Genomic DNA, 42,184 nt, shown 5'->3' with positions numbered 1-42,184 from the left:
AGCCGAAGGCGGCTTCGAACGAACTCCGGCTGGCCAACGTGTCGCCGAAGGGGGTTCCGACCGCACCCCGGCTGGCCAGCGTGTCGCCGAAGGCGGCTTCGAACGTACCCCGGCTGGCCAGCGCGTCGCCGAAGGGGGTTCCGACCGCACCCCGGCTGGCCAGCGTGTCGCCGAAGGTGGCTTTGAACGCACTCCCGCCGGCCAGCGTGTCGCCGAAGGTGGCGCAGACCGTCTGCGGGAAATCCAGCAACGCGCTTGAGCCCCGACGCTAGCCCCAAAACGAAACAGCCCCGGCAAATGCCGGGGCTGTTTCGTTACGCCAGACCAGTATCAGAAGATGCTGATCGGGTACTCGACGAAGATACGAACGTCGTTGCCGTCGTCGTTGTAGCCATTCTGCTGGACAGCATTGTTGGTGCGCAGCCACGAAGCACGCAGGCGAACCGACAGGTCCTTGGCCGAGCCTTCCTGAACCACGTATTTCAGCTGGGTGTAGATCTCACGCTCTTTACCTTCGCCAAAACCTTCCGGGTTGGTCACGGTACGGGTGTTGATGTTGTCACCCACCACGTAAGCGAGCCTGTAGGTCAGGCCAGGTGCGCCGAAGGCACCGAAGTCCAGACCGTAGCCCAGCTGCCAGGAACGCTCGTCTTCAGCGTTGAAGTCGGACCAGTAGGAGTTGGCCAGGTAGATGGTCGAGCCACCGTCGCTGGTGCCGAAGTTGTTCTTGTACCAGCCGTAGTTGTAGCCGGTGTCACCGGTGCTGCGCTGGTGCGCCAGGGTGACCGAGTGCGGGCCGAAGGCGTAGGTAGCTGCCAGGCTCCAGATGGTGTTGGAGTCACCGGTCAGGGTTGCGTGTTCCACGTACTTCTTGTCGATGTCCGACTTGTAGCCGTTGAAGTCCAGGGTCAGGGACTGATCGCTGGACAGCGGGAAGACGTAGTTCAAGCCCAGGTAGTGCTTCTTCATCACGTCTTCGTTGTCTGCGGTGTACAGCGACGCGGTGAAGTTGTCGGTGAACTTGTAGCTACCGCCGAGTACGGCGATCGATTTCAGGCCGCCACTGTCGTGGCCCTGGGCGCTCTTGCGCGCTTGCTGGGTGAAGCGACCGGCGTTCAGCTCCAGGCCTTCGATTTCCTTGGAGGTCACCATGGCACCGGTGAAGCTCTCTGGCAGCAGACGGCTGTCGTCGTACTGCAGCACAGGCAAGGCCGGCATCATGTCACCGTACTTGAGCACGGTGTTGGAGACGCGGAATTTGATGGCTGCGCCAGCACGGGCGAGGTCGTTGGCCGCAGCGCTTTTGCCGTCGGCGTCGACAGTGTTCTCACGCTTGAAGAAGTCGATACCGCCACCGCCGTTACGACCCTTGCCGCCGTCCAGACGGATGGCGTACAGGCCGAAGGCGTCGACGCCCACACCCACGGTGCCTTGGGTGAAGCCCGAGGAGAAGGTGCCGATGAAGCCCTGGCCCCACTGGCTCTGGTCGTCGGTGTCGTGCTTCTTGTCACGCTTCATGTAGACGTTGCGCAGGAGGACGTTGGCGTGGCTGTCCTCGATGAAGCCCTTGCTTTCGGCCTGGTCATTGGCCTGTGCCTGGGTCGCGGCGATGAGTGCCAGTGCGACCAGGCTGATCCGGGTGTTAAGCATTTTATTTTCCTTATTTCTTATCGGAACGCTCTGCGATTTAAAACGCCAGGAAACCAACGCCCCTTCGTAGGTTCGACGCTATGCGGATCCAAACTGAAAGACCCGCCGTGGGTAACAGCGGGCCTGTGCAGCAGCATGGCCAGATCGTGGCCAGCAGGCGTTGGAGCGAATCCTAGCCGCGCCTGCTTTCCAATGTCAAAAAAACGTGAAATGAAGGTTGATATAACTAAATTCACGCGCCTGGCTGGTGCAATTTCATGCCTACAGCCCTGCGACAGGGCATTCCTTCTCTTTTCGGGACATTCGTACAACAAACGCACCAGTCTGGTGCTTGACAAAAATCAGCCTAAGGTAGCCCCGTAATAACTAGTTACATTTTGAAACAAACATCGTAAGGAGCCCTTACAAACACCCAAGCAAGAGTAAATAGCACGCATTATCATTCGCATCCTTTTCCTGCCACCCTACTTTGGATGCTTGTAATGCATGCTCCCTGCCGCCTATCTCCCCTGACCTTGGGCCTGTCGCTGCTGTTCAGCGCGGGCCTGGCCAGCGCAGCCACCACCACCCTGCCGGAAACCTCGGTCACCGCCGACACCGATCGCGAACGCGACAACCCACGGGTCAAGGAGGTCAGCACCGCGACCCGCACCTCCACACCCGCGCGCGATGTGCCACAAGCCATCGATACCGTAAAGACCAGCAACGTACTGGACTACGGCAGCAACAGCCTGGGCAAGGCACTGGAAGGCATTCCCAACGTCAGCAGCGGCGCCGACACGCGCTTCGACAGCGTGCGCATTCGCGGCTTCGATGCCAGCAACGACTTCTACCTCGACGGCATCCGCGACGACAGCCAGTATGTGCGTGACATCCACAACATCGAACGCATCGAGGTGCTCAAGGGCCCGGCTGCGGTGTTGTATGGCCGTGGCAGCCAGGGCGGTATCGTCAACCGAGTCAGCAAGGCGCCCGAGCATGGCCGCCGCTCGACCCTCGAAGCCCAGGGCGGCAGCGAAGACCTGCGCAGCCTGTATGCAGATCTCAGCGCCGACCCCAGCGACAACATCAGCCTGCGCCTGAACCTTGGCAACCAGGACAACAACAGTTTCCGCGACGGCGTGGATGGCAACCGCCAGTTGTTCGCGCCGTCCATGAGCTGGCAACTGACGCCGGACCTGAACTGGCTGGTGCAATACGAATACAGCCGCTTCAACCGCACCCCGGACCGTGGCATCCCCGGAGTCAACGGCCGCCCTGCCGACGTTGGCCGCGACACCACTTATGGCGACACCCAGCGCGACTTCATCGACGACCGCGCGCAGTCGCTGCGCTCGCGCCTGAACTATCAGCTCAACGACAACTGGCAGCTGCGCCACACCCTGGGCCTGTTCAAGCTCGACAGCGAGTTCGACAATACCTACCTGACCGGCTACAACGCCGCCACCAACCGCGTCACCCGTCAGCGCTGGCAGCAGGACCTGAACACCCGCAACCTGTTCAACAACCTCGAGGCCGAGGGTAACGTCAGTACCTGGGGCCTGGAGCACACGCTGCTGGTGGGCCTGGAGTTCGGCAACCAGCGCCGCGACCCCACCCTCTACACCGCCGCCACCAGCGGTCCCGGCTTCCAGACGGTACCTGCCCTGGACCTGAACAACCCCAACCGCAACCTGCAGCACAACGGGCGCATGGCGGTGTCGAGCAACAATCACACAGTGGTCGACAGCCGCGGTATCTACCTGCAAGACCAGATCCGCCTGAACGAACAATGGCAGGTGCTGGCCGGCGTGCGCTTCGACCAGTTCGAGGTGGACACCACCAACAAACTGCGGGGTATTTCCGAGAAGCAGGACAACAACGGCACCAGCCCGCGCCTGGGCGTGGTCTACTCGCCGTGGCGTGAGCACTCGTTCTACGCCTCCTGGAGCCGCACCTTCTCGCCAGTGGGCGGAGGCCTTATCGGCATCACCCCAGGCGCCACCGGCAACACCAACGACACCCGCCCCGAGCAGACCCGGCAGAAGGAAATCGGGTTGAAGAGCGACTGGTTCGACGAGCGCCTGAGCACCACCCTGGCGCTGTACGAGCTCGAACTGTACAACCGCCGCACCACCGACCCGAACAACCCCACCATCACCCTGCTCACCGGCTTGCAACGCTCGCGTGGCGTGGAGCTGACCGCCGTCGGCAACGTGGTCGGCAATTGGTATGTACGAGGCGGCATCGGTATCCAGGACGCCTCCATCGTCAAGGACAACAACGGCCAGGAAGGCAACCGGGTGAACAATGTGGCGCGGCGCAATGCCAGCCTGTTCGTGACCTGGAAGCCAGAGCTGGGCTGGTATGCCGAGACCGGCTTGACGCTGGTCGGCGACCGCTACGCCGACACGCAGAACACCACGGTGTTGCCGGGTTATGGCCGCTGGGATGCGCTGGCAGGTTTCCGTACCCACGACTGGGACGTGCGCGCGGCGCTGAACAACATCGCCGACAAGACCTACTACACCTCCGCCACCAGCGCCGCGCAGATACAGTTCGGCGACCCGCGCAGCCTGGTGGTGACGGGTACCTATAGCTTCTGACTCAAACCCACAGGTTGACCGCTGTGCTTGAGAGCGACGCACCACCTGTGGGAGCGAGTTCACCCGCGAACACCGGCAAAGCCGGTGCCATACACCGCGGTGTTGCCTTCGCGGGTAAACCCGCTCCTACAGGGACCGTGTGCACTCTCAACCATTCACCACAAACAAAAACGCCACCGCATTTGCGGTGGCGTTTTTTTGCCGGGTTCCGTCCCGTTCAGTGCCAGACAGCCATCAGTGCTTCCAGCTCCGCCTCGCTTATCAACCCTTGCGGATATCGTCCATCAAGCAATCGACGTGTATCGGTCGTCCTGACCCGACAGCTTCCATGGTGCTTCAACCACTGCGCTACCACCTTCAGCGACTCATGGTTCATCCCCGATGTTGGCAAAGCCGACTCACTTGCTGCTCTCATTTCCACGTACTCCCCCGGCCGTGAGCGGCTAACTTACTTGGGTTTTGTTACAGAACGGCTTTTTAGGTATCCGCTTGAAACACGAGGGAAAAGAAATACAAGAGATATGCCAGCACGCTTCGCCGATCGTCAGCTGGCACAAAAAAACCCGTCAAACGACGGGCTTCTTCGAACCGGCTGCTCAGCGCCGCACAGGCGCTGGTTGCTGTTGGGTCAGGCAATGGATGTTGCCGCCGCCCAGCAAAAGCTCGCGCCCAGGAATCATGATTACTTCGTGGTCGGGGAAGACCTTGGCCAGGATCGCTCTGGCCTGGGCATCTGCCGGGTCATCGAAACTCGGGGCGATGATGCCGCCATTGACGATCAGGAAGTTCACGTAGGAACCCGCCAGGCGTACGGAGGGGTCGCGCTCCTGGCTGCCGACCACGTGATCGACACCGGCACATTCTTCCTCGGTGGCGTAAAGCGGCCCAGGAATGGGCATCTTGTGCACCACGAACTCGCGTCCCTTGGCGTCGCGGCTGTTCTTCAGCACCTCGTACGCCGCGTGGCAGCGGGCGTAGTTGGGGTCGTTGGAATCATCGGTCCAGGCCAGTAACACTTCGCCCGGGCTCACGTAACAGCAGAAGTTGTCGACATGGCCGTCGGTTTCGTCGTTGTACAGGCCATCGGGCAGCCAGACGATGGTGTCCACCGCCAGGTGATCGCGCAGCACCGCTTCGATCTGCTCGCGGTTCATATGCGGGTTGCGGTTGCGGTTGAGCAAGCATTCCTCGGTGGTGATCAGGGTGCCTTCGCCATCGACATGGATCGAACCGCCTTCGAGCACGAAGCCTTCGGTGCGGTAGCGCTGGCTGCGTTCCATTTCGAGGATCTTGGTGGCCACCTCTTCGTCGCGGTTCCACGGCGCATACAGCCCGCCATCGAAACCACCCCAGGCGTTGAAGCCCCAGTCCACGCCCCGTACTTCGCCGTGGTCGTTGATGACGAAGGTGGGTCCGGTGTCGCGTACCCAGGCGTCGTCGCTGCTGATTTCCACCACGCGAATGTTCGGCACGTCGAGCTGACGACGGGCGTTTTCGTACTGGCCGGCGGAAACCGCCACGGTCACCGGCTCGAAGCGTGCGATGGCCTTGGCCAAGGTGACGTGCGCGGCCTGCGCCGGCTTGCCGCCCAGGCGCCAGTTGTCCGGGCGTTCGGGCCAGACCATCCACACCTGGGTCTGCGGCGCCCACTCGGCGGGCATATGGAAGCCATCGGCGCGTGGAGTCGAGTTGAGGGTTTTCATGGGTAACCTCTGAAGGCCCGGCCAGCAGTGCCAGGGGTTTTGGGTGGAATGGCAGCGCTGGCCCACGATGGGGCCAGCGAATGCGACCAATTTAACCGATAAATATCGACCTTGAAAGCGCGATTTCTGCGGATAAAGGTAGGTTATCGAAAGTTAAGCCGATATGAATCGACTTAAAGATCCTCACAGAGAATTCGATCAACGCTGTCCACAAAGTAGTCCACGCTCGCCCGGGTGGTACACATCGGCGGCTTGATCTTCAGGATGTTCAGGTAGTCGCCGGTCGGCTGCATGAAAATGCCCAGGTCGCGCAAGCGGTTGCACAAGGCCATGGTCTCCTCGGTGGCTGGCTCCAGGGTCTGACGGTCGCGCACCAGCTCCAGGCCCAGGTAGAAGCCCGAGCCATGGGCCGCGCCCGCCAACGGATGTTTATCGACCAATGCCTGCAAGCGCGCCTTGAAGTAACGGCCCACGTCGCGGGTGTTGTCCCACAGGCCTTCGTCGCGCATCACATCGAGCACGGCCATGCCGATGCGGCAGCTGACAGGGCTACCTCCCGCAGACGAGAAGAAGTAGCCCTCGGCCTCCAGCGCCTCGGCAATCTCGCGACGGGTAATCACCGCGCCCAGCGGCTGGCCGTTGCCCATGCCCTTGGCCATGGTGATGATGTCCGGCACCACGCCCTGCTCCTCGAAGCCCCAGAAATACTCGCCCAGGCGGCCATAGCCCACCTGCACCTCGTCAGCGATGCACACCCCGCCGCGTGACCGCACCTTGGCATAGGCCTCGCGCAGGTAGCCGGTCGGCAGCGAAATGCCACCGGCGTTGCCGTAGACCGGTTCGCAGATCATCCCCGCCAATTGGCGGCCACGGGCATCGAGGTCGGCGAGCTTGGCATCGACATCGCGCAGGTAGTCACCAGCGCTGTCGGCACCGCGGTAACGCCCGCGGAAGGTATTGGGCGCCTCCACCGGGTGTACCCAGTCGGGCCGGGTTTCCAGGGCCTGCGGGTTGTCGGCGATGGAGGTGGAAATGGCATCTGTGGCCACCGACCAGCCGTGGTAGGCCTCCAGCACGCTGAGCAGGTCGCGCCCGCCGCTGTAGGCCCAGGCCAGACGTATGGCCAGGTCGTTGGCCTCGGTACCGCTGTTCACCAGGAACACCCGGTCGAAGCCCTCGGGCGCCAGCTCCAGCAGGCGCTCGGAGAACTCGGCGATGGCCGCGTAGTGGAAGCGCGAGTTGGTATTGAGCAGCGACCACTGGCGCGCCGACTCGGCGACCATGCGCGGGTGGCCATGGCCCAGGGTCGCGACATTGTTGAGCATGTCCAGGTAGGACCGGCCCTGCATGTCGATCAGGTAATTGCGCCAGCCGCGCTCGATATGCGGCGGCTGCGCGTAGTAATGCTTCTGCGAGCGGGCGAAGCTGGCATCGCGCCGCGCCAGCAGCGCCTGGGCATCGGCCAGCGGCTCGGCGTCGCAATCGAAGCCCAGCAGTGCCGCAGGCGACGGGCACAGAGCCAGCCAGGCCTGGGCACGGGAGGGCGTGGCGAAGAATGGCGGCTGGCTGCCTGGCTCCAGGCACAACTGCACGCCGAGGAAGCCACAGGTACTGCCGAGCGCCTGGCCCTTGGCGAGCACCTGGCCATCCTCGGGCGCCGCCTCCAGGCCCCTGAGCCACATACTCCACTGCGCCGTGCGCAGGCAGCCACGGCCATCGCCGGTGCGTTCCCATACACCCGCCTGCGGGACCTGCAAGGTTGTGCCGGGTGCCAGGTTCAGCTCAACGCCCAAAGCGCAGGTGGCGGGCTCTTCGGCGCGGTCGATATGCGTCTGCGACAGGCGGTACTGGCCGTGCAGGCTGCTGGCCGGTGCAGGCTGGGAGGTCAGCAGGCGCTGGTCGAAACCGGGTTGCTCCCAGTTGCCGGCTGCGCAATGAGGGCTGAGTACGCCCAGGTCGACACGCGTCACCGCCTGCCCTGCCAGCTCCGGCAGCAACGCGGCGCAGTCGGAGAAATCCACAGCCTGCGGCGCGATGCCCGCCGACTGGAGGATCGCCGCCTCCATCAGTGCCGCAGGTACGGCACAGGCAGTGTCGAAAATTTCCCATTCATGGGCGATGTTGTCGCGGGTGTACTGGTTGTGCGGGTCGACGGCCAGTTGCTGTTCGCTGCTCAGCACCAGTACCGCCGCGCGGTTGAGCACCAGCGGCCACAGTGCACGCAACTCGGCCTCGGCCAGCGGGTTGACCGCCTGGTAGGCGCTGACCGCCGCCAGGATGCGCAGCGGGTCGCCCTCGGCATGGTGCAGCAGCGCAGCGCAGGTTACCGACAGGTCGGCAATGCGCCAGGTGCGCGACAGGTCGCCGAAGTCGATCACGCCCTGCAACTGCCATTGGCGCTGCTCATCGCGCGCCCACACCACGTTGTCGTCGGTGATATCGAGGTGCACGGCCTGGCTGGGCAGCTCTGCGACCAGCGGTTTCAGGCGCTCACAGGCCTTGCGTGCGACCTGCTCGACGCGCTTGCGCCGGGCGGCGTCGGTAATGACCGGCAGCAGGTGCTCGATCAACGCCTCGGCATGACGCGGGTCCCACTGCAAGGTGCGTTCGAGGCCGGGGTGGTCGAAGCCCTCCAGCGCCTTGTCGAGCCGGGCGCACAACGCGCCGAGCTCGGCCATCAGCCGGGCGGGCATGTGCTTGAGGCGGGTCAGGGGCTGGCCATCGATATATTCGAGCACGCGCGCGCGCAGCGGCTGGCCGTCGAGCTCCAGTGCCAGCAAGTGTTGGCCGTTCAGCGACGGGCGCACAGCCGGGACCGGCAGGCCCTGCTCGCGCAGATAGGCCAGCGCGGCATGCTGGGCCTGAAGCTCCTCCTCGGCATAGCTGCCGTGGCAGACCTTGAGCACGTAGCGGCCCTGATCGCTGTCCAGCCGGTAGTTCACGTCCTGCTGGCTGCCCAGCGCCTGCAAGGCACCGCTAAGATCGTAATGCGCCTGCAACAAGGCGTGGGCCTGTGCTTCGCCAAGCGACGGGCTGGGCTGGCTGGAGCGCTGGATCAGGGTGTGCAGGAGCATGAAAAGGAACCTCGGTTTTTTTGCGCTTATATCGCCACCGACGCTGCCGATATACAAGAGGCAGGCGACACAAAGCGACAGCCCTGGTGGTTGTTATTGCGATCGTCAAGCGACAAGCTAGGCGCCAACCGGCGTTGAGCCAGATTCATCGTGAGGCAGGTTTCAATGCGTATCCTTATCACCGGCGGTGCAGGCTTCATTGGCTCGGCGCTGGTGCGCCACCTGATTGTGGAGCGCTTCGGCCGCGGCTTCGCCTGGCTTGATACAGGTACCCACGACAGCCTGCTGGAAGCCTCGCAGTACGTCCAGACCATCGAGCACCGCCAGGGGCTTAAAGTGGCGTGCCTGGAAGAGATCGCCTTTCAGAAGGGCTGGATCAGCCGCCAGCAGGTGCTGACAAAGGCCACCGAGTTGAAGAAGACCGGCTACGGCCAGTACCTCCACAAACTGGTCGAAGAAGCCCTATGAACATTGTCCACACCGAGATCCCAGAGGTCCTGATCGTCGAACCCAAGGTGTTCGGCGACAGCCGTGGTTTCTTCTTCGAAAGTTTCAACGCCCGTGAATTCGCCGCCGAGGCGGGCTTCGAGGCAGGCTTCGTACAGGACAACCATTCCCGCTCGAGCCAGGGCGTGCTGAGGGGCCTGCACTACCAAGTGGAAAACCCGCAAGGCAAGCTGGTTCGCGTGGTGCAGGGCGAAGTGCTCGACGTTGCAGTGGACATCCGCCGCAGCTCGCCCACCTTCGGCAAATGGGTGGCTACCCGCCTGAACGCCGCCGACCACCGCCAGTTCTGGATTCCACCCGGCTTTGCCCACGGCTTTCTGGTGCTGAGCGAGTCGGCCGACTTCCTCTACAAGACCACCGACTACTACAACCCCGCCGCCGAGCGCTGCATCCGCTGGGACGACCCGGACCTGGCCATCAATTGGGGCCTGCGCGAACCGCCGAAGCTGTCCGCCAAGGATCAAGCCGGTGTACGGCTGCGCGACACCGAGCTGTTCCCATGAAGATTCTCGTGTGCGGGGCATCACGGCCAAGTGGCGCAGGCCCTGCAAACCGAGCTGACGGGCCTTGGCGAGGTACATGCACTGGGCCGCAGTCGGCTCGACCTGGCCCACCCCGAGCAACTGCGCGAACCCTTGCGCCAGCTGGCCCCCGACCTGATCGTCAACGCCGCGGCCTACACGGCCGTGGACCAAGCCGAGAGCGAGCCGAACCTGGCCTTCGCCATCAATGCCGAGAGCCCACGTGTGCTGGCCGAGGAGGCGGCGCGCCTGGGCGTGCCGCTGATCCACTACTCCACCGACTATGTGTTCGACGGCGCCAAGCCCACCCCCTACGACGAGGACGACACCCCCAACCCGCTAGGCGTCTACGGCGCCAGCAAGCTGGCCGGCGAGCGGGCCATCGCAGCCGTTGGCGGCGACCACCTGATCCTGCGCACCAGCTGGGTGTATTCCCTGCATGGCCGCAACTTCCTGTTGACCATGCAGCGCCTGTTGCAGGAACGCGAACAGCTGCGCGTGGTAGACGACCAAATCGGCGCGCCGACCTGGGCAGTCAGCCTGGCCAGCAGCACCCGCGCCCTGATCGAGCGCTGGCAGGCTGGCCAGGCAGGGGCTTGGGGCACATACCACCTCACAGCCCAAGGCCATATCTCGTGGTTCGGCTTCGCCCAGGCCATAGGCCAGCACCTCAAGGCCCAGGGCCTGCCCTGTGCCGAGCTGCTGCCGATCCCCTCGAGCGACTACCCGACCCCGGCGCAAAGGCCACTCAACTCGCGCTTGAACTGCTCGCGCCTGGCCCAGCAATGGCACGTCACCCTGCCAGATTGGCGCCAGGCGCTGATCGACTGCTTGAAGTAGCGCATAATCGCCTCAGACTTTTCTGATGCAGCCTGTGATGACTTCGACTCCAATCGCTTCGCGACGCCCGCGCTGGCGCAGCCTGGCCCTCTTGGCCCTGTGCCTCGCCCCGCTGCTATGGCCTCTGCATCACCTGGCCGAACGCTACTACCAGGACCAACTGGCTTCGCAGAACCGCCAGACCCTCGACCTGTACGTCGCCAACCTGCTCGGCACCCTGCACCGCTACGAGACCCTGCCGCAGATCCTCGGCGACCTGCCGGCCCTGCGCGGGGCGCTCGCCGACCCGTTCCGCCTGGAATCGGTAACCAACGCCAACCGCCTGCTCAAGCAGATCGCCCAGCAGACCGGCGCCGAAGTCATGTACCTGATGGACGTCAGCGGCAACACCCTCGCCGCCTCGAACTGGGACAAGCGCGACAGCTTCGTCGGCCGTAACTTCGCCTTTCGCCCGTACTTCATGGAGGCCATGGAAGGCCGCCTGGGGCGTTTCTTCGGCCAGGGCACCACGTCGGCCAAGCGTGGCTACTTCTTCGCCGCCGCCGTGCGCGACCGCGACCGGGTGGTGGGCGTGCTGGTGGTCAAGGTCGACCTGGACCACACCGAAACCCTCTGGGGCCGTACCCCCGAACAATTGCTGCTGACCGACCAGAACGGCGTGGTGGTCCTGACCTCGCGCGCCGAATGGCGCTTCCGTGCCACTCGCCCGCTGAGCGAGGTCGAACGCAAGGCGATGATCGCCATCCAGCCCTACCCGACCCAGGCGCCGCAGCCACTGAACCTGGACCCTGCCGCCTGGCTCACGCAAACCCGCGACATCCCGGAAACCGGCTGGCAGGTGAGTATTCTTGCGCCGCGCACCCTGGTCGACCGCTCGGTGCAGACAGTCATGGCCATCGGTGGCGGCGCGCTGCTGGTGAGCCTGCTGCTGGCAGGCCTGGTGATGCAGCGCCGGCGCCACTACATGGACCGCATCGACTTCGAGGCCCATGGCCGCCAAGAGCTGGAAAAGCGTGTGGCCGAGCGTACCTCGGACCTGGAATGGCTGAACAACCGCCTGAAGAACGAAGTGCTCGAACGCGAGCAGGCCCAGCAGGAGCTGGTGCGCGCCCAGGACGAACTGGTGCAGGCCGGCAAGCTGTCGGTGCTGGGCACCATGTCGGCGAGCATCAGCCATGAACTCAACCAGCCGCTGGCGGCGATCCGCAGCTATGCCGAGAACGCCGAGATCCTGCTCGACCACCAGCGCACCGAGGATGCTCGCGGCAACCTCAAGCTGATCGGCGAACTCACCGGGCGCATGGCCTCGATCATCGCCCACCTGCGCGCCTTCGCCCGCCGTGACCGCCACGCACCGGAAAGCGTGGCCCTGCAACCGGCGCTGGACGACGCTCTGGCGCTGCTGGCCAAGCGCCGCCGGGCCATGGCCGTGGAGCTGGTACGCGACCTGCCCGATGCCACCCTGTGGGTTCAAGCCGGCGAAACACGCCTACGCCAAGTGCTCGGCAATCTGCTGGCCAACGCCCTCGACGCCCTCACCGAAAAAGCCAACCCACGCAGGCTGTGGCTGAGTGCCGAAAAGCGTGACGACCACGTCTACCTGTACATTCGTGACAACGGCCCCGGCTTCACCCGCCAGGCACTGGAACATGCCAAGGAGCCGTTCTTCACCACCAAGACCCGGACCCAGGGCCTGGGGCTGGGCCTGGCCATCTGCGAGAGCCTGATGCGCGCCCTCGGTGGCGAGCTGCTGCTGGGCAACCACCCCGAGGGTGGCGCCCTGCTCACCCTGCAGCTACGCGTGGCCAAGCCCGGTGCCAACCTGCAACCCTCGGAGGACCCCTCGGCATGACGACCGAGACACAGTTCGACAGCCACACCCAGGTCATCCTGGTCGACGACGATCCGCACCTGCGCCAGGCCCTGAGCCAGACCCTGGACCTGGCAGGCCTGAAGGTCGCGACCCTGGCCGACGCCCAAGGCCTGGCCGAACGCATCGAGCCCGACTGGCCGGGCGTGGTGGTCAGTGACATCCGTATGCCCGGCATCGATGGCCTGCAACTGCTCGAACAACTGCACGGACGCGACAACGAGCTGCCGGTGCTGCTGATTACCGGCCACGGCGACGTGCCGCTGGCGGTGCAAGCCATGCGCGCCGGGGCCTACGACTTCCTGGAGAAGCCCTTCGCCAGCGACGCACTGCTCGACAGCGTGCGCCGCGCCCTGGCCCTGCGCCGCCTGGTGCTGGACAACCGCAGCCTGCGCCTGGCCCTGAGCGACCGCCAGGAGCTGTCCACCCGCCTGGTGGGCCACTCGCCAGCCATGCTGCGCCTGCGCGAGCAGATCGGCGCCCTGGCCGGCACCCGCGCCGATGTGCTGATCCTCGGCGAGACCGGGGCGGGCAAGGAAGTGGTGGCGCGTGCACTGCACGACCTGTCCAGCCGACGCGACGGCCCGTTCGTTGCCATCAACGCCGGCGCCCTGGCCGAGTCGGTGGTCGAAAGCGAGCTGTTCGGCCACGAGCCCGGGGCCTTTACCGGCGCGCAGAAACGCCGCATCGGCAAGTTCGAGTTCGCCAACGGCGGCACGTTGTTCCTCGATGAAATCGAAAGCATGAGCCTGGACGTGCAGGTGAAGCTGCTGCGCCTGTTGCAGGAGCGAGTAGTGGAGCGTTTGGGCGCCAACCATCTGATCCCGCTGGATATCCGCGTGATCGCGGCGACCAAGGAAGACCTGCGTCAGTCCGCCGACCAGGGCCGCTTCCGGGCCGACCTCTACTACCGCCTGAATGTCGCACCGCTGCGCATCCCGGCGCTGCGCGAGCGCGGCGACGACATCCTGGTGCTGTTCCAGCACTTCGCCGACGCTGCCGCCGAGCGCCATGGCCTGCCGCCCCACAGCCTGCAACCGGCGCAGCGGGCGATGCTGTTGCGCCACGCCTGGCCGGGCAACGTGCGCGAATTGCAGAACGCCGCCGAACGCTTCGCCCTGGGCCTGGAACTGGCCCTCGATGGCCAGGACGCCACCCGCAATGCGCCTGACGAGCAACTACGCACGGGCAACCTGAGCGAACAGGTCGAACACTTCGAGCGCTCGCTGATCGCCGCCGAGCTGGCTCAGCCGCACAGCTCCATGCGCAGCCTTGCCGAAGCCCTGGGCATTCCGCGCAAGACCCTGCACGACAAGCTGCGCAAGCATGGCCTGAGCTTTGCCGACGGCGCAGGGCAGGACGATCACGAGGACAACCGCCCATGAGCACCGACAGCCATTACCTGCAAACGGTGTTGCATGGCGATATCCCGCTGACCCGCGACATGGGCCTGCAAGTCCTCGACTGGCAAGGCCAGTGCCTGCGCCTGCAACTGCCGCTGGCGGCCAACGTCAATCACAAGAGCACCATGTTTGGCGGCAGCCTGTATTGCGCGGCGGTGCTGGTGGGCTGGGGCTGGTTGCACCTGCGTTTGCGCGAGCTGGGGATCGACGACGGACATATCGTCATCCAGGAAGGGCAGATCAGCTACCCGCTGCCAGTCACCGGCGCCGCCGTGGCCCGCTGCGTGGCGCCTGATGAGAAAGCCTGGGAGCGGTTCCTGGCGATGTACCAGCGGCGCGGGCGGGGTCGGTTGACGTTGGAGACGACCGTGAGCAACGAAGGGAGTGAGGAGGCTGCAGTGAAATTCAGCGGGCAGTACGTGCTGCATCGCTGATCGAGCATTGCGGCGAATGGCCAGGCCTGCGTCCTGGTTCGCGGGTTAACCCGCTCCTACAGGATTTTTTGGAGCGGGCTTGCCCGAAGGCGTCAATACATTACGGGCCGATGTGTTGCTTTAAAAATGCCTCACGCCACACCGCAGCACTCGGCAACGCCAGGAAGAACGGGTTGAGCAGCGATTCACGTGGCGGGTAGCGGAACGGCTGGCCGTCCACCTCGATCACCTCGCCACCCGCTCCTTCCAATACCCCCTGGGCCGCAGCGGTATCCCACTGCGAAGTCGGCGCCAGGCGCGGGTAGCAATCGGCCGAGCCTTCGGCCAGCAGGCAGAACTTCAGCGAGCTGCCGATATTCGCCAGCTCCAGCTCCCCCACCGAAGCAGCCAACCCTGCCAGCAACGCCTCCTGCTGCGGGCTGGAATGGCGGCGACTGGCGACCACGGTGAAGCGGCCATCGGCAGGCGGGGTGTTACGCACCTTGATCCCTTCACCCTGACCGTCCACTTCGGTACGCCAGGCACCCAACGCACGCCCACCGAAGTAGCAACGGCCAGTGGTCGGCATGGCCACCACGCCGAACACCACCTCGCCGCGCTCGATCAGCGCGATGTTGACGGTGAACTCTTCGCTGCCGACGATGAACTCCTTGGTGCCATCCAGCGGGTCGACCAGCCACCAGCGCGTCCAGGCCTGGCGCTCGGCCAGGGCGATGTCGCAGTCTTCCTCGGACAGCACCGGGATATGCGGTGCCAGCGCACGCAAGCCATCGTCGATCAGCCGATGGGCAGCCAGGTCGGCAGCGGTCACTGGCGAGTCGTCGGCCTTGTTGGTCACCGCCACGTCGGCACGCCAGAACGGCAGGATCGCCTCGCCCGCCAGACGCGCCAGGTTCACCACTTCATGCATCAGTTGCAGGTCGTTCATACGCTGAGTACTCCACGCTGGACCAGCAGGTCGCGCGCCAGGTACAGCGCCGCCAGCGCCCGACCTTCGCTGAACTGCGGGTGCATGGCCAGGGCCGACAGCTCGCGCAGGTTGACCTTGTCCACGCGCATCGGCTCGGGTTCGTCGCCTTCGAGGCGTTCTTCATACAGGTCAGTGGCCAACACCACCTGGATCTTCTGGCTCATGTAGCCTGGCGACAGCGACAGCTCGGTCAGGTGCTCCAGCTGTCGGGCGCCGAAACCGGCTTCTTCCTTGAGCTCGCGATCGGCTGCGGCCAGCACGTCCTCGCCGGGCTCGATCAGCCCCTTGGGCAAGGACAGTTCGTACTCGTCGGTACCGCCGCAGTACTCCTCGACCAGCACCGCGTGCTCGGCATCGAGCATCGCCACGATCATCACCGCACCATAGCCATTGCCACGTCCCACCAAGCGTTCGTAGGTGCGCTCGTTGCCGTTGGAAAAGCGCAACTGCACGGACTCGACGCGAAACAGACGGCTACTGGCGACGATCTCGCGGCTGAGTACGGTGGGTTTCTGGCGCATGGGGGCGGCTCCTTGGCGTGAACGGAGTACTATACCGTGGCGCACGGCCTATCGAGAATTTCCAATGTCCGCTCTACCCTGGTCCACCATCGATACCGTCCTGCTCGACATGGACGGCACCCTGCTCGACTTGCACTACGACAACCGTTTCTGGCTGGACCACCTGCCCCAGCGCTATGCCGAGCTGCATGGCGTGAGCCGGGCCATGGCCGAGCTGGAGCTCAGGCCACTGTTCGAGCGCCATGCCGGCACGCTGAACTGGTACTGCCTGGACTTCTGGAGCCGCGAGCTGAAGTTGCCGATTCGCGAGCTCAAGCGCGAGATCGCCGAGCTGATCGCCCTCAAGCCCGATGCCGACACCTTTCTGGCCGCGCTGCGCCAAGCCGGCAAGCGCGTGGTGATGATCACCAACGCCCACCGCGACTCGCTGTCGCTCAAGCTCGAGCGGGTGGAGCTGGCGCCGTACTTCGAGCGGCTCATCAGTTCCCACGACTACGGCTTCCCCAAGGAAAGCCCGCAGTTCTGGGACGCCCTGCATGCCGACATCGGCTTCGTGCCGCAACGCAGCCTGTTCATCGATGACACCCTGGCGATTCTGCGCAGCGCGCAGCGCTTCGGCGTTGGCCACCTGCTGGCGGTGCGCAAGCCCGACAGTCAGGCACCGGAACGCGACACCCAGGAGTTCGCGGCGGTCGAGGATTACCGGGCGTTGCTGACAGGTCTTTGACCCCTGTAGATCGTGCAGGAGCGGGCTTGTCCGCTCCTGCAGGGTAAGTGCTCAACCGCTGCCACAGGTGGCAACAGCCAGCACTTCAGTCAGGAATACGCAGTACCTGCCCCGGATAGATCTTGTCCGGGTGCTTGAGCATCGGCTTGTTGGCCTCGAAGATCTTGTTGTACTGGTTGGCATCGCCATATTCGGCCTTAGCGATGGCGCTGAGGGTATCGCCCTTCTTCACCGTGACGAACCGTGCCGACTGGGCCACCGGCCCGGTGACGGTGATCTGGTCGTCGACCGAAGCCACACCGGCAATGTTACCGGCCGCCAGGATGACCTTCTCTTTCTCTTCCTGGCTTGCCACCTCGCCCTTGAGAACGATCGTGTCACCCTCCACGGTGGCGCTGATGGCTGGGTTGCCCAGGCCGACGCTTTCCACATGCTTCTTCAACTGCTCCTCGGCATTGGCATTGCCAGGCGTCAGCAGGTCGATCAGTTTTTCACCGGCTTCCTTCACGAAACTGAACAGGCTCATGACGTACTCCTTGTTTAGCGGTGTGCGGGAAGTTCGAGTCTAGGCCAGGTTGGGCCAAGCCGCCCCGGTGCGACCAATCGACGCGGTCTATCACCGCATAGAACCTAGCGATTAGACGCCAGCCCCCCACAGGCCTAGGCTTGTGCAAGTGAAAAAACCGCCGGTAACCCGCCCGATGAACAGCAAGCCACCGGTCTGCGCGGCGTCTAATTCGATCTCCCTGCCTGACGCCAGCAACACCTATGACTACGTCCAGCTCACCGACCAGGCGAGCGACCGCACGCCCCTGGCCGAAGAAGTGGCCCTGGCCATCGTCTACAACGGCCTGAACCAGGCGGTGATGCTGGTCAGCCCCACCGACCTCGAAGACTTCGCGGTCGGCTTCAGCGTGGGCAGCGGTATCGTCACCGGCACCGAAGAAATCTACGACGTGAAGCTCTCGGGCAGCGGCGCGGCGCTGTACGCCGACCTGGAAATTTCCAGCCGTGCCTTCTGGAACCTCAAGAACCAACGCCGCCAGTTGGCCGGTACCAGCGGCTGCGGCCTGTGCGGCGTGGAAGCGCTGGAGCAGGCACTACCCGAACTCGAGGTGCTGCCCGGTGCCCCCCTGCCGCCAGCCGCCTGGCTCCACGACCTGCGCCAGCGCATCGACGCCTTCCAGCCCCTGGGCCAGCACTGCGGCGCGGTACACGCCGCGCTGTTCATGGACCGCAACGGCGAACTGCTGCTGGGCCGCGAAGACATCGGCCGACACAACGCCCTGGACAAGCTGATCGGCGCCCTGCTGCGCCGCGATATCGATACCCAGGGTGGCCTGGCCATCGTGACCAGCCGTTGCAGCCTGGAGTTGATCCAGAAGGTGCTGCGCGCTGGCATCCAGACCCTGGTGAGCCTGTCCGCGCCCACCGGCCTTGCCCTGCAATGGGCACGCAAGCACAACCTCAACCTCATCCATCTGCCCAAACACAGTGCGCCACGGGTGTTCAGCCCTGCGTCGGAGTAGTAGCAGCCGTGACCAAGTTCGAAAAACTACCAGACAACGCCCCCGCTTCCTCCCCTCGCTACAAGCCCTACCCTGGCCCTGCCGGCGGTTGGGGCGCGTTGCGCAGCGTGGCCAAGGCCTGGGTCGGCAGCGACAACGCGCTGAAGAACATCCGCGCCATGCTCAAGACCAACCAGAACGGCGGCTTCGACTGCCCCGGCTGCGCCTGGGGCGACTCGCCCGAAAGCGGCATGGTCAAGTTCTGTGAGAACGGCGCCAAGGCGGTCAACTGGGAAGCCACCAAGCGCCGGGTAGATGCGGCGTTCTTCGCCCGCTACAGCGTCAGCGCGCTGCTCGAGCAAAGCGACTACTGGCTCGAATACCAGGGCCGCCTGACCGAGCCGATGGTCTACGACCCGCAAAGCGACCGCTACAAGCCGATCGACTGGGACAGCGCCTTCGCCCTGATCGCCAGCCACCTCAAGGCGCTGGAGTCGCCCGATCAGGCCGAGTTCTACACCTCGGGCCGGGCCAGCAACGAAGCGGCGTTCCTCTACCAGCTGTTCGTGCGTGCCTACGGCACCAACAACTTCCCCGACTGCTCGAACATGTGCCACGAAGCCAGCGGCGTGGCCCTGGGGCAGAGTGTCGGCGTCGGCAAGGGCACGGTCACCTACGATGACTTCGAGCACTCCGACACCCTCTTCGTCTGGGGCCAGAACCCCGGCACCAACCACCCACGCATGCTCGATCCGCTGCGCGACGCGGTGAAACGCGGCGCCCAGGTGGTGTGCGTGAACCCGCTCAAGGAGCGTGGCCTGGAGCGCTTCCAGCACCCGCAGAACCCCTTGGAGATGCTCACCAACAGCGATCGCCCGACCAATACCGCGTTCTTGCGCCCGGCCTTGGGTGGCGACATGGCGGTGCTGCGCGGCATGGCCAAGTTCCTGCTGCAATGGGAGCGCGAGGCCCAGGCCAAGGGCGAGCCGGCGGTCTTCGACCATGTGTTCATCGCCGAGCACGGCCATGGCGTGGACGAGTACCTGGCAGTGGTCGATGCCACGCCGTGGGAAAGCATCGTCGAACAGTCCGGCCTGGACATGGCCGACATCGAGCTGGCCGCCCGCATGTACGTGCGCGGCAAGCGCGTGATCATGTGCTGGGCCATGGGTATCACCCAGCATCGCCATTCGGTACCGACCATCCAGGAAATGGTCAACGTGATGCTGCTGCGCGGCAACATCGGCCTGCCCGGCGCGGGCCTGTGCCCGGTGCGCGGCCACAGCAACGTGCAGGGCGACCGCACCATGGGCATCAACGAGCGCCCACCGGTGTTCCTGCTCGATGCCATCGAAAAACGCTTCGGCTTCCAGGTGCCTCGCCATAATGGCCACAACACCGTCGAGGCGATCCACGCCATGCTCGAAGGCCGGGCCAAGGTGTTCATCGGCCTGGGCGGCAACTTCGCCCAGGCGACCCCGGATACCGAGCGCACCGCCCAGGCCCTGCGCAACTGCGCACTGACCGTGCACATCAGCACCAAGCTCAACCGCAGCCATTTGATCCATGGCCAGCAGGCGCTGATCCTGCCGTGCCTGGGGCGCACCGACATCGACCAGCAGGCCGACGGCCCGCAGGCGGTCACGGTGGAGGACTCGTTCAGCATGGTGCATGCCTCCAACGGCCAATTGCGCCCGCTGTCCAGGCAGATGCGCTCCGAGCCTGCGGTGGTCGCCGGCATCGCCGCCGCCACCCTCGGCGCGCAGCCGATTGACTGGAACTGGGTGGTGGCCGACTACAGCCGCATCCGCGAGCTGATCGCCGACACCATTCCAGGCTTTGCCGACTTCAACCAGCGCCTGGAACAGCCGGGGGGCTTCTACCTGGGTAACAGCGCCGGCAGCCGCCAATGGAAAACCGCCAGCGGCCGCGCCAACTTCAAGGCCAACCTGCTGCCCGACACCCTGCTCGACGAGCGCGTTCGCGCCAGCGGTCAGGTGCCGGACCTGATCATGCAATCGATGCGCTCGCACGACCAGTACAACACCACCATTTATGGCCTGGATGACCGCTACCGCGGCGTACGCGGCCAGCGCGAAGTGCTGTTCGTCAACGAGGCCGACATCATCCGCCTGGGCTTCCAGCCGGGGCAGAAGGTGGATATCGTCTCGCTGTGGGGGGATGAACACGTACGCCGGGTGAGCGGCTTCACCCTGCTGGCGTTCGACATTCCTGCCGGGCAGGCCGCGGCCTACTACCCGGAGGTGAACCCGCTGGTGCCGCTGGAGAGCATTGGCCAGGGCAGCCACACCCCAACCTCGAAGTTCGTCGCCATCAAGCTCGAAGCGGCACGTGGGGATGGTCGCATCCTCTGATCCGGCGCTAGCGCCAGGCACAAAAAAACCCGGTCTGATGGCCGGGTTTTTTCTGTCTCAAGTATCCTCAGACTCACGAAAAATGAAAAAGTTTCAAAGCAAAAACAATAAGTTAGTGAATTGTGTACAAATCGTGCCAATCGTCGGATTTCCGTTGCAAGCCCCTTTGCAGAGCCTCAAATTCGCCTCGTCTTCCCTTTGAGGCTCTCTTGATGAAGAAGTACTCCTCGATTCTGTTGTTGTCTTTCGGTCTGCTCAGCGGCGTTGCCATGGCAGGCGGCACCACCGAGGCCGGCATTGGCGGCGCATTGGGTGGGGTACTCGGCTCGGTGGTCGGCCAGTCCATCGGCGGCAGCACCGGTTCCGCCATCGGCGCGGGCCTGGGCGGCGCGGCGGGCAGTGCCGTGGGCGCCGACAAACGCCAGCGCGGCGAGGCAGCCATTGGTGGCGCCCTGGGCGCGGCAGGCGGCAACGTGATCGGCCGCCAGGTCGGCGGCACCACCGGCAGCTACATCGGCGCAGCTGCCGGTGGCGGCGCAGGCGGCGCGCTGGGCAACTACCTGGGCAACAAGGCCGACGACGACGACCGCCGCGACCGCCGCTACAGCCGTGGCTACGACGACCGTCGCCATTGGGACCGCGGCCACCACTACGGCCACCGCAAGCACAAGCGCCACTGGCGTCACTGATTCACTCAGCCGCGCGCGTAGCACCTTAGGCCTCGCCCTCACCCGGCGAGGCCTTTGCTTTTACGCAAATGCCTGAGGCTTAAGGGAGACCCCGATATGGAGGCAAGTAGCCACTAGTTATCATCGCACCTTCGAAAAACCACATAAAGGACGCAGGGAATGCGCGCGATCACTGTCGATCCCACACCTTGGCCCTCGCTGTACAAGGCGGCAGGATGACCCTCGGCACCCGCGCGCCCTCGCTCAGCGAAACCACCTATCACCGTATTCGCCAGAAGGTCTTGCAGGCGACAGGTGTGTACTTGGCTGACGAGCGCCGATCGATAGTCGCCACCCGCCTGAACAAGCGCCTGAAACTCCATGGGCTGACAACCTTCGAGGCCTACCTCGACCTGCTCGAACAAGGCCCGCAGGTACACGAGCAGCAGCACCTGCTTGCCTTGCTGACCCCGCGTGACACCTACTTCTTCCGCGAACACCGCCACTTCGAATTCCTCAGCCACTGGCTACCAGGTTTGGGCCACGCGCCACGCCTGTGGAGCGCCGCCTGTGCCACCGGGGAAGAGGCCTGGAGCCTGGCCATGGTCGCCGCCGAGCTGCCTCTGCGACAAGGCTGGCAGGTGCTGGGCAGCGACTACGACAGCAGCATGCTGCAACAGGCCGCTGCAGGCATCTACGACATCGCCCAGGCGCGCTATTTCCCCGACCGCTGGCTGGAGCGACACTGCCTGTACGGTACCGATGACAGCGCCGGTCGTCTGCGTATCAGCCCCGCCCTGAGCGACGCGGTAGTCTTCGAGACGGTCAACCTGATCCACCCCCTGCCCAGCCACCTCGGCAGCTTCGATGTGATCTTGCTACGCAACGTACTTTCCAACTTCAGCGAAGACTACAAGGCCGACGTGTTGTGCCAGGTGCTGGAGCACCTGCGCCCGGGCGGCCTATTGATGATCGGGCACAGCGAAAGCATTCACGGGTTCGACCTGCCATTGCGGCCACTACTGCCGTCGGTGTTCGAACACCTATGAAGAGAAGCACTGCCGCAATGCCCGGCAGACAGGGACTGGTCGCGTGCCCGCGCGGCAGCGCGCTTGCGAGGCCTGCCGCACCCACTTTTCCAGCGAAACAGGCCTTGACCCATGCCCTGCCGAATCCTGCTTGCCGACGACTCGCCCCTGTTCCGCGCCGGCCTGCGCGCGCTGCTTGAGCAGAAGAAAGACTACGCCGTTGTCGGTGATACCAGCGATGGCATGAGCGCAGTGGCCATGGCCGAGAAACTCAAGCCCGATATCATCATGCTGGACATGAAGAGCGACACCCTGGATTGCCAGCAAGTGCTGCAGGAGCTGTTCATCCGCGCGCCCGCTACGCGGGTATTGATGTTCTCCGCACGCTCGGAGCTCGAACATGTGATGAGTTGCCTGCAACTCGGTGCCCAGGGTTTCCTGCTCAAGGACGCCACCGTGACCGAGCTTGAGCAAGCCCTGCAAGCCTTGCGCAGCGGCGGCCAGTACCTGTCTTCTAGCGTGCTGCCGATGGTCATCGCCCAGGCCCTCAAACACAGCCGCAAACGCACGGTCGGCGACGTTCGTTCACCGCTGACCACCCGTCAGTTGGAGATCCTGCGGCTGATCGCCCGCGGCGAGAGCACTCGCTCGATCGCCGACGGCCTCGGTCTGAGCGTCAAGACCGTCGAGGCCCACCGCTCGCAGATCATGCACCGCCTGCACATCCACGATGTGCCAGGACTGGTGCTGTTCGCGGTGCGCGAGGGCATCATCCGCCTCAACGATTGAGCGACAGCCCCGCCAGGGTCAACTGCAAGGTTTCCGGCAAAGCACTGGGCCGGCCGCTGACACGCTCGACGAACACCTGCACTACCGTACCGGCAGCGCAGGCCTCTGGTTCGCCAGGACGGAACAGCGCCAGGCGGTACTCCACCGTGCTGCCCACCAGGCGCGTCACGCCCAGGCCCACTTCGAGCACGTCAGGGAAGCCTGGCAAGGCGAAGAAGTCCGCCGCCGAGCTGACCACGAAACCCGCCAGCTCGCCATCGCGCAGGTCCAGTTCGGCCTGTTCGACGAGGAACGCTTGAATCGCGGCCTCGAAGTAGCCATGCACGGTGGAGCCGGCGACATGGCCATTGAGGTCGTTGTCCTGGGGGCGGGTGAGGATGGGGTGGAAATGGGAGAAGGCGGAGCGTTGGAGGGATTCGGTCATTGGGCCTTCCTGCTGATTCCTGGGCGATGAGGAGCAGCTTCCCACAACGGCTTCAGAACGCCTATGCCGGTTAAAGCAAATTGGGGCTGCAAAGCAGCCCCAATCACGCTAACTGACTGACCAACGCTTACTGCTGTGGACCGGCAGCCTTGATGGCCTCGGAAACCTCGAACTTCTTGAAGTTCTCGGTGAACAGCTTGGCCAGGCCCTTGGCGGCTTCGTCGTAGGCAGCCTTGTCAGCCCAGGTGTTGCGCGGGTTGAGCAGCTCGGTATCGACGCCAGGAACGGCCTTCGGCACATCCAGGTTGATGATGTCCATGTGCTCGGTCTCTGCACCGACCAGCGCGCCGCTCTGGATGGCTGCGATCACGCCACGGGTGGTCGGGATGCTGAAGCGCTTGCCGACGCCGTAGCCACCGCCGGTCCAGCCGGTGTTGACCAGATACACCTTGGAACCGAAGGCATTGATGCGCTTGATCAGCAGCTCGGCGTACTCGCCAGCCGGGCGCGGGAAGAACGGCGCGCCGAAGCAGGTGGAGAAGGTCGACTTGATGCCACCGCCCGAACCCATTTCGGTCGAACCGACCAGAGCGGTGTAGCCGGACAGGAAGTGGTAGGCCGCCTGCTCGTTGTTCAGGATCGAAACCGGAGGCAGAACACCGGTCAGGTCGCAGGTCAGGAAGATGACTGCATTCGGCTCGCCACCCAGGTTGGCCTCGGCGCGCTTGGCGACGTGCTCCAGCGGGTAGGCGGCACGGCTGTTCTGGGTCAGGCTGACATCGGCGTAATCGGCGTGCTTGTTGGCGTCGAGCACGACGTTTTCCAGCACCGCGCCATGCTTGATGGCTTTCCAGATGACCGGCTCGTTCTTCTCGGACAAGTCGATGCACTTGGCGTAGCAGCCGCCTTCCATGTTGAAGACGACGCCCTCGCCCCAGCCGTGCTCGTCGTCACCGATCAGGTAGCGGCTTTCGTCGGCCGACAGCGTGGTCTTGCCGGTGCCGGACAGGCCGAAGAACAGCGTCACGTCGCCTTGTTCGCCGATGTTGGCGGCGCAGTGCATCGGCAGCACGTCAGCAGCCGGCAGCAGGAAGTTCTGCACCGAGAACATGGCTTTCTTCATTTCGCCGGCGTAGCGCATGCCTGCGATCAGCACCTTCTTCTGGGCGAAGTTGATGATCACGCAGCCGTCGGAGTTGGTGCCGTCACGCTCAGGCTCGCAAACGAAGTTCGCGACGTTGAGGATCTGCCACTGGTCGCGACCCGCTGGGTTGAAAGATTCAGGGTTGATGAACAGGCAACGGCCGAACAGGTTCTGCCAGGCAGTCTGGGTGGTCATCTTCACCGGCAGGTAGTGCTCGGCGGCAGCCCCTACGTGAACGTAGGAAACGAAGTGATCCTGGGCGTTGTTGAAAGCCTCGACGCGGTCCCACAGGGCATCGAACTTGTCGGCCGGGAACTTGCGGTTGATCGGGCCCCAGGCGATGGCGGCAGAGGTGCTCGGTTCGTCAACGATGAAACGGTCAGCCGGCGAACGGCCGGTACGGTGACCCGTTTCAACGACCAGTGCGCCAGTATCGGCCAGCACGCCTTCACCGCGGGACAGCGCTTCTTTTACCAGCTCATCGACGCTCAGGTCGGTGTACACGGTGTTGTTGGCTTGCGTCATGAGATACCCCATCCGGCCCGAGGCCGAGTGCTCCAAACGTTTTGTAGTTGCTTGTTTAAAACTACTACAGCGAAAAAAGTGGCCGGATTATGCCAGAAACGCCCAAAAAAAGTAGGCCCCTCCTGTCGTAACCGCGTTTTTGCGCAATTCGACAGGAGATTCTCCTGTAATGAAACGTTTCAGTGACGAGTATCCGATGCTACGTCCGTGCCGCCGCCTGCAAACAACTGCGCCACATCGCTGGCGTCGAAGAAATACCGCTCATTGCAGAACTGGCAGTCGATCTCGACCTGGCCATTGCATTCCTCTACCAGCGCCTTGGCATCCTGCTCGCCGAGACTGACCAGTGCATTGCCGGAACGTTCCCGCGAGCAACTGCAGCTGAACTTCAGAGGCTGGATGTCGAACAGGCGCACGGCGTCCTCGTGGTACAGGCGGTGCAGCAGGGTTTCGTTGTCCAGCGCCCACTCTTCAGGCTTGAGCGTTCCGGCCAGGGCCACCACGTGCTGCCAGCTCTCTTCGCGCTCTTCGTCATCGGGCTGGCGGTCGCGCGGCAGTTGCTGCAGCAGCAGGCCGCGCGCCTTGCCGTCCTTGGCGTCGAGCCAGAAACGGGTGTTCAGCTGTTGCGACTGCACGAAGTAGTTGGTGAAGCATTCCGACAGGTTGGCGCCGTCGAGGTCTACGGTCCCCTGGTAGCGCTGGCCCTTGATCGGGTCGATGGTCAGGGTCAGGTGGCCATCGGGCATCAACTGCTCCAGTGTCGCCTCGTCGCCGATCTGCTCGGCCTCGTAGCGTGCCATCCCACGGATCTCGCGGTCGCCCGAGCACTCCACCATCAGCAGTGGGATCGGCCCCTGCGAGCGCGCCTGCAGAATCAGCAAGCCGTCGAACTTGAGCGCGCCGACCAGCAGGGAGGTGGCAGCCATCAGCTCGCCAAGCAACGTGGCCACGGGCTGCGGGTAGGGGTGGCGATCCAGCACGGCAGCGTAGCTGGCATCGAGCGCCACCCACTCGCCGCGCACATCGCGCTCGTCGAAGATGAAACGTTGGGTGAAATCGGTATCCGGCATATCGCTCATGGCTTCTGGCTATCTGAAAGGTGCTGAAAATAATGGGAGCAGTAGCGGTCTTGCGAGGCCTGTCCCTGCTGCCCTTTGCCCTACTGTGTTGGCGCTCGTGGCCTTTTGGCCAGATCCTGTGGCCGACTTTCGACGAGCGGCTGCCCCGTAGAACCGGGCTCGGCTCGCTATGCCAACGCGCTTGACCCAACTAGATGGTGGCGAGGGCACGGTTTTCCAAGTGCGCGGCGTCTGTGAAATCTGGCACCGCGGCTGGCTAGCCCTCGAAACTGCCATGCAGCTGGTGAATCTGCCGACGCTGCTTTTTGGTCGGCCGACCCTCGGTGGTCACGCCCATGGCGCCAGCCTTGCGCAGCTCGGCGGCCTGCTCGCGACGACGAACGCTATCCTCGGTTTCCTCGTACAGCGTCTGCGCCTCCGGCGCTCCTCGGCGTACCACCGACAGCGCCTTGACTACCACCGTGCGCTCGTCGAAGCCCGTGCGCAACACGAACTCGTCACCCACGCGCGGCTCCTTGCCCGGCTTGCAGCGCTCGCCGCGGCAATGCACCTTGCCACTCTCTATGGCGGCCTTGGCCAAGGCGCGGGTCTTGTAGAAACGTGCCGCCCAGAGCCATTTGTCCAAGCGCACCTTGTCGTCTTCTTCCGACTTGCCTGCCATCCCGATTCCTCGAATTCTGTCTTTCACGGAACTGTACTACCGTAACTTGCGGATGCAAAAACTCCGCGTGGTGCTTACAGTTCACCACCTCTTTCGCAGGGTGTGCTTCGTGAAGACATTTGACCATCTGACAGTGATCGGCCTGCGCGAGTGGATCGCCCTGCCCGACCTTGGCCTGGCAGGGCTGCGGGCGAAGATCGACACCGGCGCCAGCACCTCCAGCCTGCACGCTACCGATATCGAGCCGTTCGAGCGCGACGGTGCGCCCTGGGTACGCTTCACCGCGCACCTGGGCTCGGTGGTGCAGTTGCGCCACCGTCGCTGCGAAGCGCCGATGGTGACCATGAAGACCATCAAGAGCTCCAACGGCCACGCCCAGGTTCGCTATGTCATCCGCACCCCCTTGGCGCTGGGCGACCGGGTATGGGAAGTGGAGTTCACCCTGGCGTGCCGCAAGAGCATGCGCTACCGCCTGTTGCTGGGATCCCGGGCGCTTATCCATGGTCAACTGGTAGTCAACCCGGGCCTCAAGTATGTCCAGGACAAACCGGCCTTCCCGGCCACTCTTTCCCCTGTCACAGGTGCTGCATGAAGATCGCCATCCTTTCGCGTAACCCGCGCCTGTATTCCACCCGCCGCCTGGTCGAGGCCGGCACCGCGCGCGGCCATGAAATGGTAGTGATCGACACCCTGCGCGCCTACATGAACATCGCCAGCCACAAGCCGCAGATCCACTACCGCGGCAAGCCTCTGGAGGGCTTCGACGCGGTGATCCCGCGCATCGGTGCCTCGGTGACGTTCTATGGCTGCGCAGTGCTGCGCCAGTTCGAGATGATGGGCGTCTACCCGCTCAACGAGTCGGTAGCCATCGCCCGCTCGCGGGACAAGCTGCGCTCGCTGCAATTGCTGTCGCGGCGCGGCATCGGCCTGCCGATCACAGGCTTCGCCCATTCCCCCGACGACATTCCCGACCTGATCCGCATGGTCAATGGTGCGCCGTTGGTCATCAAGGTGCTGGAAGGTACCCAGGGCATCGGCGTGGTGCTGTGCGAGACCGCCAAGGCTGCCGAGTCGGTGATCGAGGCATTCATGGGGCTCAAGCAGAACATCATGGTGCAGGAATACATCAAGGAAGCCGGCGGCGCGGACATCCGCTGCTTCGTGGTCGGCGACAAGGTGATCGCCTCGATGAAGCGCCAGGCCAAGCCTGGAGAGTTCCGATCGAACCTGCACCGCGGTGGCGTCGCCAGCCTGATCAAGATCACTCCGGAAGAGCGCATGACTGCCATTCGCGCGGCCAAGGTGATGGGTTTGAGCGTGGCGGGGGTGGATATCCTGCGCTCCAATCACGGGCCGCTGGTGATGGAGGTGAACTCCTCGCCGGGGCTGGAGGGAATCGAAGTCACCACCAACAAGGACGTGGCGGGGATGATCATCGAGCACCTGGAGAAGAATGGCGGGCCGAACCAGACCCGCACCAAGGGCAAAGGCTGAAACCTGAACCGCCCCGGCAGGGGCGGAGCACATCAAACAGCGTTGCGCGGCAGCAGCAAACCCAGCGGTAGAACGACCCGCGCCTCGATGCCACCGCCGGAGCGATTGCGCAGCTCGACGTTACCGCCATGCTGCGCCGCGATGCGCTTGACGATCGCCAGCCCCAGGCCGGTGCCCTTGCCGCCACGCGCACGGTCGCCGCGGATGAACGGGTTGAAGATGGTTTCCAGCTCCGACTCGTCGATACCCGCGCCACGGTCGAGCACGCTGAGCACCACGTAGGGCGCACTCTGGTCACCCGACACGTAGGCCGCCACCTCGACGCCCTTGCCTGCGTGATGCAAGGCGTTTCCGATCAGGTTGCCCAGCATGCGCTTGAGCGATACACGGCGCAGCGGGAACGGCGGGATCGGCTCCAGGCACAAACGCACGCGCTCTTCTGGCTGGTTGTAGGGCGCCACCACCTCGCGGATCAGGTAGCCCAGGTCGACTTCCTCGACCGGCTCGTCACGACCATCGCGAATGAACGCCAGGAACTGGTCGAGGATCGCATCCATGTCCTCGATATCGCGGACCATGTCGTCGGTAAGATCGTTGTCGTTGGGCATCAAGGACAATGACAAGCGCAGGCGTGTGAGCGGCGTGCGCAGGTCATGGGAAACGCCCGCCAACATCAGCTCGCGCTCACGCGCGGCCTGCTCGACATCCTCGGCCATCTGGTTGAACGCGCGGTATACCTCGGTCATCTCGCTTGGCGTATCGCTGATCGGCAGGCGCACGCTACGGCCCTGGCCAAGCTGGCGGGCAGCGAACACCAGGCGCTTGAGCGGTTGGTTGAGCTGACGCACGAAGATCCACGCCGAAGCGGTCGACAACAAGCCGATGGCCAGGAACCAGCCCAATACGTTCCAGATCTTCTGCCCACGCAGCGGGTGTGGGTACAGCGGCACCTTGAGCCAGCCCGGCCCCAGGCTCGGCGCGTTGACCCACAGCGCCGGTGGTGCATGTATGCGCAGCCGCACCTCGGTGTCCTCGCCCAGCTCGGCCTGCATCTGGCGCTGGTAGATCTCGCTGTAGGGCCAGTGCTGCTCGCCCTCCGGCACGCCCGCGCCAGTGACCCGAATCAGCCCCGCCGCCTCGGCGATCTTGTCGCGGTTTTCTTCATCGGCGGCCCAGTAGGCGCGCAAGGTCAAGGCCACGCCGTGACTGTACTGGCGGTCGACCAGCACATCTTCGTTCATCAGCAGGTACACGAGGGTGAGCGCCTTGGAGAACAAGACGACGATCAGCACCAGCCACAGCGTGCGGGCGAAGAAGCTTTGCGGGAACCAGAGGGGCGTTTTCATTCAGGGCAACTATCGCAATGCGGGCGCGAGGCATGCCCCGCCAGTAATGCCAGGTGCCGTAGACGAAAACAGGGCGACCCACACGGGTCGCCCTGTCGCGCTACGGCGAAGGCTCATTTGCCGGCGTTTCCGTCCGGCACGAAGACATAACCTACGCCCCATACCGTCTGGATGTAGCGCGGCTTGGACGGGTCGGGCTCGATCATGCGGCGCAGGCGCGAGATCTGCACGTCGATGGAGCGCTCCAGGGCGTCCCACTCGCGACCTCGGGCCAGGTTCATCAGTTTGTCGCGGGTCAGTGGCTCGCGGGCATGCATGACCAGCGCCTTGAGCACGGCGAACTCACCGGTGGTGAGCATGTGGACTTCCTCGCCACGCTTGAGCTCGCGGGTAGCCAGCGACAGCGCGTAGTCGCCGAAGGTGACGGTTTCGTCTGCGCTGCCCGGCGCGCCCGGTACGGCTGGCGCCTGGCGGCGCAGCACTGCCTTGACGCGGGCCATCAGTTCGTCGGGGTTGAACGGCTTGCCCAGATAGTCGTCGGCGCCGAGTTCCAGGCCCTTGATGCGGCTGAGCTCATCGCCCTTGGCCGTGAGCATGATGATCGGGATCTGGTTGTTCGCTGCACGCAGGCGACGGCACACGGAGAGGCCATCTTCGCCAGGCAGCATCAGGTCTAGCACCACCAGGTTGAAGACTTCGCGAGCCAGCAGGCGGTCCATGTGCTCGGCATTGGGCACGGCGCGGGCACGAAAGCCTTTGCTGGTGAAGAAACGTTCCAGCAGGCTGCTCAGCCCCGGGTCATCGTCAACGATGAGAATCTTGTCGCCTTCAGCAGTTTGTGCGGTGCTGGTCATGAATAACTCCTCTTAGGATCGCCGCGCATTATGGCGTAGCCACTGTGCGGCGTGCCGTGTGCATTGTTAGCAGATTTTTCCCCTGGCGCTACTTCCAACCCGCTGCGAGCTGGCTCCAAGCTATCACCGCAACCCTGGCGCGATGGGTATAATGCGCGGCTTTCCTCCAGCGCCGCCGGGCCCGAACGCCCACCTGCGGCCATGTATTCATTATTTGTCAGGTGGTTCTCATGGACAGCATCAACAGCCGTATCGCCGAGGAACTGGGCGTACGCCCACAGCAGGTCGAAGCGGCCGTAGGCCTGTTGGACGAAGGCTCGACCGTGCCTTTCATCGCCCGTTACCGCAAAGAAGTGACCGGGAGCCTCGACGACACCCAGCTGCGCCACCTGGAAGAGCGCCTGCGCTACCTGCGCGAACTCGACGAGCGCCGCGCCAGCATCCTGGCCAGCATCGAGGAGCAGGGCAAGCTGACCCCGGAGCTGGCCCGCGAGATCAAGCTCGCCGACACCAAGACCCGCCTGGAAGACCTCTACCTGCCCTACAAGCAGAAGCGCCGCACCAAGGGCCAGATCGCCCTGGAGGCGGGCCTGGGCGAGCTCGCCGACGGCCTGCTCAACGACCCGCAACTGACTCCGGAAACCGAGGCTGCGCGCTTCGTCAATGCCGACAAGGGCGTGGCCGACGTCAAGGCCGCCCTGGAAGGTGCCAAGTACATCCTCATGGAGCGCTTCGCCGAAGACGCTGCCCTGCTCGACAAACTGCGCACCTTCCTCAAGCAGGAAGCCGTGCTCAGCGCCCGCGTAGTGGCCGGCAAGGAGGAAGAAGGCGCCAAGTTCCGCGATTACTTCGCCCATGACGAAGTGCTGCGCAGCGTGCCGTCGCACCGCGCCCTGGCGATCTTCCGTGGCCGCAACGAAGGCGTGCTGAGTGCGGCGCTGAAGGTCGGCGAGGAACTGCCGGGCACCCTGCACCCGTGCGAGGTGATGATCGCCAGCCACTTCGGCCTGGACAACCGCAGCCGTCCGGCCGACAAGTGGCTGGCCGAGGTGGTGCGCTGGACCTGGAAGGTCAAACTGTACACCCACCTGGAAACCGACCTGTTCGGCGAGCTGCGCGATGCGGCCGAAGGCGAGGCGATCAACGTCTTCGCCCACAACCTGCACGACCTGCTGCTGGCCGCCCCGGCCGGCCCACGCGCCACCCTGGGCTTCGACCCGGGCCTGCGCACCGGCTGCAAGGTGGCAGTGGTCGACGCTACCGGCAAGCTGCTGGACACTGCCACCGTCTACCCGCACGCCCCGCGCAACGACTGGGACCGCACCCTCGCCGTGCTCGCGGCCCTGTGCGCCAAGCACGCGGTGGAGTTGGTCGCGATCGGCAACGGTACCGCCAGTCGCGAGAGCGACAAGCTGATCGCCGACCTGATCAAGCAGTACCCCGCCTTGAAACTCACCAAGGTCATGGTCTCCGAAGCCGGCGCCTCGGTGTACTCGGCCTCGGAACTGGCCGCCCGGGAATTCCCCGACCTGGATGTGTCGATCCGTGGTGCGGTGTCCATTGCCCGCCGCCTGCAGGACCCTCTGGCGGAACTGGTCAAGATCGACCCGAAGTCCATCGGCGTCGGCCAGTACCAGCACGATGTCTCCCAGCTGAAGCTGGCGCGCGGCCTGGACGCCGTGGTGGAGGACTGCGTGAACGCCGTCGGCGTCGATGTCAACACCGCGTCGGTGGCCCTGCTTACCCGTATTTCCGGCCTCAACGCCACCCTGGCGCAGAACATCGTCGCCCACCGCGATGCCAATGGCCCATTCGCCACCCGGGCGGCCCTGAAGAAAGTCAGTCGCCTGGGTGAAAAAACCTTCGAGCAAGCCGCCGGCTTCCTGCGCGTGATGAATGGCGACAACCCGCTGGACGCCTCGGCCGTGCACCCGGAAGCCTACCCGCTGGTACAACGCATCGCCGCCGGCACCGACCGGGATATCCGCTCGCTGATCGGCGACAGCGGCTTCCTCAAGCGCCTGGACCCAAAGAAATTCACCGACGAGACCTTTGGCCTGCCAACCGTCACCGACATTCTTCAGGAACTCGACAAGCCCGGCCGCGACCCACGCCCCGAGTTCAAGACCGCTGCGTTCCAGGATGGCGTCGAAGACCTCAAGGACCTGGAGCCAGGCATGATCCTCGAAGGCGTGGTGACCAACGTCACCAACTTTGGTGCCTTCATCGACATCGGCGTGCACCAGGACGGCCTGGTGCATATCTCGGCGCTGTCGGAGAAATTCATCAAGGACCCGCGCGAAGCGGTCAAGGCCGGCGATGTGGTGAAGGTGAAGGTCATGGAGGTGGATATCCCGCGTAAACGCATCGGCCTGTCGATGCGCATGGGCGACACCCCCGGCGAGAAAGTCGAAGGCAACCGCGGCGGCGGTCGCGGCCAGGGCGGCAACCGTTCGCAGGCGCCACGCCCGCGTGAAACCGCCACCGCGGCGCCGGCCAACAACGCCATGGCCTCGCTGTTCGCCAATGCCAAGCAGTTGAAGAAGAAGTGATGGACGTTCCCGAGGAGTACGTGCAAAGCGCCTTCAGCCAGTTGCTGGGCTGCCGCCTGCAACACCTTGAGGACGGGGTCGCCCAGGTGGCCCTGGCGCTGGAGCCACACCTGCGCAACCGCGGCCAGAAGCTACACGGCGGGGCGATCTTCAGCCTGGTGGACATCGCCATGGGCCTGGCCTGCTCGGCCAGCCACGGCTTCGACCAGCAAAGCGTGACGATCGAGTGCAAGATCAACTACATGCGTGCGGTCAGCGACGGCGAAGTGCTATGCACGGCACGAGTGCTGCACGCTGGTCGTCGTACGCTGGTGGTCGACGCCGACGTAGTCCAGGACGACAAGCTTGTCGCCAAGGCCCAGGGAACCTTCGCGGTTCTCTAGCTGCCGGCGGGGTATCTGCGGTATTTTTGCCGGCATTGAGCCATGAGACTGCTGTGCGGCCCTTCGCGGGAAAGCCCGCGAAGGACGCAACACGACCGGAACCGCGTAAACCAGGCGACAACGCCAGTTCCTTTTTTCCTACCCTTGTAGACCGTCAACTCTACCCCCATATTGGGGCGACTGACGCGTGAAGGAATCCATCTTGAGCGACCTCCTCAATCGCCGCCTGAGCCTGCTCGGCGCCAATCTCCCCCTGCTCAAGCAGTGCCTGCACGGTATTGAGCGCGAATGCCTGCGCGTGACCCGAGACGGTCGCCTGGCCCAGACCCCGCACCCCGAGGCCCTGGGTTCGGCGCTGACCAACGAGCAGATCACCACCGACTACTCCGAGTCGCTGCTGGAGTTCATCACCCCGGCCCTGACCGACCCGGCCCAGGTGCTGGACAACCTCGAGGACATCCACCGCTTCGTCACCAGCCAGCTCGGCGATGAATACCTGTGGAGCCCGTCGATGCCATGCGCTCTGCCGGCCGAGGAAGACATTCCGATCGCCGAATATGGCAGCTCCAACATCGGCAAGCTCAAGCATGTCTACCGCAAGGGCCTGGCCCTGCGCTACGGCCGCACCATGCAGTGCATCGCCGGCATCCATTACAACTTCTCCCTGCCCGAGGCCCTGTGGCCGTTGCTGCGCCAGCAGGAAGGCAGCGGGGAAAGCGACCGCGACTACCAGTCGGCCGCCTACATTGCGCTGATCCGCAACTTCCGCCGCTACAGCTGGCTGCTGATGTACCTGTTCGGCGCCTCCCCGGCCCTGGACAAAGGCTTCCTGCGCGGCCGCCCGCACCAGCTCGAGGAGCTGGACGGCGAAACCCTCTACCTGCCCTACGCCACCAGCCTGCGCATGAGCGACCTGGGCTACCAGAGCAACGCCCAGGCCGGCCTGACCCCTTGCTACAACAACCTGGTCAGCTACACCGACAGCCTGCGCAAGGCAGTCGGTACTCCGTACCCGCCCTACCAGGAGGTCGGTACGCACAAGGATGGCGAGTGGGTACAGCTGAACACCAACATCCTGCAGATCGAGAACGAGTACTACTCGAACATTCGCCCCAAGCGGGTGACCTACACTGGCGAACGTCCGATCCAGGCGCTGACTGCCCGTGGCGTGCAGTACGTCGAGGTGCGCTGCCTGGACATCAACCCGTTCCTGCCGACGGGTATCGACCTGGCCCAGGCACGCTTCCTCGACGCCTTCCTGCTCTACTGCGCGCTCAACGACAGCCCGCTGCTCGACAACAACACCTGTGGGCACAGCACCGACAACTTCCTGTCCGTGGTCAAGGAAGGCCGTCGTCCCGGCCTTGAACTGCACCGTGACGGCCAGCCCATCGCGCTGAAGGCATGGGCCAGCGAGCTGATCGAGCGCATTCGCCCACTGGCCGAGCTGCTCGACCAGGCCAACGGTGGCCAGGAGCACGCCCACGCATTGCGCGCCCAGCAGGCCAAGGTCGACGACCCGGAGCTGACCCCTTCGGCCCAGGTGCTGGCGCGCATGACCGAGCACGACGAAAGCTTCGTGCAGTTTGCCCTGCGCCAGAGCCAACTACACGCCGAACACTTCCGCGAGCAACCGCTGTCCGCCGCACAACAGCAGGCCTTCCAGACCCTGGCACGGGAGTCGCTGGCCGAGCAGGCGCGCCTGGAACAGCAGGAAGTGGGTGACTTCGACCTGTTCGTCGGCGCCTACCAGGCGAGTATCCTGGCGATCAGCAACTGATGAGCCGCCCCGCCAGCCCCCGCAAGCCCCGCGCCAGCAGCCAGGCGAGAATCGACACGATCCTCGTCGCGGCACGCGAGTTGCTGGCCGAGCAAGGGGTGGCGGGGCTGTCGATCTACAGCGTGGCCGAGCGTGCGCAGATTCCACCCTCCTCGGTGTATCACTTCTTCGCCAGCGTGCCGGCGTTGCTCGAAGCGCTCACTGCCGATGTGCACCGGGCGTTTCGCGAGACCCTGAGCGCACCGATCGACAGCCAGGCGTTGGACACTTGGCACGACCTGTCGCGGCTGATCGAACAACGCATGTTGCACGTCTACAACGAAGACGCCGCGGCGCGGCAGTTGATTCTTGCCCAGCATGGGCTGAGCGAAGTGGTGCAGGCCGACCGTCGGCACGACATGGAGCTCGGGGCGTTGATGCACGCGCTGTTCGACCGGCATTTCCAACTGCCAGCGATGCCCGGCGACGTCGATGTGTTCACCTTGGCCATGGAACTGAGCGACCGGGTGTATGCCCGGTCGATGCAGTTGCATGAGCAGATCACCCCGCGCATGGCCGAGGAAGGCATGCGGGTGTGCGAGGCGTACTTGGGGCTGTACCTGCCGCCGTTCCTGGCAAAACGCTAAAGGCCCGCACCCGCAGGAGACGCGCCTGAGAACGGCGCGGCACCTGTAGGAGCGGGCTTGCCCGCGACGGGCTGCAAAGCAGCCCCAGCACGCGCAACTCACAGCTTGGCGATGGACACCTCAGTCGACTTCACAAAGGCAATCACCTCGCTGCCCACCTGCAATTCCAGCTCCTTCACGGAACGGGTGGTAATCACCGAAGTGACGATGCCAGAGGCGGTCTGCACGTCGATTTCCGACAGTACCGGGCCTTCGAGGATTTCCTTCACGGTGCCTTTGAACTGGTTGCGGACGTTGATCGCTTTGATAGTCATGGTGTAATTCCTTCTTTCTGGCTTCAGGGGTTCAGTGGGCCCAACGCAGTTGCGTAGGCAGAGGGGCTACAGGATCCGGCTCGGGCGCAGCGCCCGGGACGGCAAGAACACGTTCGAGCACTTCGCTTTCCAGTACCGCCAGGCGGTGCGAGCCACGCGCCCTGGGGCGGGCCAGATCGACGTCGAGGTCCAGGCCCACGGCGCCGTCCTCGATCAGGATCACCCGGTCGGCCACGGCGACGGCTTCGCTGACGTCATGGGTAACCAGAAGCACGGTAAAGCCATGCTCGCGCCACAGGCGTTCGATCAATTGCTGCATCTCGATGCGGGTCAGGGCATCCAGCGCACCCAGGGGTTCGTCCAGCAGCAGCAGGCGTGGTTGGTGAATCAAGGCTCGGGCCAGGGCCACGCGCTGCTTCTGGCCGCCGGACAACGCTGCTGGCCACTCGTTGGCGCGGTCCGCCAGGCCCACCTCCTCCAGCGCTTGCACGGCACGCGGCCGCCAGTCGCCGGTCAGGCCCAGGCCGACGTTGTCGATTACCTTCTTCCAGGGCAGCAGGCGCGCATCCTGGAACATCAGGCGGGTTTCCTCACGCGCCTCCACCAGCGGTGCAGCACCGGCCAGCAACTCGCCGGCGCTAGGTTGGTCGAGGCCGGCCAGCAGGCGCAGCAAGGTGCTCTTGCCGCAACCGCTGCGCCCGACGATAGCGACGAACTGCCCAGCCGGGATGTGCAGGTCGATGCCGCGCAGCACTTCACGCTTGCCGAAGGTCTTGCGCAAGCCCTGGGATGCCAGGGGAATGCCGCGCAGCAGGCGCGGCGGCTGTTCCTTGAGCACGCTCATGCGCCCTCCTTCTTCGCCGGTTGGTAGGCTGGGTGCCAGCGCAGCCACACGCGCTCCAGGCCACGGGCGGCGAGGTCGGCAAGCTTGCCGAGCACGGCGTACATGACGATGGCGAGTACCACCACGTCGGTTTGCAGGAACTCACGAGCATTCATCGCCAGGTAGCCGATGCCGGCGTTGGCCGAGATGGTCTCGGCGACGATCAGGGTCAGCCACATGAAACCCAAGGCGAAGCGCACACCCACCAGGATCGACGGCAGCGCACCGGGCAGGATCACCTGGCGGAACAGGCCGAAGCCCGACAGGCCGTAGCTGCGCGCCATTTCCACCAGCGCCGGGTCGACGTTGCGGATGCCGTGGTAGGTGTTCAGGTAGATCGGGAACAGCGTGCCCAGCGCCACCAGGAAGATCTTCGCCGACTCATCGATGCCGAACCACAGGATCACCAGAGGGATCAACGCCAGGTGCGGCACGTTGCGAATCATCTGCACGGAGCTGTCGAGCAGGCGCTCGCCCCACTTCGACAGGCCAGTGATGAAGCCCAGCAACAGGCCGATGCTGCCGCCGATCAGGAAGCCCACGCCTGCGCGCCAGCCGCTGATCGCCAGGTGCGACCAGATATCGCCACTGCGCACCAGCTCGACCCCGGCCGCGATCACTGCGCTCGGCGCAGGCAGGATGCGCGTTGACAGCCATCCAGCGCTGACAGCCAGCTGCCATACCGCCAGCAGCAGTATCGGCAAGGCCCAGGGCGCCAGGCGCTGCGGCAGGTTGGAGGACGTTGCACGACTCATATTCGGCCCCTCAACTCTGCGACACGGACTTGGGCAGGATGTCGTTGGCCACCATCTCGCCGAACGGGCTCACGTAACCGCCGCTCTTGGGCTGCTCCGGGCGCTGCACATCCAGGTGCGGGAACAGCAGCTCCGCCACGCGGTAGGACTCTTCCAGGTGCGGGTAGCCGGAAAAGATGAAGGTGTCGATGCCAAGGTCTGCGTACTCCTTGACCCGGGCCGCCACGGTCGGGCCATCGCCGACCAGCGCAGTACCGGCGCCGCCTCGCACCAGGCCCACGCCTGCCCACAAGTTCGGGCTCACTTCCAGGTTGTCGCGCTTGCCACCGTGCAGGGCGGCCATACGTTGCTGGCCCACCGAATCGAAGCGCGCCAGAGAAGCCTGGGCACGGGCGATGGTGTCGTCGTCCAGGTGCGAGATCAGGCGGTCGGCGGCAGCCCAGGCTTCTTCGTTGGTTTCCCGCACGATCACGTGCAGGCGGATGCCGAAGCGCACTTCGCGGCCAAGGGCAGCGGCCTTCTCGCGCACGGCGGCGATCTTCTCGGCAACCGCAGACGGCGGCTCACCCCAGGTCAGGTACAGTTCGACCTGCTCGGCAGCGAGGTCCTGCGCGGCGTCGGAGGAGCCGCCGAAGTACAGCGGCGGACGTGGCTGCTGGATCGGCGGATAGAGCAACTTGGCGCCCTTCACCTGCAGGTGCTTGCCGTCGTAGTCGACCACCTCGCCCTCCAGCACCTTGCGCCAGATACGGGTGAACTCTACCGAGGCTTCGTAACGCTCCTGGTGGTTCAGGTGCAGGCCGTCGCCAGCCAGTTCGTCCGGGTCGCCGCCGGTCACCAGGTTGAACAGCGCACGGCCATTGGACAGCCGGTCGAGCGTCGCGGCCTGACGCGCGGCCACGGTCGGGGAAATGATCCCGGGGCGCAGTGCGACCAGAAACTTAAGGTGCTGGGTAACGGGGATCAGCGACGCCGCCACCAGCCAGGAATCCTCGCAGGAACGCCCAGTGGGAATCAGCACGCCACCGAAACCGAGGCGGTCGGCCGCCTGGGCGATCTGCGTCAGGTAGCCATGGTCGACGGCGCGGGCGCCTTCGGAAGTGCCCAGGTACTTGCCGTCGCCGTGGGTGGGAAGGAACCAGAAGATGTTCAGGCTCATTGGAGTTGTCTCCTCAAGGGGGGCTCTAACCGGGGCGGCGCCCCGGTGCTGGCTAAACGTTCAGGTCAAGGCGCGCTGGCGACCTTGGCTGGGGGTGTCCAGATCACATCCTTGATGCTCAAGGGCTTGGGAATCAGCTTCAGGCTGTGGAAGGTGTCGGCGATTTTCTGTTGCGCGGCCACCACCTCGGGGGTCAGCGCGGCGGCACCGTAGCCCTGGCGCTTCACCGAGGTCAGGGTGATGTCGGCGGGCAGACCGAGCAGCGGTGCGACCTGGTCGGTGACCTGCTGCGGGTTGGCCTGAGACCATTGACCCACCGCGCGCACCTCTTCGATCAGCGTGTTGATCACCGCCGGGTGCTGGGTGGCGTAGCTGCGGGTGGCGAGGTAGAACTGGTGGTTGTCGACCAGGTTCTTGCCGTCACGCAGGGTGCGCGCCTGCAGCTGCTGTTCGGCAGCGGCCTGGTACGGGTCCCAGATTACCCAGGCATCGACGCTGCCACGCTCGAACGCGGCGCGGGCATCGGCGGGTGGCAGGTACACCGGCTGGATATCGCTGTACTTAAGGCCCGCGTCCTCGAGCGCGCGCACCAGCAAGTAGTGCACGTTGGAGCCTTTGTTCAGGGCGACTTTCTTGCCCTTGAGCTCCTTGACCGACTGGATCGGCGAGCCCTTTGGCACCAGGATCGCCTCGCTGTGCGGCGCAGGCGGCTCGAAGGCCACGTAGAGCAGATCGGCACCCGCCGCCTGGGCGAACACCGGCGGGGTTTCGCCGGTGACGCCGAAGTCGATGGAGCCGACGTTCAGCCCTTCGAGCAGCTGCGGGCCACCGGGAAACTCGGTCCACTGTACGTCGACGCCTTGCTGCTTCAGGCGCTGCTCCAGTGTGCCCTTGGCCTTGAGCAGCACCAGGGTGCCGTATTTCTGATAACCGATGCGCAGGCTCTCGGCCTGGGCTTGGGTGATGGCGCCGAAGGACACAGCCGCCGCGAACAGGGCGACCAGACCACGACGCAAGAAGATTGTGCGCATGGCGCTCTCCTGTGCGAATGAGGTTCGGGTTGCACCTGCTTGCCTCGTTGGCGGGCGAGTAAGGTGGAAAAACGGTGAAGCGTTGATGCCGGGGTCAGATGCTCCAGCGGGCGTTGATCAGGCTTTCGTTAAGCACACCAGGGGCGACTGGCCGGGGCCGCCGCGCCAAGGCACCGTGGAAGGTTTCCAGCGAGTCCAGCAGGCGGGCTTCCAAAGCCTCGGCCAATTGCGCTGGCTGGCTGCCTTCGCCGTAGGCTACCTGGCTGTCGTCGGCGAAGATCCCTTGCAGGGTTTCCTGCGCCTTGAGTGCCGACAGCACCGGTTTCAATGCGTAGTCCACCGCCAGCATGTGGGCGATGCTGCCGCCCGTGGCGATCGGCAGTACCACCTTGTGTTCCAGGGCGCGCTCGGGCAGCAGGTCGAGCAGGGTCTTCAGGGCGCCAGCGAAGGAGGCCTTGTACACCGGGGTCGATACGATCAGGCCATCGGCCTGGGCCACCAGCTGCTGAAAGTGCTGCACTTGCGGGCTGTCGAAACGGGCATGCAGCAGGTCTTCAGCAGGGAACTCACGTACCTGAAAAGTCACCACCTCTACGCCACGGCCTTGCAGCCACTGGCGCGAACGTTCCAGCAATACGCCAGAGCGTGAGCGCAGGCTGGGGCTACCACCGATCGAGACAACCAACATTGAAGCACTTCCTTTGATTCGGTTCCGGGGTCTGGCCCCAAGGGATGCAACCGACATTAGCAGCTTGATACATATATCTAGAAATCATATTTTTTCATTTGTTTATTCCATTTAATGAAAACCCCAGGTACGACGCGTTCGCTGTAGGAGCGGGCCCCCATGACTGGCGCCGGTCCAAGCCGCAGGCATAAAAAAGGGCCGTCGAAACGGCCCGAATATCCCTGCTATGGCTAAGAGCAATGCAACAAGAATGCTTAACGGTTCGGTTGCGGGGTCAGGCGCAGGTATGGCTTGACCGCGCGGTAACCTTTGGGGAAACGCTGCTTGATCTCGTCCTCGTCCTTCAGCGACGGCACGATCACCACCTCGTCTCCGTCCTGCCAGTTGGCCGGCGTGGCCACCTTGTGATTGTCGGTAAGCTGCAACGAGTCGATTACCCGCAGGATCTCGTTGAAGTTGCGCCCCGTGCTGGCCGGGTAGGTGATGGTCAGGCGCACCTTCTTGTTCGGGTCGATGACGAACAGCGAACGTACGGTGAGGGTGTCGTTGGCATTGGGGTGGATCAGGTCGTACAGGTCCGACACCTTGCGGTCCGCGTCGGCGATGATCGGGAAGTTGACCACGGTGTTCTGGGTCTCGTTGATGTCCTCGATCCAGCGGTGGTGCGAGTCGACCGGGTCGACCGACAGGGCAATGGCCTTGACGCCGCGCTCGGCGAACTGGTCCTTGAGCTTGGCAGTCAGACCCAGCTCGGTGGTGCACACCGGGGTGAAGTCGGCCGGGTGGGAGAACAGCACGCCCCAGCTGTTGCCCAGCCACTCGTGGAAGCGAATTTTTCCGGCGCTGGATTCTTGCTCGAAATCGGGGGCGATGTCGCCGAGTTTGAGGCTCATGAAGCGGGCTCCTTGTGCTGTTGTCAGGTCTCTATGGGTTGAATGTGCCTGCTTTTTGGAAATAACAAAAAGAATAAATATCGATTTATTTATAACCTTAAGAGATATCAAATCGCAGACACAAAAAAGCCTCGCACTAGGCGAGGCTTTCGTTGTCGCTACGACTTACAGGAAGTTGTAAGTGTAGTTGACGATGAAGCGGGTCTGGTCCTGGTCGGCTGGCGCCTGGCCCTCACCACGGTAGATACCGTGACGCAGGCTGAAGCCCAGGCCTTTCAGGGTGCCTTGCTGCAGTACGTAGTCGATACGGGCGTCACGTTCCCACTCTTTGTAGGTGCCGTTGCCGGAGGTGTTACGAATGTCGTCGCCGCGCAGGTAGGAGATCGAGGTCTTCAGACCTGGAACGCCGATGCGAGCGAA

General features: G+C 64.3%; 37 protein-coding genes and 3 pseudogenes (1 of these 40 cut by a window edge). 20 read left to right on the top strand and 20 right to left on the bottom strand.

The genetic code is table 11. The annotated features are described in order from the left end of the window. Nucleotides 1-259: pseudogene (locus tag RAC97_RS13725) on the top strand (hypothetical protein); the annotation flags it as partial. Between the two features lie 71 nt (nt 260-330). Here the strand turns inward: RAC97_RS13725 and RAC97_RS13720 are convergent. Then, nucleotides 331-1,650, bottom strand: a complete 1,320-nt coding sequence (locus RAC97_RS13720) for an OprD family porin (protein WP_375098881.1) — start codon at nt 1,648-1,650, stop codon at nt 331-333. 482 nt (nt 1,651-2,132) lie between these two features. Here RAC97_RS13720 and RAC97_RS13715 point away from each other — a divergent pair, with 482 nt between their 5' ends. After that, nucleotides 2,133-4,235, top strand: coding sequence for a TonB-dependent receptor (locus tag RAC97_RS13715; protein WP_375098882.1), 2,103 nt, complete (start codon nt 2,133-2,135; stop codon nt 4,233-4,235). 596 nt (nt 4,236-4,831) lie between these two features. Here RAC97_RS13715 and aguA read toward each other — a convergent pair. After that, a complete protein-coding gene (gene aguA, locus RAC97_RS13710) occupies nt 4,832-5,938 on the bottom strand; it encodes an agmatine deiminase (protein WP_375098883.1) in 1,107 nt (368 codons plus the stop codon). A gap of 173 nt (nt 5,939-6,111) precedes the next feature. Next, nucleotides 6,112-9,012: an aminotransferase gene (locus RAC97_RS13705; protein ID WP_375098884.1), complete on the bottom strand. Its 2,901-nt coding sequence runs from the start codon at nt 9,010-9,012 to the stop codon at nt 6,112-6,114. Nucleotides 9,013-9,234: 222 nt separating this feature from the next. Here RAC97_RS13705 and RAC97_RS13700 point away from each other — a divergent pair. From RAC97_RS13700 to RAC97_RS13675, 6 genes and pseudogenes are all read left to right on the top strand, one after another. After that, nucleotides 9,235-9,480, top strand: a pseudogene (locus RAC97_RS13700) (glucose-1-phosphate thymidylyltransferase); the annotation flags it as partial. After that, nucleotides 9,477-10,022 carry a dTDP-4-dehydrorhamnose 3,5-epimerase gene (gene rfbC / locus RAC97_RS13695; RefSeq protein ID WP_375098885.1) on the top strand — a complete coding sequence of 182 codons (546 nt, stop codon included), beginning with the start codon at nt 9,477-9,479 and terminating at the stop codon, nt 10,020-10,022. The pseudogene RAC97_RS13700 and the gene rfbC, both read left to right, overlap by 4 nt. Beyond that, nucleotides 10,019-10,880 (top strand): annotated as a pseudogene (rfbD, locus tag RAC97_RS13690) (dTDP-4-dehydrorhamnose reductase). Before rfbC ends, rfbD begins: the two are co-directional and overlap by 4 nt. A gap of 37 nt (nt 10,881-10,917) precedes the next feature. After that, entirely contained in the window at nt 10,918-12,732 is a 1,815-nt protein-coding gene (locus tag RAC97_RS13685; protein ID WP_375098886.1) for an ATP-binding protein, read from the top strand. Beyond that, the gene (locus tag RAC97_RS13680; RefSeq protein WP_375098887.1) at nt 12,729-14,135 is read left to right on the top strand and encodes a sigma-54-dependent transcriptional regulator; all 1,407 of its coding nucleotides are present in this window, start codon (nt 12,729-12,731) and stop codon (nt 14,133-14,135) included. Before RAC97_RS13685 ends, RAC97_RS13680 begins: the two co-directional genes overlap by 4 nt. Beyond that, nucleotides 14,132-14,587: a YiiD C-terminal domain-containing protein gene (locus RAC97_RS13675; protein ID WP_375098888.1), complete on the top strand. Its 456-nt coding sequence runs from the start codon at nt 14,132-14,134 to the stop codon at nt 14,585-14,587. Before RAC97_RS13680 ends, RAC97_RS13675 begins: the two co-directional genes overlap by 4 nt. Nucleotides 14,588-14,687: 100 nt before the next feature. Here the strand turns inward: RAC97_RS13675 and cysQ are convergent, their stop codons facing one another. Then, nucleotides 14,688-15,515, bottom strand: a complete 828-nt coding sequence (gene cysQ / locus RAC97_RS13670) for a 3'(2'),5'-bisphosphate nucleotidase CysQ (RefSeq protein ID WP_375098889.1) — start codon at nt 15,513-15,515, stop codon at nt 14,688-14,690. Continuing rightward, nucleotides 15,512-16,078, bottom strand: a complete 567-nt coding sequence (gene nudE, locus RAC97_RS13665; protein ID WP_375098890.1) for an ADP compounds hydrolase NudE — start codon at nt 16,076-16,078, stop codon at nt 15,512-15,514. Before nudE ends, cysQ begins: the two co-directional genes overlap by 4 nt. Nucleotides 16,079-16,142: 64 nt before the next feature. Here nudE and yrfG point away from each other — a divergent pair, with 64 nt between their 5' ends. After that, nucleotides 16,143-16,805, top strand: a complete 663-nt coding sequence (gene yrfG, locus RAC97_RS13660) for a GMP/IMP nucleotidase (RefSeq protein ID WP_375098891.1) — start codon at nt 16,143-16,145, stop codon at nt 16,803-16,805. Between the two features lie 85 nt (nt 16,806-16,890). Here yrfG and lysM read toward each other — a convergent pair whose 3' ends face one another. Beyond that, nucleotides 16,891-17,331, bottom strand: coding sequence for a peptidoglycan-binding protein LysM (gene lysM / locus RAC97_RS13655; protein WP_375098892.1), 441 nt, complete (start codon nt 17,329-17,331; stop codon nt 16,891-16,893). Between the two features lie 175 nt (nt 17,332-17,506). Here lysM and fdhD point away from each other — a divergent pair, with 175 nt between their 5' ends. The 5 genes from fdhD (at nt 17,507) to RAC97_RS13630 (ending at nt 23,173) form a co-directional block, all read left to right on the top strand. After that, nucleotides 17,507-18,334, top strand: a complete 828-nt coding sequence (gene fdhD, locus RAC97_RS13650) for a formate dehydrogenase accessory sulfurtransferase FdhD (RefSeq protein ID WP_375098893.1) — start codon at nt 17,507-17,509, stop codon at nt 18,332-18,334. Between the two features lie 8 nt (nt 18,335-18,342). Beyond that, nucleotides 18,343-20,688 (top strand): FdhF/YdeP family oxidoreductase, encoded by a 2,346-nt coding sequence (locus RAC97_RS13645; RefSeq protein WP_375098894.1) that lies wholly within the window; start codon nt 18,343-18,345, stop codon nt 20,686-20,688. Nucleotides 20,689-20,900: 212 nt separating this feature from the next. Next, entirely contained in the window at nt 20,901-21,377 is a 477-nt protein-coding gene (locus RAC97_RS13640; protein ID WP_375098895.1) for a glycine zipper domain-containing protein, read from the top strand. A 215-nt stretch (nt 21,378-21,592) separates the two neighbouring features. Beyond that, complete coding sequence (locus RAC97_RS13635; RefSeq protein ID WP_375098896.1) at nt 21,593-22,405, top strand: CheR family methyltransferase; 813 nt, start codon at nt 21,593-21,595, stop codon at nt 22,403-22,405. 111 nt (nt 22,406-22,516) lie between these two features. Next, entirely contained in the window at nt 22,517-23,173 is a 657-nt protein-coding gene (locus RAC97_RS13630) for a response regulator (protein WP_375098897.1), read from the top strand. Here RAC97_RS13630 and RAC97_RS13625 read toward each other — a convergent pair. The 4 genes from RAC97_RS13625 to RAC97_RS13610 all read right to left on the bottom strand — a co-directional run bounded on the left by RAC97_RS13625 (nt 23,163) and on the right by RAC97_RS13610 (nt 27,006). Continuing rightward, nucleotides 23,163-23,597 (bottom strand): acyl-CoA thioesterase, encoded by a 435-nt coding sequence (locus RAC97_RS13625; protein WP_375098898.1) that lies wholly within the window; start codon nt 23,595-23,597, stop codon nt 23,163-23,165. The two genes, RAC97_RS13630 and RAC97_RS13625, sit on opposite strands and share 11 nt — an antisense overlap. A 127-nt stretch (nt 23,598-23,724) precedes the next feature. Next, nucleotides 23,725-25,266: a phosphoenolpyruvate carboxykinase gene (locus RAC97_RS13620; RefSeq protein ID WP_375098899.1), complete on the bottom strand. Its 1,542-nt coding sequence runs from the start codon at nt 25,264-25,266 to the stop codon at nt 23,725-23,727. A gap of 179 nt (nt 25,267-25,445) precedes the next feature. Continuing rightward, complete coding sequence (gene hslO, locus RAC97_RS13615; RefSeq protein WP_375098900.1) at nt 25,446-26,345, bottom strand: Hsp33 family molecular chaperone HslO; 900 nt, start codon at nt 26,343-26,345, stop codon at nt 25,446-25,448. 256 nt (nt 26,346-26,601) lie between these two features. Next, nucleotides 26,602-27,006: an RNA-binding S4 domain-containing protein gene (locus tag RAC97_RS13610; protein ID WP_375098901.1), complete on the bottom strand. Its 405-nt coding sequence runs from the start codon at nt 27,004-27,006 to the stop codon at nt 26,602-26,604. A 109-nt stretch (nt 27,007-27,115) separates the two neighbouring features. Between RAC97_RS13610 and RAC97_RS13605 the strand changes: the two genes are divergently transcribed. Together RAC97_RS13605 and rimK are read left to right on the top strand one after the other, a co-directional pair. After that, nucleotides 27,116-27,598: an ATP-dependent zinc protease gene (locus tag RAC97_RS13605; RefSeq protein WP_375098902.1), complete on the top strand. Its 483-nt coding sequence runs from the start codon at nt 27,116-27,118 to the stop codon at nt 27,596-27,598. Then, nucleotides 27,595-28,500: a 30S ribosomal protein S6--L-glutamate ligase gene (rimK, locus tag RAC97_RS13600; protein ID WP_375098903.1), complete on the top strand. Its 906-nt coding sequence runs from the start codon at nt 27,595-27,597 to the stop codon at nt 28,498-28,500. The genes RAC97_RS13605 and rimK overlap by 4 nt, the downstream gene beginning before the upstream one ends. Nucleotides 28,501-28,532: 32 nt before the next feature. Here the strand turns inward: rimK and RAC97_RS13595 are convergent, their stop codons facing one another. Both RAC97_RS13595 and ompR read right to left on the bottom strand, forming a co-directional pair. After that, nucleotides 28,533-29,846: an ATP-binding protein gene (locus RAC97_RS13595; RefSeq protein ID WP_375098904.1), complete on the bottom strand. Its 1,314-nt coding sequence runs from the start codon at nt 29,844-29,846 to the stop codon at nt 28,533-28,535. 113 nt (nt 29,847-29,959) lie between these two features. Further along, nucleotides 29,960-30,700: a two-component system response regulator OmpR gene (gene ompR / locus RAC97_RS13590; protein ID WP_375098905.1), complete on the bottom strand. Its 741-nt coding sequence runs from the start codon at nt 30,698-30,700 to the stop codon at nt 29,960-29,962. A 230-nt stretch (nt 30,701-30,930) separates the two neighbouring features. Between ompR and RAC97_RS13585 the strand changes: the two genes are divergently transcribed. The 4 genes from RAC97_RS13585 to RAC97_RS13570 all read left to right on the top strand — a co-directional run bounded on the left by RAC97_RS13585 (nt 30,931) and on the right by RAC97_RS13570 (nt 36,041). Continuing rightward, nucleotides 30,931-33,252: a Tex family protein gene (locus tag RAC97_RS13585; protein ID WP_375098906.1), complete on the top strand. Its 2,322-nt coding sequence runs from the start codon at nt 30,931-30,933 to the stop codon at nt 33,250-33,252. Continuing rightward, nucleotides 33,252-33,635, top strand: coding sequence for a PaaI family thioesterase (locus tag RAC97_RS13580; protein WP_375098907.1), 384 nt, complete (start codon nt 33,252-33,254; stop codon nt 33,633-33,635). Before RAC97_RS13585 ends, RAC97_RS13580 begins: the two co-directional genes overlap by 1 nt. Nucleotides 33,636-33,837: 202 nt before the next feature. Continuing rightward, a complete protein-coding gene (gene gshA, locus RAC97_RS13575; protein ID WP_375098908.1) occupies nt 33,838-35,415 on the top strand; it encodes a glutamate--cysteine ligase in 1,578 nt (525 codons plus the stop codon). After that, on the top strand, nt 35,415-36,041 hold the full coding sequence (locus RAC97_RS13570) for a TetR/AcrR family transcriptional regulator (RefSeq protein ID WP_375098909.1): 627 nt from the start codon (nt 35,415-35,417) through the stop codon (nt 36,039-36,041). The genes gshA and RAC97_RS13570 overlap by 1 nt, the downstream gene beginning before the upstream one ends. Nucleotides 36,042-36,139: 98 nt before the next feature. On the opposite strand, the gene RAC97_RS13565 is transcribed toward RAC97_RS13570, so the two are convergent. The 8 genes from RAC97_RS13565 to RAC97_RS13530 form a co-directional block, all read right to left on the bottom strand. After that, complete coding sequence (locus RAC97_RS13565; RefSeq protein ID WP_008095172.1) at nt 36,140-36,355, bottom strand: molybdopterin-binding protein; 216 nt, start codon at nt 36,353-36,355, stop codon at nt 36,140-36,142. Between the two features lie 31 nt (nt 36,356-36,386). After that, nucleotides 36,387-37,199, bottom strand: coding sequence for an aliphatic sulfonates ABC transporter ATP-binding protein (gene ssuB / locus RAC97_RS13560; RefSeq protein ID WP_375098910.1), 813 nt, complete (start codon nt 37,197-37,199; stop codon nt 36,387-36,389). Beyond that, on the bottom strand, nt 37,196-37,993 hold the full coding sequence (gene ssuC / locus RAC97_RS13555) for an aliphatic sulfonate ABC transporter permease SsuC (RefSeq protein WP_375098911.1): 798 nt from the start codon (nt 37,991-37,993) through the stop codon (nt 37,196-37,198). Before ssuC ends, ssuB begins: the two co-directional genes overlap by 4 nt. A gap of 10 nt (nt 37,994-38,003) precedes the next feature. Beyond that, nucleotides 38,004-39,152, bottom strand: a complete 1,149-nt coding sequence (ssuD, locus tag RAC97_RS13550; protein WP_375098912.1) for an FMNH2-dependent alkanesulfonate monooxygenase — start codon at nt 39,150-39,152, stop codon at nt 38,004-38,006. Between the two features lie 65 nt (nt 39,153-39,217). After that, nucleotides 39,218-40,183, bottom strand: coding sequence for a sulfonate ABC transporter substrate-binding protein (locus RAC97_RS13545; RefSeq protein ID WP_375098913.1), 966 nt, complete (start codon nt 40,181-40,183; stop codon nt 39,218-39,220). A 94-nt stretch (nt 40,184-40,277) separates the two neighbouring features. Next, entirely contained in the window at nt 40,278-40,871 is a 594-nt protein-coding gene (gene ssuE / locus RAC97_RS13540; RefSeq protein WP_375098914.1) for an NADPH-dependent FMN reductase, read from the bottom strand. 254 nt (nt 40,872-41,125) lie between these two features. After that, nucleotides 41,126-41,764, bottom strand: coding sequence for a peroxiredoxin (locus RAC97_RS13535; RefSeq protein WP_375098915.1), 639 nt, complete (start codon nt 41,762-41,764; stop codon nt 41,126-41,128). Between the two features lie 165 nt (nt 41,765-41,929). Continuing rightward, nucleotides 41,930-42,184, bottom strand: the 3' end of a protein-coding gene (locus tag RAC97_RS13530) for an OprD family porin (RefSeq protein WP_375098916.1). 1,074 nt of this gene lie beyond the right edge of the window; only the last 255 of its 1,329 coding nucleotides appear in the window; the start codon falls outside the window, past its right edge; its stop codon occupies nt 41,930-41,932.

Source organism: Pseudomonas sp. LS_2 (assembly GCF_042709235.1).
Classification (GTDB): domain Bacteria; phylum Pseudomonadota; class Gammaproteobacteria; order Pseudomonadales; family Pseudomonadaceae; genus Aquipseudomonas.
The sequence above is the reverse complement of the archived record's forward strand: the minus strand, read 5'-3'. Positions and strand labels throughout refer to the sequence as shown.

What these genes read in the sequence shown, in the direction of transcription:
- RAC97_RS13685 (WP_375098886.1), top strand. Translation starts at nt 10,918, where the DNA reads ATGACTTCGACTCCAATCGCTTCGCGACGCCCGCGCTGGCGCAGCCTG.
- RAC97_RS13630 (WP_375098897.1), top strand. Translation starts at nt 22,517, where the DNA reads ATGCCCTGCCGAATCCTGCTTGCCGACGACTCGCCCCTGTTCCGCGCC.
- yrfG (WP_375098891.1), top strand. Translation starts at nt 16,143, where the DNA reads ATGTCCGCTCTACCCTGGTCCACCATCGATACCGTCCTGCTCGACATG.
- ssuD (WP_375098912.1), bottom strand. Translation starts at nt 39,152, where the DNA reads ATGAGCCTGAACATCTTCTGGTTCCTTCCCACCCACGGCGACGGCAAG.
- RAC97_RS13585 (WP_375098906.1), top strand. Translation starts at nt 30,931, where the DNA reads ATGGACAGCATCAACAGCCGTATCGCCGAGGAACTGGGCGTACGCCCA.
- lysM (WP_375098892.1), bottom strand. Translation starts at nt 17,331, where the DNA reads ATGAGCCTGTTCAGTTTCGTGAAGGAAGCCGGTGAAAAACTGATCGAC.
- ssuE (WP_375098914.1), bottom strand. Translation starts at nt 40,871, where the DNA reads ATGTTGGTTGTCTCGATCGGTGGTAGCCCCAGCCTGCGCTCACGCTCT.
- hslO (WP_375098900.1), bottom strand. Translation starts at nt 26,345, where the DNA reads ATGAGCGATATGCCGGATACCGATTTCACCCAACGTTTCATCTTCGAC.
- RAC97_RS13640 (WP_375098895.1), top strand. Translation starts at nt 20,901, where the DNA reads ATGAAGAAGTACTCCTCGATTCTGTTGTTGTCTTTCGGTCTGCTCAGC.
- RAC97_RS13720 (WP_375098881.1), bottom strand. Translation starts at nt 1,650, where the DNA reads ATGCTTAACACCCGGATCAGCCTGGTCGCACTGGCACTCATCGCCGCG.
- RAC97_RS13545 (WP_375098913.1), bottom strand. Translation starts at nt 40,183, where the DNA reads ATGCGCACAATCTTCTTGCGTCGTGGTCTGGTCGCCCTGTTCGCGGCG.
- rfbC (WP_375098885.1), top strand. Translation starts at nt 9,477, where the DNA reads ATGAACATTGTCCACACCGAGATCCCAGAGGTCCTGATCGTCGAACCC.
- RAC97_RS13705 (WP_375098884.1), bottom strand. Translation starts at nt 9,012, where the DNA reads ATGCTCCTGCACACCCTGATCCAGCGCTCCAGCCAGCCCAGCCCGTCG.
- RAC97_RS13570 (WP_375098909.1), top strand. Translation starts at nt 35,415, where the DNA reads ATGAGCCGCCCCGCCAGCCCCCGCAAGCCCCGCGCCAGCAGCCAGGCG.
- RAC97_RS13635 (WP_375098896.1), top strand. Translation starts at nt 21,593, where the DNA reads ATGACCCTCGGCACCCGCGCGCCCTCGCTCAGCGAAACCACCTATCAC.
- ompR (WP_375098905.1), bottom strand. Translation starts at nt 30,700, where the DNA reads ATGACCAGCACCGCACAAACTGCTGAAGGCGACAAGATTCTCATCGTT.
- aguA (WP_375098883.1), bottom strand. Translation starts at nt 5,938, where the DNA reads ATGAAAACCCTCAACTCGACTCCACGCGCCGATGGCTTCCATATGCCC.
- RAC97_RS13715 (WP_375098882.1), top strand. Translation starts at nt 2,133, where the DNA reads ATGCATGCTCCCTGCCGCCTATCTCCCCTGACCTTGGGCCTGTCGCTG.
- RAC97_RS13565 (WP_008095172.1), bottom strand. Translation starts at nt 36,355, where the DNA reads ATGACTATCAAAGCGATCAACGTCCGCAACCAGTTCAAAGGCACCGTG.
- RAC97_RS13535 (WP_375098915.1), bottom strand. Translation starts at nt 41,764, where the DNA reads ATGAGCCTCAAACTCGGCGACATCGCCCCCGATTTCGAGCAAGAATCC.
- RAC97_RS13580 (WP_375098907.1), top strand. Translation starts at nt 33,252, where the DNA reads ATGGACGTTCCCGAGGAGTACGTGCAAAGCGCCTTCAGCCAGTTGCTG.
- RAC97_RS13595 (WP_375098904.1), bottom strand. Translation starts at nt 29,846, where the DNA reads ATGAAAACGCCCCTCTGGTTCCCGCAAAGCTTCTTCGCCCGCACGCTG.
- ssuB (WP_375098910.1), bottom strand. Translation starts at nt 37,199, where the DNA reads ATGAGCGTGCTCAAGGAACAGCCGCCGCGCCTGCTGCGCGGCATTCCC.
- rimK (WP_375098903.1), top strand. Translation starts at nt 27,595, where the DNA reads ATGAAGATCGCCATCCTTTCGCGTAACCCGCGCCTGTATTCCACCCGC.
- cysQ (WP_375098889.1), bottom strand. Translation starts at nt 15,515, where the DNA reads ATGAACGACCTGCAACTGATGCATGAAGTGGTGAACCTGGCGCGTCTG.
- ssuC (WP_375098911.1), bottom strand. Translation starts at nt 37,993, where the DNA reads ATGAGTCGTGCAACGTCCTCCAACCTGCCGCAGCGCCTGGCGCCCTGG.
- RAC97_RS13620 (WP_375098899.1), bottom strand. Translation starts at nt 25,266, where the DNA reads ATGACGCAAGCCAACAACACCGTGTACACCGACCTGAGCGTCGATGAG.
- nudE (WP_375098890.1), bottom strand. Translation starts at nt 16,078, where the DNA reads ATGCGCCAGAAACCCACCGTACTCAGCCGCGAGATCGTCGCCAGTAGC.
- RAC97_RS13610 (WP_375098901.1), bottom strand. Translation starts at nt 27,006, where the DNA reads ATGGCAGGCAAGTCGGAAGAAGACGACAAGGTGCGCTTGGACAAATGG.
- fdhD (WP_375098893.1), top strand. Translation starts at nt 17,507, where the DNA reads ATGAACAGCAAGCCACCGGTCTGCGCGGCGTCTAATTCGATCTCCCTG.
- RAC97_RS13625 (WP_375098898.1), bottom strand. Translation starts at nt 23,597, where the DNA reads ATGACCGAATCCCTCCAACGCTCCGCCTTCTCCCATTTCCACCCCATC.
- RAC97_RS13675 (WP_375098888.1), top strand. Translation starts at nt 14,132, where the DNA reads ATGAGCACCGACAGCCATTACCTGCAAACGGTGTTGCATGGCGATATC.
- RAC97_RS13680 (WP_375098887.1), top strand. Translation starts at nt 12,729, where the DNA reads ATGACGACCGAGACACAGTTCGACAGCCACACCCAGGTCATCCTGGTC.